Raw genomic sequence first — 57203 nt, forward strand, 5'->3', positions numbered from 1 at the left:
CTGGCGCATCTGATGACGGTGCATGGGCTGATCGATACGCCGAACCATCACGTGGGTAACTGACTTCGCGAGGGTTGCAGCGACCCTTGGTTGCGACATGAGCTGGGGCAATAAAAAACCGGACTTGCGTCCGGTTTTTTATTGCATGAATCACACGGAGCGATGACTCAGTCGTGCGAGTCGCTCCGGTGTTCTCTGTTCGCGTCATCGGGCAGAGCAATTACCGGTTTGCTTTCTTCATGGCTCGGTACAGCCGGTTTTACCGGATGGATCGGCTGGGCCAGCAGGTCTCCCTGTTTCGGCAAAGGTAGCGAAGCGACTGGACTGGTGTAGGCCGGCTTTTCAGACATGCTGACGGACGTGGCCGGAGTCACGACGCTGGTGGACTTGCTGGCCTGATCGATGACTGAAGCTACCGGGGGTGCCGCAACCGGAATCGGCTGAGCAACCGATTTGGCAGGGATCGCTTCTTCGATGTCATGAGCCGGCTGGTTGATCGGCATGGTTGCCGGCGCCACTGCAGGCATGACAACCACGGGCGCAGGAGCGATGGCATCTGCTTTTGCGTCAGCATGATCATGATTGGCGACTGCTGCGGGGACTGCCTGCGGCTGGTTGCTGACCGGAGCGGGAGCAGCGGTGACCTTGACGATGTCCGACCCTTCGTCGGCATTTGCCGCTGCCGACTTCGCCTGATCGGGGATCGGCGGGAGTGTGGGTAGATTGAAAGCCGTCATGCTAGGCACAGCAGCGTTGACTGTGACCGCGACTGGTGCAGCGGTTGGTTTCGGCTGGTTGTCCACCGAGGCGGCAGTCACGCTGATAGCGGCAACCTTTCCGGCCGGCTGAGAAGTCACTGGTTGATGAACTTCGGCTGCCGATGCGGGCGTACCGTTGTCTGTCGCGCTGACTACAGTCGCAGCAGCCGCACCGGCGGCGAAAGACTCACGCGGCGATTCGCTGCGGGTGGCTGGCTTGGTTGCCGAAGGAGTGCCGGTGGCTTCATCACGATCCTCGTCATCGAGTGCGCGTGCCTGCGCGGTGTCGAGTTCCGTACCGTTGGGAGCGGTTTCGTCATGGCGGCGCCGACGACGACCACCGCGACGACCGCGACGGCGACGTGACTGACTGCCATCGGCGTCGAGAGCGTCGTCGGCGGACTCCGGTGCCGGCGATGCGATCAGCGGTGTGAGCAGCTCGGCTTCCTTGGCTGCCTCGTCCAGTGGCGCGGCGAGCGGACGTTCACTGGCGGGGGCGCGCGGCTGACGTTCCGTCTTCGGCTGCGGCGGATTGGGCTTGCGCTCGTTCCGTGCCTGGTTGTTTTCAGTTGCCACAGGCTTTGGTTGACGTTCCGCTCTTGCGGTCTGTGCCTGGGCCTGCTGCGGCTGGCGCGGCTGCGCCTCGTTGTTGCGCTGGCGATTGTTCCGGGCTTGCTGCTGCGCGCCGGCTTTCGACGAATTCTGCTGCGCCGCGTCGCGCCGCGGCTGGCGCGACGAAGATGCATTCGAGGTATTGCCGGTGCGGGCACCGCGCTCGTCACGACGATTGCGGTTGTCGCGGTCGCCTTCATCGTTACGTTTCGGTGCCGGTGTCGGGGCTGCTGTTTCGGTACTGCGGAACCAGCCAAGCAGGCGCGAAATAACGCCACCGGTCGGCGCTGTACGTGTCGGTGCAGTTGCAGGCTGACGACGTGCAGCAGGTGCCGCGACGGCGACTGGTGCAGCGACTTCCTCGCGCAGTGGAGCGGGGCTGGACGGCACGATGCCGCTCACGGCGGGTTGCTCGCCGCTGCCCAGAGCCTGGCCCATCTTGGGCAGCTCGGCAGTTTCCACCGTGGTCAGTCGTTCATAGCTGGGCTTGCTGTGCTCGCCCATGTCCGCTTCGCGGATACGCTGGATCTCGATATGCGGCGTTTCCAGCTTCTCGTCGGCGACGATCATCACGTGCACCTTGTGGCGCAGTTCGATCTCGACCACGCTGGCGCGCTTCTCGTTGAGCAGGAAATTGACGACGCTGGACGGCGCCTGCACCAGCACCTGGCCGGTGTTGTCCTTCATCGCATGTTCTTCGATCAGACGCAGGGTCGACAGCGACAGCGATTCCACGCCACGGATGTGGCCGTGGCCTTCGCAACGCGGGCAGACGATCTGGGTCGCTTCGCCGAGGCTGGGGCGCAGGCGCTGGCGCGACATCTCGAGCAGACCAAAGCGCGAGATGCGGCCGATCTGCACGCGGGCGCGATCCTGCTTGAGCGCTTCCTTCAGGCGATCTTCCACTTCGCGCTGGTGCTTCGGGCTGTCCATGTCGATGAAATCGATCACGATCAGGCCGCCGGCATCGCGGATGCGGCATTGGCGGGCGATTTCCACCGCTGCCTCGCAATTGGTGTTGAACGCGGTCTCCTCGATGTCGCTGCCCTTGGTGGCTTTGGAGGAGTTGATGTCGATCGCGGTAAGCGCTTCAGTCTGGTCGATCACGATCGAGCCGCCGGAGGGCAAGCGCACCTGGCGGTCGAACGCGCTCTCGATCTGCGTCTCGATCTGGTAGCGCGTGAACAGCGGGGTGTCGTCCTTGTACAGCTTGAGCTTGCGCAGCGCGTTTGGCATCACCTGCTGCATGAAGTCGCGCGCGTCGTTGTACAGCGATTCCTCGTCGATCAGGATCTCGCCGATGTCGCTACGCAGGTAGTCGCGCAGGGCGCGGATGAACAGCTTCGACTCCTGATAGATCAGGAACGGCGCGCGCTGTTTGTTGGCGGCTTCGGAGATCGACTTCCACAGTTGCAGCAGGTAATCGAGATCCCACTGCAACTCTTCGGCGTCGCGGCCGAGGCCGGCGGTGCGCACAATCAGGCCGACATCGTCGGGTACGGTGACGTGATCGAGTGCTTCCTTCAGCGCCTGCCGGTCCTCACCCTCGATCCGGCGAGAGACGCCGCCGGCCTTCGGGTTGTTCGGCATCAGCACCATGTAGCGACCGGCCAGGCTGATGAACGTGGTCAGGGCAGCGCCCTTGTTGCCGCGCTCTTCTTTTTCCACCTGAACAACGACTTCCTGACCTTCCTTGATCAGTTCGCGGATGCTGGACTTGTGCTGGTCCAGGCCCGGCGTGAAGTACTCGCGGGAGATTTCCTTCAGCGGCAGGAAGCCGTGGCGTTCGGCCCCGTACTCGACGAAGCAGGCTTCGAGTGAAGCCTCAACACGGGTGATTCGACCCTTGTAAATATTGGACTTTTTCTGTTCCCGGGAAGGGATTTCGATGTCCAGGTCGTACAGGTTCTGGCCATCGACAATGGCCACGCGCAACTCTTCACGCTGAGTCGCGTTGATCAACATACGTTTCATGCTAGTTATCCTCGGCTTGCCGCGCGTCGCGTGCCGCGGTGGCGCCTCAATGGCGGCCTGCCGGGGATCGCGCCGCTGCGGTATAAGCGGCAAAAAAACGGCACCGTTTCCGGTGTCGGGATGATTCGGTCAGCTGCGCCTGCCGCCCCGATACCTCATGGCATCGGACAAACAGCAGCCCAAACCGTTACGATGAAAGGGAGCCGCGACCGGCCGCCAAGGCAACCGGCGCAATCCTCGCCGACGTTACGGGCGGGCACTCGACCCGATCCAGACATCGATGGGCAGAATGTAGCGCCCGCCGAGTATCCTATTTCAGCAGGTTTTTTTCAATGCAGACGGTAACTTCCCCCGACGCACCTCACGGTGTACGTCAAGTCGCGATCGGTCCCGAACGGGATGGCCAGCGCATCGACAACGCGCTGGTGACCCTGCTCAAGGGCGTGCCCAAGAGCATGATCTACCGGCTTTTGCGCACCGGTCAGGTGCGCGTCAACGGCAAGCGGGCGAAGCCGGATACCCGTCTCGCAGACGGTGATACGTTGCGCATACCCCCCGTGCGGGTAGCTGAACGACCGGAAGGCAACGCTCCCGCCACTGGCCTGGTAGCCTCGGTGGCCGACGCCATCATTTTTGAAGATAAGCACTTCCTCGTCATCGACAAGCCCTCCGGCGTGGCCAGTCACGGGGGTAGCGGGGTCAGTCATGGCGCGATCGAGCTGCTGCGCGCGGCCCGGCCACAGGAGCATCTGGAACTGGTGCATCGACTCGATCGCGACACCAGTGGCGTGCTGGTGTTTGCCCGGACACGTGCGGGTCTGACCGGCCTGCAGGCAGCGATCCGCGCTGGCGAAGTCACCAAACAATACCTGTGCCTGATGTTGGGTCACCCGTCCAAGGCGAAATTCGACGTCAATGCGCCGCTACTGAAATCCGTATTGCAGGGTGGCGAGCGCATGGTGCGGGTGGCCGACAACGGCAAGCCATCGCTCACATTTTTCCGCGAAATGGAGCAGTACCCCAGCGCTCGCCTGATGCAGGCGACCTTGGGCACGGGCCGCACTCACCAGATTCGCGTGCATGCGGCGCACATTGGCCATCCGCTGGCCGGCGATCCGAAATACGGCGATCGCGAGATGAACAAGCGCTACCGCGAGATGGGGCTGAACCGGATGTTCCTGCATGCCGCGCACATGAGCTTCGATCTGGATGGGCGCTCTTACAGCTTCTCCGCGCCGTTGTCGGATGATCTGAAGGACTTCCTCGACGTGCTTGCCGTCAAGGGCAAGCGGCTGGTCTACACGCGTGAGAAGTCGCGCACCGACTTCTGATCAATGCGCAAGCAGGGCCTCGACCCGCGCGGCGCAGATGAAGTCGTTCAGCGACAGGCCGCCTACGTCATGGGTTGACCACAACAGCTGGCAATGGCCGTAGCCGGCCTCAAGATCCGGGTGATGATCCTCGTGGTTGGCCATGAAGCCCACTGCGTTGATGAAGCCTAGGGTGTGGTGGAAGTCGGCGAACTTGAAGTCCTTGATGATGGCCATGCCATCGTCGCGCAGCCGCCAGCCCGGCAGTTGCTGCAACAGTTCCGCTACCTGCGTGGCGTCGAGCGCATGCTCTTTGCCTTTGCGCGGCGAACAATGCTGCGTGGCCAGATCATTGGCGTTCATGTGAATCTCCGTGCAGGCTGAAAGTCAGGGATGCGAAGGGTCGGAGTTGCGCGCGCAAATGTCAAAGCGCACATCAAACTCGAAACAGGACTAAAATGGTGCTGTTTCGCCGGCGGGGTTCGCCGGCACCCGTTTGGCGACACTGGAGCAGGCATGATTGATATTTCGGAGCGCGCGCAGCAGCACTTTCTGCGGCTTCTCTCACAGCAGGGCATCGAGGGCTTGAGCATCCGGCTGCGGGTGACGGCAGCCGGTACGCCAGCGGCCAATTGCGAGCTGGAGTTCTGCGAGCCGGCCGACCTTGCCGGTGGGGAATGGACGATCGAATGTACCGGCTTCAACTTCCACATCGACGGCGACAGCGCCAGCTGGCTGGATGGCGCGACCATCGATTTCGAACCCAATGCCACCGGTGGACAGCTCAATATCCGTGCGCCGAAGATCAAGGGTGACGTGCCGGGTGCAGCGGCGGGGTTGATCGAGCGGGTGCGCTATGTGCTTGAGGCCGAGGTGAATCCGAAACTGGCTTCACATGGCGGCCGGGTTACCTTGCTGGAGATCAGTGCCGACGGTGCGGTGCTGCTGCAGTTTGGCGGCGGTTGCCATGGCTGCGGCATGGTCGATGTGACGCTCAAGCAGGGCGTCGAAAAGACCTTGCGCGAGCGCGTGCCGGAAATCACGGCGGTGCGCGATGCGACCGATCATGCCGGTGGCGAAAAGCCGTATTACAGCAAGGCCGAGGGCAAGTCCGCGATCGCCTGAGTCAACGGCGGCCGTACGCCAGATGCACAAAGGCCCGCCAGAGCGGGCCTTTGTTTGCCATGCGACAGGAGAGCAAACTTACTTGGCGCCCTCGACATGACCTTGCAGGGTATCTAGCTTGGTCGGCAGGCTGGAGAAGTAGGCGGCAACGTCTTCGATATCCTGATCGGACAGGGTGGCCACCATGCCCTTCATGATCGGATTCTCGCGCTGGCCGTCCTTGTACTCGTGCAGCACGTGTTGCAGATACAGATTGTACTGGCCGGCGAGGCGCGGGTACTGCGGATCAACCGCATTGCCGTCGACACCATGGCAGGCAAAACAGGTGGCAGCCTTCTGCTTGCCGTTCTCGGCATTGCCGCTGGCCAGCAACTGGGTGGAGGCGAACGCCAGCACGGCGCCGAACGAAAGCAGGGTAAGCGCACGTTTCATGCGGAAAGTCCTTGGCAACTACTTGGCGAGGCTGGAAAGAAAGGCGGCGACGTTCTGGATGTCCGTATCGGACAAACTCTGCGCCTGTGCACCCATGGTCGGATGCTTGCGATCGCCACTCTGGTAGCCATGCAGTGCATTGACGATGTACTGCTCGTTCTGTCCGGCAATCTTCGGTACCGGATATTGCGGGTAGGCATTGGTATAGCCGGGTACGCCATGGCAACCGGCACAGGTGTAGACCAGTTCACGTCCGGCAGCCTTGTCACCTTCAGCGTGTGCACTGGCAGTGGCGAAAAGGGCTGTGGCTGCGGCCAGGCCAAGCAATTGCAGTCGAGTCATCGAGATCATTCCCACGAGTACGGCGGGTACAGGGTCATATAAGTCGCCAAGTATAGACGTTGCGTCCACGCGTGAACAACACTCCGCTCGGGTGTGGGCGATGTTTGCGCAAGGCTCACCCAGCACCAACGCATGTTGATTCTCATGGCACGTCGTGACCTCTTCTCGAGCCATACGGAGAGCCTGCAGAGTTTCGTGCGCTGATTCGCGAATTCTGTCTTGGCCGTGTTGCCCTCAATACATCAGACGACATTGGTGCTTTGGTTCTTGGCCGCATATACTGGCGAGGTCGTATCGTTTTCCCCGGGGGTGTCCTGGCTTCGACGGGGGTAGTGAGATGACTTGGTGCATGCCGAGGGGGCAGCTTTCCTCGTTAATCCAGCAGCAAACTTCTAGTTGCCAACGACGACAACTACGCTCTCGCCGCTTAAGGCGTAAGCCCCGAACCCACTTGTGCTCATGCTCGTCGGTGTAGGGTCATTATCATGAGATCGCCGAACGCTGCCGCCTGGCGGTTCTAGGTCAAATCAATCAGGCTGGTTCCGCGGTGCGTTTTGCCCACCGTACTTGTCGCGGAACGAGATCGAACGGCGAGCTAAGCATGTAGATCCGGGCATTTAACGCCTTCGGACGCGGGTTCGACTCCCGCCACCTCCACCAATAAACAAAAAGCCCTTGATGACCATCAAGGGCTTTTTTGTTGAGCGCTGCCTAGTGTGGATTCAGGCACTGCGATTGTGCGAGCGCATGGTGCGCTGCTTCTCGATCTGCCAGTCGCGCTGCTTCTCGGTGTCGCGTTTGTCGTGTTCCTGCTTGCCGCGGGCGAGGCCGATCTCGACTTTCACCTTGTTGCCTTTCCAGTACATCGCGGTGGGCACCAAGGTGTAGCCCTTGCGCTCGACGGCGCCGACCAGCTGGTCGATTTCCTTGCGATGCAGCAGCAGTTTGCGGGTGCGCCGATCTTCGGCGATGACGTGGGTGGAAGCGCTGATCAGTGGCGGGATGGAGGTGCCGATCAGGAAGATCTCGTTCTTCAGGACGACCGCGTAGCTGTCGCCGAAGTTGATCCGGCCGGCGCGCAGCGCCTTCAGCTCCCAGCCCTGCAGGGCGACGCCAGCCTCGAAACGCTGGTCGATGTGGTACTCGAAACGGGAGCGTTTATTGAGCGCGATGGTGCCGCCGCCCTTGTTGTCTTTGTCCTTCGCCTTGGCCATGTCCGTTAAACTCGGGCCTTGTTGCCCTGATGCCGATTCCGCCGCATACCGGGCCAAACCAAGCGTGATGTGAAGAGGTTGCCGTGATCGAAATCCGTCGCAGTGCACTGGTGAAGTATTCGCCGATGCAGATGTTCGACCTGGTCAATGAAGTTGAAGCATACCCAAAGCGTTTCCCCTGGTGTGCCGGTGCCGAAGTGCTTGAGCGTCAGACTGATGTGCTGGTGGCACGGCTGGATCTCAAGTTTGCCGGGTTCCACCAGAGTTTCACCACGCGCAATTCGGTCGATCCGCCCAGGCGTCTGCAGATGAGTCTGGTCGATGGCCCGTGCCGCAGCCTCGAAGGTGTGTGGGATTTCATCGCTCTGGGTGATGCTGGTTGCAAAGTCGCGTTTGCGCTGGATTTCGATTATGCGGGGCGGCTCGGCGGGAGTGCGTTGAAGCTTGGCTTCCAAGGATTGGCTGGGCGCATGGTCGACGATTTCTGTCGAGAAGCCGAGCGTGTCTATGGCTGAGCGCACGATCACGGCAGAGGTGGTTTATGCGGCTACCGGACAGCACATCCTGCGCCGGGTCGAGCTGGCCGAAGGCAGTACGGTAGAGCAGGCGATCGACGCTTCAGGAATAGCCGGGATGCTCCCGGATGGTGCGATTGACGCGCGCCACCTTGGCGTATTCGCGCGCAAGGTGACGCCGGATCAGGTCGTGCAGAACGGTGATCGGATCGAGATCTACCGGCCGCTCATGCTCGATCCGATGGAGGCGCGCCGGCGACGTGCCCGTTGAGTCGGGATCGGGCAGGTCAAGCCCAGCCCGATCCGTAACGGCGATCAATGGCCGTTGTTGTTGCCCTGACCGAAGCCGCCATTGTCTTTGTTGTCGTTCGGAGACTGGCTCTTGTCACCTTCGGTCTCGTTGACAGGGTAGCCGGCGTTGTACTTCTTGCTTTCCTTGACCAGTTGCTGGGCATCCTGTGCGAAGAAATCGCCCTCGGTACGCACCAGTGTGTCGTTGTTGAAGGTCAGCTTGAATGTACGCACCTTGATCGGGCCGCCACGATGCGAAAAGGTGGATACGTAATCCCAGCGGCTCTGGTCGAACGGCGTGCTGACCGATGGCGTGCCCATCAGCACCAGGACCTGATGCTTGGTCATGCCGGGTTTGAGCTGATCCACCACTTTTTTATCGAGCAGATTGCCTTGCTGCACGTCGGGTGTGTAGACGATATGGCAGCCAGCCAAGGAGAGCGCCAGCATGGCGAAAACCAGCAGGGTGATCAGCTTTTGCATGCGTGTTGCGTCCGGATCGTAAAGGTGTCGGATGATACACTACCGGCTTGGATACGCCGTGTGCGGAGAGTGGATATGGAACAGGAAACCAAAGAGCTGCGCCGGGTTGGCCTCAAGGTGACCCATCCGCGCATGCGCATCCTGCAAATCTTCGACGAGGAAGGGGTACAGCACCTCACGGCCGAAGACGTCTACAAGAAACTGCTTGCCCACCAGGAAGATATCGGCCTGGCAACGGTGTATCGCGTGCTGACCCAGTTCGAGGCGGCAGGCATCATCGTCAAGCACAATTTCGAAGGCGGCCAGGCTGTCTACGAACTTGATCGCGGCAAACATCACGACCACATGATTGATGTGGACAGCGGGAAAGTGATTGAGTTCGTCAGCGAGGAGATCGAGCGCCTGCAGCACGAGATCGCCGCACGGCATGGCTATGTGATCGAGGATCACAGCTTGGTGCTGTATGTGCGACCGAAGCACCATCCACGCAAAAGCTGAGTAAGTTCAAGAGCGGCAATACCGGTATTGCCGCTTCGGCTTGGTGTGACGTCTTGAGTGTGGCGTCGAACGGCGCGCATAAAAAAGCCGCGAGGAGGACTCCTGTCCGCCCGCGGCTGCTCCCCTACCTGTCCCAGTCGGCGTGCGCGATAGACTCGCGATAGCCTGCACTTGTCGCCAGGTAGCGGCGAAACGGCATCCTGCCGTTGTTTCAGAGCCCCCGTCCCCACGGTGACTCTGATCCGCCATCTTGCGATGGCGGCTCCCCCACATCGATGGATTGATCGTAACGAGCCCTTCACGTTTCCGGTATCGGAAAAATTCCTAGGTCTGCCGGCGGTTGTCTGCGGGTGTGTTGTTGCTCCGCAGCAAAATCCGCAGATGTACGCCGGCATGTTCGGGGCGCAGGCGGAACTGACCGCCAAGCGAGGTCACCCGGTCGCGCATGCCTTGCAGGCCGCGGCCACCACGGGGCAGTCGGCTGGGCAGGCCGGCCCCGTCATCGCGCAGGTCGAGTACCGCCAGCGCGATACCCTGACGCTCGCCGATACGCAGGCGCAGTCTGAATTCGCTGGCCTGCGCATGCTTGACGGCGTTGGTCGCACTTTCCTGTACCAGTCGATAAATCGCGGTGCGCGTGTCGTCGTCGAGCAGGCGCGGGTCACCGTGCAGTTCGGTGTGGTACGTCATGCCGGCGGTGTTCAACAGGTCACGGATCGGGCCTTCGTCGAGCGCGCGCAGCAGGCCGAACTCGTCGAGCACAGCCGGACGCAGGTCATCCAGCAGGCGGTGCAGGGCGCGTCGCATGTGCGCCAGGATGGTATTGATCGAGGTGCTGATGTCCTCCATGCCGGCCTGGTGCAAGCGCGCCTGGGCCAGCTTCACGTGGGTCTGGATTGCGGTGATGTTCTGACCCAGTTCGTCGTGCAGTTCGGCAGCCAGGTGCCGGCGCTGGTTTTCGTCCGCTTGCAGATTGCCGCGGGCGGCATCGCGCAATTGATGGGCAAGCTGGTCGAGTCGACGATTGACTGCACCCAGATAGACGTTCTGTTCGGCGACCCGCTCGCTGCTTCGGCGCAAGGCATCGGTAGCCGAACCCAGCATCAAGGCACCGGTGCCGGCGACAGCCAGAAACAGATACGCCGCCGCGGTCGACGGGGCGTGGCCAAGATGTTGATCGACCAGGGTCATGCCGAGACTGGTGATGAGCATCGCCAGGCTGGCGCCGCGCCAGCCGTGGCGAAACGCAAAGAAGAGTACCGGTGCCAGTGATAGCACACGGGCAAACTGCGGTTGCGGCGCAGCGTGTTCGGACAACACCAGCAGAATCGTCATCGAGGGCAACATCACCAGCAGACCATCCATGACCAGGCTGACCAAGGCGCGCTGGTCGAGTCCGTTGCGCAGCAGCATGATCATCAATGGCACGATCAGCAGGATGCCTAGGTAGTGGCTGAGCAATTCCTCGCCGAGTACGCGCAGCATCAGTTCCGGTGAATTGGGTGAATGGATAATGGCCAGCAGGGCAGCGTCCACCGCCGTAGTGGCCGTGACTACCAGCACCACGGAAAGCAGTAATCGGGTCACTTCCTGCGGACTGTGAAGGCTGGCGTGCAAGTTGAACTGCCGCAGCAGCCATAGGCTGGCTGCCATCACCAACGGCTCGGGCAATTCACCGATGACGAAACCGGTCCAACCCAGTGGCAGGCCATGGGCCATGCTGATGCTGGCGGTAGCAGCCAGTTCCGCGCCGAGCAGCCAGCCCCAGTGGCGCATTGGCGTGAGCAGCAAGGCGCCGAAGCGCAAGCCATACGGCAACATCCAGAACGGTTGCACGGTCGGCCACAGCAGCAGCCATAGCAACAGGTAGCCGGCGCCCAGCAATGGGCCGGAGTTGGGCAGATGAAATGATTTCAGGCGCATGTATGGATGGTACATGTGCGATCCGCATCGATGCGCCAGCACGATTGTTGACGACGGACGCGCATAAGGTCTGGATCCATGTGTAAAGTAGCGGGATGTACAGCATTGTTCTGGTCGATGACCACGCCATCGTTCGTGAGGGCTTCAAGCGGCTGATCGAGATGGAGCCGGATCTTGACGTCGTGGCCGAATGCCGCAGTGCGGATGATGCGGTGGAGGCGGTGGGTCACTGGCGTCCCGATCTGGTGGCGCTGGATTTGTCCCTGCCTGACGGCAGTGGTCTGCCGTTGATCGAGCACCTGCTCAGCGTGGCCGCCGAGACACGTATCGTGGTGCTGAGCATGCATGACGGCGAGCCGTATGTGTCCGAGGCTCTGCGTCGTGGCGCCAGCGGCTATGTCACCAAGGGCGTGGCACCGGAAGAGCTGGTGGCTGGCCTGCGCGCGGTGATGCAGGGCGAATGCTTCCTGAGTTCGGATCTGCGTCAGCGCCGTGCCGACCGGCCGAACGCGGCGCTTGACCCGATCAACCGTCTTACCGCGCGCGAGCGTGAGGTATTCCTGCTGCTGGCGGGCGGACGTGCACCCAAGCAGGTGGCAGGGGAATTGGGGATTGGTCAGAAAACCGTCTACATCCATCGCGCCAGCCTGATGGGCAAACTGGGCGCGGGTTCGGAACTGGATCTGTATCGGATGGCGACCGAACGCGGGCTGTTGCCACCGAACAGTTGATCCGGTGGCTCAGGCGGTCTGCGCCCGCTCCAGCATCTGCTTGGCATGCGCCCGCGTTTCACGAGTGATTTCGACGCCACCAAGCATGCGTGCCAGCTCATCACGACGGCCACCGTCATCGAGTTTCTCGATTTGCGTGCGGGTGGAGTCGCCGTCGCTGTGCTTGCTGACGCGCAGGTGCGCGTGGCCTTGGGCGGCGACCTGTGGCAGATGGGTGACGCACAGCACCTGGCGCTGGGTCCCGAGCGCGCGCAGTTTCTGTCCGACCACTTCGGCCACGGCGCCGCCAATGCCGCTGTCGACCTCGTCGAAAATCATGCTGCCGACGGTGTCCTTGCCCAAAGTGGCGACTTCGATCGCCAGGCTGATGCGTGCCAGTTCGCCGCCGGAGGCCACCTTGCGCAAGGGTCGTGGCGGTTGGCCGGGATTGGCGCTGACCAGCAGGTCGCAGCGTTCCTGACCCTGCGGGTCGGGCTCTTCGCCAGCGACGGCTTCCAGTTCGATGCGCAACAGGCCACCTGCCATGCCCAGTTCGGTCATCAGTACGCTGACTTCCTTGCTGAGCCGGGTTGCCGCCGTCGTGCGTGCTTGACTCAGTTGAGCTGCCGCACGCGTGTAATCGTGCTGCAGTTGCTGGCGCTGTGCAGCCAGTTGTTCCAGCGCATCGCCGGCACCTTCGAGTTCAGCCAGTTCGGTACGCAACGCGGCGAGCTTGTCGTGCAGTTCGGCCACTGGCAGACGATGTCGACGCGACAGCTCGTGCAGGCGAGACAGATGGCTGTCGACTTCCGTGTAACGTTCCGGATCGAGGTCGACGTCCTGCGCGTAGCGGCCGAGGCCATCGGCGGCTTCGCCGAGTTCGATGCTGGCGTTGTCGAGCAGTTCCAGCAGCGGAGCCAGCTTGTCGTCGAGCGCGGCCAGTTTGCCGAGTTCAGCGTGGGCGCGTCCGAGTGCACGGCGCAACGCGAATTCACTCTCGCCATCCAGCAGTTCGACCACGCCGGCGCTGCCTTCGGCCAATCGGCCGGCGTTGGCGAGGCGTCGGTGGCTTGCCTCGAGCTCGCCCATTTCGGCGGCCGGCAATGCCCATTTTTCCAATTCACCCAGTTCGTGGCGCAGCAGCTCGATGCGTTGATCGCGGTCCTCGCCACCGCTGAGCTTGCGTATGCGTGCACCGAGTTCGCGCCATTGCAACGCGCCGTCGCGTACTTGCGCCAGCAGGCCATCGTGGCCGGCATAGGCATCCAGCAGGGCCAATTGGTGCGAGCGTGACAGCAGCGCCTGATGCTCGTGCTGGCCATGAATCTCGACCAGCAGCGAAGCGAGTTCGCCGAGCTGGCGCGCGTTGGCAGGGCGGCCGTTGATCCAGGCCTTGGAGCTGCCTTCGGCACGGATGACCCGACGCAGCTGGCAGCCACCGTCTTCGTCCAGTTCCTCGCGCTGCAGCCAGTCGCGAGCCTCCGGTAGTTCGGCCAGATCGAACTCCGCGGCCAGTTCGGCGCGATCGCTGCCGGCGCGTACCATGCCGCTGTCGGCACGAGCACCGGCCAGCAACATCAGTGCGTCGACCAGCAGCGATTTGCCTGCGCCGGTTTCACCGCTGACCACAGTGAGGCCGGGACCGAACGCGATCTCGGCAGCCTCGACGACAGCAAATTGACGGACGTAGAGCGAAGTGAGCATGGGCAGGCAGATGATGGAATGGAGGGATTGTAGCGGCAGCCCGGCGGCGCAAAACACCGCCTCCACTTGCAAGCTGCGCGCGCAGACCTTATTTCTGTCGGGTCTCAAGGACTGCTACACCATGGATCACCTCAGCGCATGATCAACCCGCATGGCCACGATCTCGATGCCCGCGCGCGACGCCTGTTGCGCACGTTGATCGCCCAGTACCTGGTCGATGGCGAGCCGGTTGGCTCACGCACGCTGTCGCGTTCGTCCGGGCTGGATGTGAGTCCAGCGACGATCCGCAACATCATGGCCGACCTCGAAGACGCCGGTCTGGTCGCTTCGCCGCACACCTCGGCGGGCCGCGTGCCGACGCCGCGCGGACTGCGCCTGTTCGTCGACAGTCTGATCGAACTGCAGCCCTTGCCGCATGCCGAGATGGCGCGCCTGCAGCGGGAACTGCCGCCGGGGCCGACCACGACACGCGACCTGCTTGGCAATGTCTCGACCTTGCTGTCGGCGATGACCCACTTTGCCGGTGTGGTCACGGTGCCGCGCCAGGTCGACTTCCCGCTGCTGCATATCGATTTCGTACCGCTGCCGGATGCGCGGGTGCTGGTGATCCTGGTATTCACCGACAACCAGGTGCAGAACCGCATCGTCCAATTGGCCAAGCCACTGCATAGCGGCGAGCTGGAACAGGCCGCGAATTACCTCAACAGCCAGTTTGCCGGCCTGCGCGTGGACGACATCCGCATGCATCTGCTGGCCGAATTGCGCGAAACCGGCAGCGAGCTCAACCGGTTGCTGGCCAGCACGGTGGAGCTGGCCACCGCTTCATTCGCACCACAAGCCGGTGGCAGCGACGTACTGGTCAGCGGTCAGACCAACCTGATGGCGTATTCGGAACTGTCCGACCTGCCGCGCCTGCGCGAATTGTTCGAGGCGTTCCAGCAGAAGAATGAGTTGTTGCAGCTGATGGAAGTCTGCGCCAAGGCGCCTGGCGTGCGCCTGTTCATCGGCGAGGAATCCGGCTTCACCGCGCTCGATGGCTGCAGCGTGGTCACCGCCAGTTACGGTGCCCAAGGGCGCGTGCTGGGTGCGGTCGGGGTGATCGGGCCGACCCGGATGGCGTACGAGCGAGTGATTCCGGTGGTGCAGGCCACCGCCGGATTGCTCAGCGACGCCTTGAATCGCGCCGCCACGACCCTATAACCGCTGCGGGAGGCGGGACTTCTCGCAAATCTGGAGGGTCGGCATGCGTGCCGGCCATGACAATCGTTTGGAGTAATGCATGCAGAACAACGATCCGCAGTCGCACGGCGAGGCCTTCGAGCAGAGTGCGGCAGACGCAGCGGCGGCGGCTGACCTCGCGGCGCTGCAGGCCCGTGTGGCCGAGCTGGAAGCCAGCAATGCCGAGTTGCTCGAAACCGTGCTGCGCGAAAAGGCCGAGCTGGAGAATCAGCGTCGTCGCCTGCATCGCGACCTGGAACAGGCCCGCCGTTTCGCCAATGAAAAGCTGCTGAACGAGTTGCTGCCGGTCTACGACGGGCTGGAGAGTGGTTTGGCGGTCGAGGGCGGTGACCTTGCCTCGATGCGCGAAGGCATCAATCTGACCCTGAAGGCGCTGTTGAAGGTGGCCGAGAACCACGGCATGGCGCAGGTCGATCCGCTGGGCCAGCCGCTTGATCCGGAACGCCACCACGCAGTGAGCATGGTCGAGGCGCCGGGGCAGGCACCGGGCACCGTGGTCAGCGTGCTGCAGAAAGGTTATGTGCTGAACGATCGTCTGTTGCGCCCGGCGCTGGTCGCGGTGGCGAAAGACTGACCGGTCCACTTGCCGGCGCCCGCCTGAATGGCGCGCCGGCGAAATAACGAAATCGCATTCGGGGCCTTGCCGGCATTGAATCGCCAGAGCAGACCCCCATCTGGAAACCATCGCGGCCGCGGGGGCCGCAAGCAAATTTGGAGAGTACACATGGGCAAGATCATCGGTATCGACCTGGGCACCACCAACTCCTGCGTATCCGTCATGGACGGCAGCACCACCAAGGTCATCGAAAATTCGGAAGGCGATCGCACCACGCCGTCCATCGTCGCCTTCAACAAGGACGGCGAAGTGCTGGTGGGCGCTTCGGCCAAGCGCCAGAGCGTGACCAACCCGAAGAACACCTTCTATGCGGTGAAGCGCCTGATCGGCCGCAAGTTCACCGACGCCGAAGTGCAGAAAGACCTGCACATCGTCCCGTACAAGATTGTCGCGCATGACAATGGCGACGCCTGGGTCGAGACCTCCGACGGCAAGAAGATGGCGCCGCAGGAGATCGCCGCGAAGGTGCTGATGAAGATGAAGAAGACCGCCGAGGATTATCTTGGCGAGACGATCACCGAAGCGGTGATCACTGTGCCGGCTTACTTCAACGACAGCCAGCGCCAGGCGACCAAGGACGCCGGCAAGATTGCCGGCCTCGACGTCAAGCGCATCATCAACGAGCCGACCGCGGCCGCGCTGGCCTATGGCATGGACAAGAAGGGCGGTGATCGCAAGATCGCGGTGTACGACCTGGGTGGCGGCACGTTTGACGTGTCGATCATCGAGATCGCCGAAGTCGACGGCGAGAAGCAGTTCGAAGTGCTGGCGACGAACGGCGATACGTTCCTCGGCGGCGAAGATTTCGACATGCGCGTCATCGACTACCTCGTCGACGAATTCAACAAGGAGCAGGGCATCGACCTGCGCAAGGATCCGCTGGCGCTGCAGCGTCTGAAGGATGCCGCCGAGCGCGCCAAGATCGAGCTGTCCTCGAACCATCAGACCGACGTGAACCTGCCGTACGTGACGGCGGACGCCTCCGGTCCGAAGCATCTCAATATCAAGCTGACCCGCGCCAAGCTCGAAGCATTGGTGGAAGAGCTGATCAAGCGCACCATCGAGCCGTGCCGCACGGCGCTGAATGACGCCGGCCTGCGCGTGTCCGACATCGACGACGTGATCCTGGTCGGTGGCCAGACCCGCATGCCCAAGGTGCAGGAGTCGGTGAAGGACTTCTTCGGCAAGGAGCCGCGCAAGGACGTCAACCCGGACGAAGCCGTCGCTGTCGGCGCGGCCATCCAGGGCGGTGTGCTGGGCGGTTCGGTCAAGGACGTGCTGCTGCTGGACGTCACCCCGCTGTCGCTCGGCATCGAGACGATGGGCGGCGTGATGACCAAGCTCATCGAGAAGAACACCACGGTGCCGACCAAGGCAGCACAGACGTTCTCGACCGCCGACGACAACCAGACCGCGGTAACCGTGCACGTGCTGCAGGGCGAGCGCGAGCGCGCCAGCGCGAACAAGTCGCTGGGCAAGTTCGACCTGTCCGGCATCGACGCGGCACCGCGCGGTCAGCCGCAGATCGAAGTGACCTTCGACATCGACGCGAACGGCATCCTGCACGTGTCGGCCAAAGACAAGAAGACCGGCAAGGAACAGAAGATCGAGATCAAGGCGGGTTCCGGCCTGTCCGAGGACGAGATCGCACGGATGGTGGCCGACGCCGAGGCGAACAAGGAAGAGGACAAGAAGTTCCACGAACTGGTCGCCACCCGCAACAAGGCCGATCAGCTGGTGCACGCCACCCGCAGCGCGCTGAAGGAACATGGCGGCAAGGTGCCGGCCGATCAGCTCTCCGCGATCGAGGGTGCGTTGTCCGATCTGGAAAAGGTCAAGGATGGCGAGGACAAGGCTGCGATCGAGTCCAAGGTCGAGAAGCTGGAGCAGGTCGCGCAGGCACTGTATGCAGCGGCGCAGGGTGGTCCAGCCGATGCCGGTGCGCAGTCCGCGCCGGGCGGCGGCTCGGCCCAGCCGGACGACGTGGTCGATGCCGAGTTCACCGAAGTGAAGGACGACAAGAAGTAATCGGCAGCGTTATTTGTATGGTCGATTCGGCAGCCCGCGCCCGGAATTCCAGGCGTGGGCTGTTTGTTGAGAGAATGCAGGACATGGAACGACCAGTTCCGTGCAGGGGAGCGACAAGCAGTGTGGATAGGTGAATGAGCAAGCGTGATTACTACGAAGTGCTGGGCGTCGAGCGCAGCGTCACCGAGGTCGAGCTGAAGAAATCCTTCCGCCGGCTGGCGATGAAGTTCCACCCGGATCGCTGCCCGGATGATCCGCACGCGCAGGAGAAATTCAAGGAGGCCAAGGAAGCCTACGAAGTGCTGTCCGATGCGCAGAAGCGCGCGATGTACGACCAGCACGGCCATGCCGCGTTCGAGCACGGCATGGGTGGCCGCGGCGGTGCCGGGTTCGGCGATGTGGGCGACATTTTCGGCGACATTTTCGGCGACATCTTTGGTCGCAACGGCGGTGGTCGAGGCCGTCCGCGCCGTGGCGCCGACCTGCGCTACATCATGGAGCTGGATCTGGAGGAGGCCGTGTTCGGCGTCAGCCGGCAGATCGAGGTGCCGAGCCAAGTCAACTGCCATCACTGCAACGGCAGTGGCTCCGAGGACGGCAAGGTCAGCAAGTGTAAGACCTGCCACGGCCATGGCCAGGTGCGCATGCAGAACGGCATCTTCTCGATCCAGCAGGCTTGCCCGCATTGCGGTGGTACCGGCCAGGCGATCGAGAAGCCATGCAAGAAGTGCCATGGCGAGGGCCGCATCGAGGAGACCCGCACGTTGTCGGTGCAGATTCCCGAGGGTGTCGACAACGGCGACCGCATCAGACTGACCGGGCAGGGCGAGGCTGGCCCATCCGGTACCCCGGCGGGCGACCTGTACGTGGAAGTGCATGTGCGTGAACACGCGATCTTCCAGCGCGAAGGCAACGATCTTTATTGCGAGCTGCCGATCCGCTTCTCGCAGGCCGCGCTGGGTGCCGAGCTGCCGGTGCCGACGCTGGAAGGTGAAGTGCCGATCAGCATTCCGCCCGAGACGCAGACCGGCACCCAGTTCCGCCTGCGTGGTCGTGGCGTCAAGTCAGTGCGAAGCAGCCGCCACGGCGATCTGATCTGCCGCGTGGTGGTGGAAACGCCAGTGCGACTGACCAAGCAGCAGCGTGAATTGCTGGAATCGTTGGAGGCCACGTTCGACAGCAACGATGCCGGCAAGCACACGCCGCGCGCGAAGGGCTGGGTCGATGGCGTGAAGCAGTTCTGGTCGAAAGTCACCGCGTGATGCAACGGCACACGCGGTAGCATGTGCCGACCGACGGTTTTGACTGGAATGTGCCGATGACCCGACCCGTTCGCCTCGCCATCAGTGGCGCCTCCGGCCGCATGGGCCGCGCGTTGCTGAGCCTGCTCGGCGATGACGCGCGCTTTGAGCTGGTGCATGCGGTAGTGGCGCCGGGTTCGGCCCATGCAGGCCAACCGGTGTTTGCCGGTGATGCGGACTCATTGCGTTACGCGGATGACTGGACGCAGGCGCCGGCACTCGATGTCGTCATCGACTTCAGTGGCCCGGCTGGCCTGGCTTTGTCGCTCGATCATTGCGTGGCGCATGGCATAGCACTGGTGAGTGGCACTACCGGCATTGACGCTGCGCTGGAAGCGCGACTTGCTGATGCCGGCAACAGCATCGCGATTCTGCGAGCAGCGAATTTCAGCCTCGGCGTTGCGGTACTGACACGGCTGTTGCGTGAGGCTGCTGCGGCGCTGCCGGGTTGGGATCTCGAAATCGTCGAGGCACATCACGGCCGCAAACAGGACGCCCCGTCCGGTACGGCGCTGGCACTTGGCCACGCCGCTGCAGCCGCACGTCACACCACACTGGAAGCGGCGGCGGTGTACAGCCGCGAAGGCCAGACCGGCGCACGCACCGACGGCAGCATCGGTTTCGCCGTGGTGCGTGGCGGCGATATCGTCGGCGAGCACATCGCCATGCTGATCGGACAGGGCGAGCGGCTGGAGTTGGGGCATCGCGCCACCGACCGCTCGATTTTCGCGCGTGGCGCCTTGCAGGCAGCGTATTGGCTGGCTGGTCATGAGCGTGGGCATTGGCAGCTTGACGACGTGATCACCGCGCCGCGCTGAGTCGCTTCCCACCGGGGTCTCGGCTTGTAACGCATCGCTGCGGCCGTTAGCATCCGCACGTTGTCATTGGGGAGTAGCCAGCCTCGTCCCCAGAGGCGTTCGCATCAACACACTTGGTCGCGGTTGTTTCCGGCGCCATGGTGCGAACAGCAGCCGTCGCCGTCAGGTGGCGATCCTGCCCGGCGAGACCTTTGGCCATCGACATGCTTACCCGACCGGGCGAGCGGTGTCGTTGAGCCATCGGTTATTCCGCCCGCCCGGTCCAGGTAATCCCATGTTGCTTACCCTGTGTCTGTTTCTCGGTTCCGCCGGCGCGATCTATCTCGCCTGCGAATACTTCGTCAACGGCGTCGAATGGTTCGGGCAAAAGCTCAAGCTGGGTGCGACAGCGACCGGTACGGTGCTGGCGGCGTTCGGGACGGCGTTGCCGGAAAGCGCGGTGACTTTCGTCGCGGTGATGTTCGGCAAGACTCCCGAAGCGCGCGATATCGGTGTGGGTGCGGCGATGGGTGGCCCGCTGGTACTGGCCACGATTGCCTATGCGGTGGTCGGCGTGGCGATGTGGAGCAATCGCCATCGGCTGAAGCGGGCTGACCGGATCATCCGGGTCAATCATCGGCGACTGGCGCGCGATCAATCGTGGTTCCTTGCGATCTTTGTGATCAAGGTCGGCTTGGGGTTGGTCGTGTTTGCGTTCAAGCCGCTGTTGGGCGTGCTGTTTCTTGCCGCCTATGCCGTGTATGTGTGGCGCGAAATGCGCAGCGACGACAGTGCCCCGGAAGACGAGACGCTCGAGCCGTTGAAGTTTCGCCCGAGCCAGGCCGATCCGGCCATGCGTTGGGTGGTGCTGCAGACTATGGCTGCGCTGGTGGTGATTGCGGCTGCGTCGCGGGTGTTCGTCAGCCAGCTCGAAGTCATCGGCGTCGCACTTTCGCTACCGCCGCATCTGGTCGCGTTGCTGCTGAGTCCGGTGGCTACCGAACTGCCGGAAGTCCTTAATGCATTGATCTGGGTGCGTCAGGGCAAGGAGCGCCTGGCGCTGGCGAACATTTCCGGTTCGATGATGATCCAGGCCACGATTCCCAGCTCGTTGGCGATATTCGCCACGCCATGGCTGTTCGACACGCCGCTGATCGTGGCCGGTGTGCTGACTGCGATCGCCATTGTGTACCTATGGTGGTTGTTCCACCGTGGTCGGGTCGATGCGCGCTGGCTGTTGCCGGTCGGCCTGCTGTACGGCGTGTTTGCCGCGTTTGTGGCGTGGCACTTTGCCGGCAGATGAGCCGAGTGAGTCGGCTCAGTCAGGGTGCGAGGCGTTGCGGTCGCGCCCCGCGCCCAGCTTGGTGTCGAGGCTGCCGAACAGTTTCTTGAACGCGCGCGAGAACTTGCCGCGCTTGGTCTTGCGCAGCTTTTCTTCTTCGCTGGTAAGCCAAGCGACCTGGATCACTCGACGCTCGCCTTCATAGGGCAGGTGGCCGTGAAAGGAATTTTCGCAGCGCTTGAATACGGCAAACTCGCCATACAACGGGGCCAGTTCGGGCGCCACGATGCTGTCGATATCGTCGATCTTGTGCAGAAAGCGCAGGCAGCCGTCGCTGGTGTCGGGCCATTGCGTGTTGAGATAGAGCAGTGCCGTGGCCACCTTCGACTTGCTGTCGGTATGGATGGTGCCGTGGCGTTTGTTGAGCAGCCGGCACAGCGTCACCAGGGTCGGATACTGGCCGAGGTTGTCGATGCCCAGCCGCTTGCCGACGGCGCTGGCAAAGGCTGGCGTCGTCATGTTTTCGATCAACGCATTGACGGACGGGCCGCAGTCGCTCGGGTCGTACGGAAAGAAGCCGGCACTGGCATAGCGTGGGAAATCGCGATCCAGGTCGCTGCGCACTTCGTCCGGCAGCTGGCCATGCGCCACCATGAACGGGAAGGGCTCGTGCTGCACCGTGGTATCCGGGCGATCAAGTCGGGCGGGATCGAGCAGGACGGCGGCGCTCATGGACATTCAACTCCATTGAAATGGGGCTTAGTGTAGCGCCGACCGATTGGCCGTGATGGGTGCAAAAGCGCATGATTCAGGCTGCGTAAGGTGGACAGAAACGTCGCCGCCGCCTATCATTTCCACCCGCCCTGATCCTTTCCTTTCCAAGCTCCACAAGCCAGCAATCCTGCGGCTTGCGGACTTTGCTGCATCTAAAAGGCGGTTACCGTATGCCTACTCCTGCTCTGCTGGCCCTCGAAGATGGCAGCGTGTTTCATGGTCATGCCGTCGGCGCGACCGGTGAAACCGTTGGCGAGGTGGTCTTCAATACCGCGATGACCGGTTACCAGGAGATCCTCACCGATCCCTCGTACTCGCGTCAGATCGTCACGCTGACCTATCCCCATATCGGCAATACCGGCGTCAATGCCGAAGATGTCGAATCCACCGCCGTGCATGCTGCCGGCCTGATTGTGCGCGACGTGCCGCGCCGGGCCAGCAACTGGCGCAGCAACGAAAGCCTGCCCGATTACCTGAAGCGCCACGGCACCGTCGCCATTGCCGGTATCGATACCCGCCGGCTGACCCGCATCCTGCGCGACAAGGGCGCGCTGGCCGGCTGCATCATGGCCGGCGAGCAGGTCGACGCCGAGACCGCGCTGGCGAAAGCGCGTGCCTTCCCCGGCTTGAACGGAATGGATCTGGCCAAGGTGGTCAGCACCACCAAGCCCTATGTGTGGAAGCAGGGCGTGTATGACCTGGACAGCACGACGTTCAATCAGCCGACGATGCGCTTCAAAGTAGTGGCCTACGACTTCGGCACCAAGCTCAACATCCTGCGCCTGCTGGCCGAACAGGGCTGCGAGGTCACCGTGGTGCCGGCGCAGACACCTGCTGCCGAGGTGCTGGCGATGAAGCCGGATGGTGTGTTCCTGTCCAATGGGCCGGGTGATCCGGCCGCTTGCGACTACGCGATCACCGCCACCCGCGAGCTACTTGACGCGAAGATCCCGCTGTTCGGCATCTGCCTCGGCCATCAGCTGATGGGTCTGGCGCTGGGCGCGAAGACGCTGAAGATGAAATTCGGCCATCACGGCGCGAACCATCCGGTGAAGGATCACGATGACGGCCGCGTGCTGATCACCTCGCAGAACCACGGCTTTGCGGTCGACCCGGCCACGCTGCCGGCGAATGTGCGGGTGACCCACAGCTCGCTGTTTGATGGCTCGCTGCAGGGCTTCGCGCTGACCGACCGTCCGGCGTTCTGCTTCCAGGGTCACCCGGAAGCCAGTCCCGGCCCGCTCGACATCGGCTACCTGTTCAAACGTTTTGCCGCACTGATGCAGGAGGCCCGCTGAGATGGCCAAGCGTACCGATATCAAGAGCATCCTCATCATCGGCGCTGGTCCGATCGTCATCGGCCAGGCCTGCGAGTTTGATTACTCCGGCGCGCAGGCCTGCAAGGCGCTGAAGGAAGAGGGCTACCGGGTGATCCTGGTGAACTCCAACCCCGCCACCATCATGACCGACCCGGAGACCGCCGACGCGGTCTACATCGAGCCGATCAACTGGCAGACGGTGGAGCGCATCATCGCGAAGGAGCGCCCGGACGCGGTGTTGCCGACGATGGGTGGCCAGACCGGCCTGAACTGTGCGCTGGATCTGGCTGATAACGGCGTGCTGGAGAAATACAACGTCGAATTGATCGGTGCCTCGCGCGAAGCGATCCGCATGGCCGAGGACCGTGAGTTGTTCCGCGTGGCGATGGCCGAGATTGGGCTGGATTGCCCCAAAGCTGAGGTCGTGCGCACGTTCGAACAGGCGCTGGTGACCCAGGCCAAGGTCGGTTTCCCGACCGTCATCCGCCCAAGCTTCACGCTTGGCGGTTCTGGTGGCGGCATCGCGTACAACAAGGAAGAGTTCGAGGAGATCGTCAAGCGCGGTCTGGAACTCTCGCCGGTGGGTGAAGTGCTGGTCGAGGAATCCGTGCTCGGCTGGAAAGAATTCGAGATGGAAGTGGTCCGCGACACCGCAGACAACTGCATCATCGTCTGCTCGATCGAGAACCTCGATCCGATGGGCGTGCACACCGGCGACTCAATCACGGTGGCGCCGGCACAGACGCTCACCGACAAGGAATATCAGCGCCTGCGCGATGCCTCAATCGCCGTGCTGCGCAAGATCGGCGTGGATACCGGTGGATCGAACGTGCAGTTCGGCATCAATGCCGAGAATGGCCGTGTCGTCGTCATCGAAATGAATCCACGCGTGTCGCGTTCGTCCGCACTGGCGTCAAAGGCGACTGGGTTCCCGATCGCCAAAATCGCCGCCAAGCTGGCCGTCGGTTACACGCTGGACGAACTGAAGAACGACATCACGGGTGGTCTGACTCCGGCGTCGTTCGAGCCGTCGATCGACTACGTAGTCACCAAGATTCCGCGTTTTGCGTTCGAGAAATTCCCGGCTGCCGATGCCCGCCTCACCACCCAGATGAAATCGGTGGGCGAGGTGATGGCGATTGGCCGCAGCTTCCATGAGTCGTTGCAGAAGGCACTGCGCGGCCTGGAGATCGGCAAGACCGGCCTCAACCCGACCGGCCTGGACATCAGTACCGAGGATGGCCTTGCGGTGCTCAAGCGCGAGCTGCGTGAGCCACGCCCGGACCGGGTTTTCCATCTGGCCGATGCATTCCGCGCTGGCATGTCGCTGGAAGAAGTGCATGGCCTGAGCCGGGTCGATCCGTGGTTCCTCGCCGCGTTCGAGGACATCGTGCTGACTGAGGCGGAGGTCGTGGCGCAAGGCATCACGGCACTCGACGAGCCGCGCATGCGCGAACTCAAGCGGCTTGGTTTCGCCGATGCACGGGTGGCCGAACTGCTCAGCACCGACGAGGCTGCGGTACGCCATCTGCGCCACACGCTCGGTGTGCGTCCGGTCTACAAGCGGGTGGATTCCTGCGCGGCCGAGTTCGCCACCAGCACGGCTTACATGTATTCGACCTATGAGGAAGAGTGCGAAGCGAACCCAACTGATCGCAACAAGATCATCGTGCTCGGCGGTGGTCCGAACCGCATCGGCCAGGGTATCGAGTTCGACTACTGCTGCGTGCACGCCTCGCTGGCGCTGCGCGAAGACGGTTACGAGACCATCATGGTCAACTGCAATCCGGAAACCGTCTCGACCGATTACGACACCTCCGATCGACTGTACTTCGAACCGCTGACGCTGGAGGACGTGCTGGAAATCGTCCATCTGGAAAAGCCGAAGGGCGTGATCGTGCAGTACGGCGGACAGACCCCGCTGAAGCTGGCACGGGCGCTGGAAGCGGCGGGCGTGCCGATCATCGGCACCAGCCCAGACAGCATCGATCTGGCTGAAGATCGCGAGCGCTTCCAGCAGATGATCGAGAAGATCGGTCTGAAACAGCCGCCGAACCGTACCGCGCGGAATGCCGATGAAGCGTTAGCGCTGGCCCGCGAGATTGGTTATCCGCTGGTGGTGCGGCCGAGTTACGTGCTCGGCGGCCGTGCGATGGAAGTGGTGCATGACGACGCCGATCTGTCGCGCTATATCCGCGATGCGGTGAAGGTTTCCAATGATTCGCCGGTGCTGCTCGATCGCTTCCTCGATCATGCGGTCGAGGTCGATGTGGACGTGATCGCCGATATGGGCGGCAACGTGTTGATCGGCGGCATCATGGAGCACATCGAAGAGGCTGGCGTGCACTCGGGCGATTCGTCGTGCTCATTGCCGCCGTATTCGCTGACACCGCAGATCCAGGACGAAATGCGCCGCCAGGTCACGGCCATGGCGAAGGAGCTGAAAGTCATCGGCCTGATGAATACGCAGTTCGCGATCCAGGGCGATACCGTGTTCATCCTGGAAGTGAACCCGCGCGCCTCGCGCACGGTGCCGTTCGTGTCCAAGGCCACCGGCGTGCCGCTGGCCAAGATCGCTGCCCGCGTGATGGCCGGTCGTTCGCTGGCCAGCCTAGGTGCGACGCGCGAAGTGATTCCCGCGTACTACTCGGTGAAGGAGGCGATCTTCCCGTTCCTGAAATTCCAGAACGTCGATCCAATCCTCGGTCCTGAGATGCGTTCGACTGGCGAGGTGATGGGCGTAGGGCGCAGCTTCGGCGCTGCGTTTGCGCGTGGTCATGAGGCGGCCGGGATCAGGCCGCCGACGGTGGGCAAGGCGTTCCTGTCCGTGCGTGACAGCGACAAGGATCGCCTGCTGCCGGTAGCGCGTGAAATCATTGCGCGTGGTTTCAACCTGGTGGCGACTTCCGGTACCGCCAGCTATCTGGCTGAGCACGGTGTGGTCTGCGAGCGCATCAACAAGGTGCTCGAAGGTCGGCCGCATATCGTCGACCTGATCAAGAACGGCGAGATCGTCTATATCGTGAACACCACTGAGGGCAAGCAGGCGATCGCCGACTCGTTCTCGATCCGGCGCGAGGCATTGCAGCACCGCGTCACCTATTCCACTACCGTGGCAGGCGCGCGCGCGCTCGTGCATTCGCTGGATTTCCGCGGCGATGGCGAGGTGCACAGCCTGCAGGAGCTGCACAAGGAGTTGAGCGCATGAGTCGTGCTCCCATCACCAAGGCCGGTTCGGAGCGTCTTCGCGCCGAACTGGAGAGGCTGAAGTCGATCGATCGTCCGCGCATCATCGCGGCGATCGCCGAGGCGCGTGCGCACGGCGACCTCAAGGAAAACGCCGAATACCACGCTGCGCGCGAATTGCAGAGCTTCACCGAAGGTCGCATTGCTCAGCTGGAGGCGTTGCTGTCGACAGCTGAGGTGATCGATGTCACCCAGCTCAATCCCGGCAACCGGGTGGTATTTGGCGCCATTGTCGATCTGGAAGACGAGGACAGCGGGACGGCGGTGACCTACCAGATCGTTGGCGATCTGGAGGCGGACATCAAGCAACGATGGATTGCGGTTTCTTCACCGATTGCGCGTGCGCTGATCGGCAAGAGTGTAGGTGACAGCTTCGAGTTCACCGCGCCGAATGGCGTCAAACATTACGAAATCACTGGTGTGCGCTATTCCTGAAAGTGCGTGTTGAAGGTATGTGCGGAACGGCTGGCCGCTGAGATGCGGCCGGCCTGGTAACCAGCTGGCGGCGTGGCCGCCTCCGTCGATTGGCACCTGACCATGGACCGCGACATGCCGCAGCAGAAGATCCTGTTCCTCAGCGTCTCGGCCGGTGCCGGCCACATGCGTGCGGCGGAGGCGCTGCGCCTCACCGCCGAGGCAAGCCTGCCGCATGTCGAGACCAAACACCTGGATGCGATGGACTACGTGCCGTCCGCATTCCGCAAGCTTTACACCGATTTCTATATCACGCTGATCAGCAGCTACCCGACACTGTGGGGCGTGCTGTACCAACGCAGCTCGGAGGCCGATCCGGATGGCCCGATGCAGAAGCTGCGACGGGCGATCGAGCGGCTGGGTACGGGTGATCTGCGCAAGGCGATCAATGCGTTTGCGCCCGACGCCATCGTTTGTACCCACTTCCTGCCCGCCGAAATGCTGATGCATGAGATCCGGCGCGAGCGGTTCACGGTGCCGGTGTGGGTCCAGGTCACCGATTTCGACCTGCATGGCATGTGGGTGATCCCGCGCATGACGGGCTTCTTCGCCGCCAGCGATGAAATTGCTTTCCGCATGAAGGCGAACCGCATCGAAGCGGGACGCGTCCATACCACCGGCATCCCGGTGATGCCTGAGTTCACCCAGCCGCAGGACCGACGGGCCTGCGCCGAGCGCTTCGGCCTCGATCCGACCAAGCAAACCATCATGCTGATGGGTGGTGGTGCCGGCGTCGGCAAGCTCGACGAGGTGGCTGCCGCGCTGATGCGGCTCGAACACGACTTCCAGTTGATCGTGCTGGCCGGGCGCAACGAGACAGCGCTGGCCAAGCTGAAGACTCATGCAGCGGAATATCCGGGACGGCTGTTTCCGTTTGGCTTCACCAATGAAGTGGCCCGGCTGATGGCCTGCTCCGACCTGGTGATCACCAAGCCCGGCGGGCTGACCACCTCCGAATGCCTTGCGATGGGCGTGCCGATGGTGGTGTATGCGCCAGTCCCTGGTCAGGAAGAACGCAACGCGGATTACGTGCTGGAGCAGGGGGCTGCGTTGAAGGCGATCGACCTGATCTCGCTTGAGTACCGAGTGCGTCAATTGCTGGTCGAGCCACAACGGCTGGCGCGGATGCGTGAATGTGCGCGTCGTCTGGGGCAGCCGCAGGCAGCACAGCGTGTGCTGGAGATCGTGCAAGCCCAGCTTGCGGGCCAGCTGTCAGTGACTACGGTGGTGAGTCATTGAGCGTGCGTCAGCTGGACCAACGACTCGTGCCTGCAGGAGAAGCGCCGATCTCCATGCGACCCCTGGTGCTGGTGCTGACGCTCGCCTGGACCGTCCTGCTGGCTTTTTTCTTTGCCAACGTGGAGATCCAGATCGAGGGTGCTGCCGGTTGGGCGGCGAACCTGCCGACCTGGCGCATCGAGCATCACTGGCTACTGGATATTTTCTGGGGTAGCCGGCCGATGACCGGTTATCACGCGTGGCTTTTCCCATGCATGGGATTGTTTTTCCATTTCCCGCTGATCTTCACCGGCCGCTGGAATTGGCGTGCCGAAGCGCGTGTGTTCGCCTGCATCATGTTGTTCTGGATCACCGAGGATTTTCTGTGGTTCGTGTTCAACCCGGCCTATGGTGTGGCGCATTTCGCACCACGCTACATTCCATGGCACATCCACTGGTGGGGCCCAGCACCCAGCGACTACTGGGTTTCACTGTCCGTGTCCGGGTTGCTGTTCTGGTTGTCGTGCCGCCCGACACCATGGCGCCGCTAAGCGCCTGCTGCTGAATAGCCGGCACAAAAAAGGCCGCACATGTGCGGCCTTTTCATGACTCATTACGCTGGGATCAGCGCTGACGAGCCTTGAAACGGGGATTGCTCTTGCAGATCACGAACACCTTGCCGCGACGACGCACAATCTTGCAATCGCGGTGCCGCGCCTTGGCGGACTTCAAAGAGTTAAGCACCTTCACGGCCAGCTCCTGACACTAAACGAGAAATTAAGCAGGCAATTGTAACGACTTGAATGGCTTATCACAAGCCCGATGCGGCCGCCGACTCAGCTACCGTGGAAAGGAACTGCAGCAGGGCCGGTGAGTGGTCGTCACTACGGCTGGCTACAGCCAGCAACAGGTAGGCATCAGCGTCTTCCAATGGCACATAGCTCACTCCAGACAGGCGTACTGCACGCATGCTGGCTGGCACCAGCGCCAAGCCCAGGCCTGCCGCGACGAGTGCCAGCAAGCCGTTGATCTGCTGCGCGTGCTGGGTGATCGATGGCTGGAAGCCTGCCTTGTCCGCCAGTTTTACCAGCCGGTCGTAAAGTGTGGCGGCCAGTTCGCGTGGCTGCGAGACAAAGGCATCGCCGGCCACCTCAGCGAGGCGCAGGCTGCTGCGACCGGATAGGGGATGGCCGGAGGGCAGGGCGAGCAGCAGGGGTTCGCGATCGATCACGCTCAAACGCAGGTTACGTGCATCCTGTGCATGAATGGGCTCATCGCGGACAAAGCCGACATCAATCTGTCCGGCCAGCAGCGCAGCGAATTGAGGTTCGGTGTACATCTCGCTGAGGTGCATGCGGACATTGGGTGCGATCTGGCCGTGGCGCAGCAGGGCTTGCGGCAGTGCCGGGTGAAACGAGACCGAGACCGTATACGCCAGCCGCAACTGTCCACTGTAGCCGGCGGCAGCGGCAACCACCTGGCTGCGTGCCTCGTCGGCTTTGGCCAGAATCTGCCGGGCTTGTTCAAGGAAGATCCGACCTGGCTCGGTCAGCGCCACATTGCGCTTGTTACGCTCCAGCAGCCGCACGCCAAGATCCTGCTCCAGCGACTGGATCTGCTGGGACAAAGGTGGCTGGGAAAGATGCAGCCGTATGGCCGCACGGGTGAAGCTCAGCTCCTCGGCGACGGCGACGAAGTAGCGCAGCTGGCGAAAATCAAACATATAGCGATATCGTATTAATGGCTTGCTAAATATATATTGGATACTCTATCGCGTCGATCATAAACTCTCTTCCGTCCCGCCACTTCCCCTCCCCCCTTGTGGCGGCGGCCCTCGCCCCGCAGCGACGCTAAATACGATATCTGGTTCAACTCCCCCCCTGAGCCCATATCGATGCGTCTTCCCTGCGGGGCGCTTTCTTTTGTCTTCCTGACGCCGCTGCCTTCCGGGCAGCGGCGTCGGCGTATCTGGCTGTTGGAATCAGATCTGGCTGGCCAGCTGGGTGCCTTGGGCGATGGCGCGCTTGGCGTCGAGTTCGGCAGCCACATCGGCGCCGCCAATCACGTGCACCTTGAGGCCAGCCGCGATCAATTCATCGGCGAGCCGACGGTTTGGCTCCTGACCGGCGCAGACCACTACATGGTCGACCGGCAGGATTTGTGCGGCACCGTCAACCGTGATGTGCAGGCCCTGATCGTCGAAACGCTGATAGCTGACCTTGCCCAGCATGCTGACCTGCTTGGCATTGAGCGTGGCCCGATGTACCCAGCCGGTGGTCTTGTTGAGCCGCGCGCCAGGACGCCCCTCGCTGCGCTGCAATAGCCAGATCTGCCGGGCCGGAACTTCCGGTCGCGGTTTCTGCAGGCCGCCGCGTTGCGCCAGCTGCATGTCCACACCCCACTCACGAGTCCAGCGGGCCACGTCGGTGGTGGGCGAGGGTGCATGCTCGACCAGGAATTCGGCGACGTCGAAGCCGATGCCGCCGGCGCCGATGATCGCCACCTTCGCACCAACGCTCTGGTGGCGAGCAAGTACATCCAGGTAACTCAGTACGCGCGGATCGTCGCTGCCAGGGAAGCTCACCGTGCGCGGCGTGATACCGGTGGCGATCACCACTTCGTCATAGCCACCCGCATGCAGTGACGCCGCATCTGCGGTTTGACCCAATTGCACGTCGACGCCGGTGTCGCTCAGTTGATGGCGGAAATAGCGCAGTGTCTCGTGGAATTCTTCCTTGCCTGGGATCTGCTTGGCGTAGTTGAACTGGCCGCCAATCTCGTTGGCTTTATCGATCAGCGTCACCGTATGGCCGCGCTGGCCCAGCGTGCTGGCGCAAGCCATGCCGGCTGGTCCGGCACCAATGACCGCGATGCGCTTGCGCACACTGGCCGGCTCGATCTTCAGCTCGGTCTCGTGACAGGCGCGCGGGTTGACCAGGCAACTGGCCCGCTTGTTCTGGAACACGTGGTCGAGACAGGCTTGGTTGCAGGCGATGCATGTGTTGATGCGCTCGCTGCGCCCGGCCTTGGCCTTGTTGGCCCAAGCGGGGTCGGCCAGCAACGGGCGTGCCATCGAGACCATGTCGGCCTCGCCGTCGGCCAGGATGCGTTCGGCCACTTCCGGCATATTGATGCGGTTGGTGGTGATCAGCGGGATTGCCACTTCGCCCTTGAGCTTCTTTGTCACCCACGCAAAGCCCGCGCGCGGCACGCTGGTGACGATGGTCGGTACGCGCGCCTCGTGCCAGCCGATGCCGGTATTGATGATCGAGGCACCGGCCGCTTCGATCGCCTTGGCCAGTGTGACGATCTCGCTCCAGTCCTGGCCACCTTCGACCAGGTCCAGCATGGACAACCGGTAGATGATGATGAAATTGCGCCCGACCGCTGCGCGCGTGCGGCGCACGATCTCGATCGCGAAACGCATGCGACGGGTCGCATCGCCGCCCCAGGCGTCGTTGCGCTGGTTGGTGCGCGCGGCGATGAACTGGTTGATCAGATAGCCTTCCGAACCCATCACCTCGACACCGTCGTAGCCGGCGTCCTGGGCCAGTTTCGCGCAGTGCACGAAGTCGCCGATGGTGCGCTCCACGCCGCGCGAAGACAGCGCCCGCGGTGTGAACGGGGTGATCGGCGACTTGATCTTCGATGGCGCCACCGACAGCGGGTGATAGCCATAGCGTCCGGCATGCAGGATCTGCAGGCATATGCGGCCACCTTCGGCATGCACGGCATCGGTGAGCTTGCGATGGCGAGGTTTGTGCCATGGCAGGGTAAGCCGGCCGCCGAACGGTTTCAGCCAGCCCTGGATGCTCGGCGCAATGCCGCCGGTGACCATCAGCCCGACGCCGCCGCGGGCGCGTTCGGCGAAATACGCCGCCAGCTTGTCGTAATCGCTGGCCTTGTCCTCCAGCCCGGTATGCATCGAGCCCATCAGGATGCGGTTGGGCAGGGTGACATGGCCCAGATCGAGCGGGGCAAACAGCTTCGGGTAATTCATGCGACCTGCACCGGATCAAACGATCGTATGAATGTGCCGGTGTTGGGTATCGGAAAGCAAGCGTCGCGTAGGCGTCGTGGCCAATCCAGGCCTGAAACTTACGTCAGCAGCTGATGCACCAGCGCGATATAGCGCCGCATGGCTTCCTCTTCGGGTACGCCATTCAGTTGCGCCCACGCCGCGTGCTTGGCGGTGCCGATAAAGTCGAAGAAGCCTGGCTGAACCCGACGCAGATCACCCTCCGAACCTTGCTTGTACAGCGCATACAGCTTCAGCAAGGTGTCGTTGTCGGGGCGCGTACCCAATCGCTGGATATCCTCGGCGGCTTGTTCGAATTCGCGGCGAAGATCGGTCATAAGGTTGGATCGGGCTGGCATGTAGGCAAGGAGACCGGCTAGATAGCACGCGTTCCGGGTAGGGTCAACGCGTTAAACTTCCGCTTTCCACCCGCCCGCCAGGAATCGCCATGAGCCATGCCCCATCCGTACCCGTACTCACCATCGACGGGCCGTCGGGATCGGGCAAGGGCACCATCAGCGCCTTGGTGGCCGAACATCTGGGCTGGCGGCTGCTCGACTCGGGCGCCTTGTATCGGGCGGTGGGTTATGCCGCCGGCATGGCGGGGCTGGATCTGTCCGATGTGGAGGCGGTAACCCGTTGCGCCCATGGCACGAAAATCCAGTTTCGCGCGGTCGCGGATGGCGGTGCGACGCGGGTCATGGTCAACGGCCACGACGCCACCGACGAGCTGCGGACCGAAACCGCCGGGGCAGCGGCGTCGGCGATTGCCTCGATGCCATCGGTGCGCGAAGCCCTGGTGGCGCTGCAGCTGGGCTTTCGCAAGGCGCCCGGACTGGTCGCCGACGGGCGCGACATGGGCACGGTGATCTTCCCGGATGCCGCGTTCAAGGTTTTCCTCACCGCCAGCGCCGCCGAACGCGCGAAAAGACGCTATAAGCAGTTGAAGGAAAAGGGACTCAGCGTTACACTTGGCGGCCTTCAACGCGAAATTGAAGCGCGTGACAGCCGCGATGCATCGCGTGCGGTCGCACCGCTCAAGCCTGCCGAAGATGCCGTATTGGTGGACACCACCGGGATGGGCATCGACGAGGTCGTCGCGAAAGTACTTGCCGTCGTGCAGCCTTAATCGGGTTGCGCGACGGTTTCTGCGCTCCTGCTGCGGCAGGGGATTTTGGCCAACGGTGACGACGGTCGGTTCTTGAGGAACCACCTGAAGACGCCCTCAACCGGTGGACCGGGAAGTTCGTGCGCAACACATCAACAAGCGCAACGGGCAACGGTCTTTTCCCACTATGGAATCAACATGACTGAAAGTTTTGCCGAACTGTTTGAACAGAGCCAACAGGCTATCTCCAAGCTGAAGCCCGGCGCCATCGTCACCGGCATCGTTGTGGAAATCCGCAATGACGTCGTCGTGATCAATGCTGGCCTGAAGAGCGAAGGCATCGTCCCGATCGAGCAGTTCAAGAGCGAGGACGGCGTACTCGAGGTGCAGGTAGGCGACGAGGTGAAGGTTGCCCTCGAAGCTTTGGAAGACGGTTTCGGCGAGACCAAGCTGTCGCGCGAGAAGGCCAAGCGCTCGATGGTGTGGGACGACCTCGAGCAGGCGTTCGACAAGGAAGAGACCATCGTTGGTCTGATTTCCGGCAAGGTCAAGGGTGGTTTCACGGTCGACATCAAGGACGTCCGCGCATTCCTGCCGGGCTCGCTGGTCGATGTGCGTCCGGTGCGTGACCCGGTTTTCCTCGAGGGCAAGGAACTCGAGTTCAAGATCATCAAGCTCGACCGCAAGCGCAACAACGTGGTGGTCAGCCGCCGCGCCGTCGTCGAGACCGAGTTCTCCGCCGAGCGCGAACAGCTGCTTGAGCGCCTGACCGAAGGCGCCGTGGTCAAGGGCACCGTCAAGAACCTGACCGATTACGGCGCGTTCGTGGATTTGGGCGGCATCGACGGCCTGCTGCACATCACCGACATGGCGTGGAAGCGCGTGCGCCATCCGTCCGAAGTGGTCAACGTCGGCGACGAGCTGGACGTGCGCGTGCTGAAGTACGACAAGGAGCGCAACCGCGTTTCGCTCGGCCTGAAGCAGCTGGGCGACGACCCGTGGGTCGCCATTGCCCGCCGTTACCCGGTCGGCAGCCGTCTGTTCGGCAAGGTCTCCAACGTCACCGATTACGGCTGCTTCGTCGAGATCGAGCCGGGCGTGGAAGGCCTGGTGCACGTGTCCGAGATGGATTGGACCAACAAGAACGTCAACCCGGCCAAGGTGGTTCAGGTCGGTGACGAGACCGAAGTCACCGTGCTGGACGTGGATGAGGAGCGTCGCCGCATCTCGCTGGGTATCAAGCAGACCCGCTCGAACCCGTGGGAAGCCTTCGCAGCGATGCACAAGAAGGGCGACAAGGTTTCCGGCCAGATCAAGTCGATCACCGATTTCGGCGTGTTCATCGGCCTGGACGGCGGCATCGATGGTCTGGTGCACCTGTCCGACATCTCCTGGCAGATGTCCGGCGAAGATCTGGTTCGCAACTTCAAGAAGGGTGACGAGATCGAGGCCGTGGTGCTGGCGGTTGATCCGGAGCGCGAGCGCATCTCGCTCGGCATCAAGCAGATGGAGCAGGATCCGTTCGGCCAGTTCATGGCGGCGAATCCGCGCGGCACCATCGTCAACGGCACCGTCAAGGAAGTCGATGCGAAGGGCGCCGTGATCGATCTGGGTGAGGGCGTCGAGGGTTACTTGCGTGCCAACGACATCGCCAAGGAGCGCATCGAGGATGCCACGCTGCATCTGAAGGTGGGCGACAAGGTCGAAGCCAAGTTCACTGGCATGGATCGCAAGGGTCGCCAGCTGGCGCTCTCGATCCGCGCGAAGGACGAGGAAGATGTGCCGGAAGTGGCGGCTGTCGACTACGCGTCCGCAGCCAGCGGTACGACCAAGCTTGGTGCGTTGCTCAAAGAGCAGTTCAACAAGGCTGACTGATCGTTGCGAAAGCCTGACGCGGGGCGGCACATCGCCGCCCCGCTGTTTTGATGTCACGGACATTGGGGTCCCATGACCAAATCCGAATTGATCGAAGCGCTGGCCATGCGCCAGACACATCTTGCGTTTGCTGACGTCGAGATGGCTGTCAAAAGCGTGATCGAACAGATGAGTCATGCGCTGGCTCACGGCGAACGCATCGAGGTGCGTGGGTTCGGCAGCTTCGCGCTGCATTACCGGCCGCCGCGCATGGGTCGCAACCCGAAGACAGGCGAAGCCGTGGCATTGCCCGGCAAGCATGTCCCACATTTCAAACCAGGCAAGGAATTGCGCGAACGCGTCAATCTGGATCTGGTGCAGGAAGCCGGTTGATACGGCAGCAACACGTTGATCGAAAGCAGGTTCATCGAAGGCAGGCGACGCAAGTCGATCCTGCCTTCTTTATGCCTGAAATCCGGGTGATCGGCATGGCGTCCTGAATCGTTGTCGCATGGATGGATAGAGCTGCCTGTGCCTGTCACGGTCAATCGGGTAAAGTCTCGGCATGCGACTGCTCGCCATCATCATCCTGCTCATCTTCATCGCCGCCGGCATCGTGCTGGGTGCGCTCAACGCCGATCTGGTCGGCTACGATCTCGGGTTCGCCCGTGTGCAACTGCCCAAAGGCGCCGCCTTGCTGGGCGCTGTGGTGATCGGCTGGCTGCTCGGCGGCCTTACCGCGTGGCTTGGCGTCAGCTCACGCCAGCGTCGGCAGCGCCGTCAGCTATCGCGCGCGGACAAGAAGTTGCTGGCCAAACCATGAATCTCCTGTATGTGCTGGCTCTGCTGGTGCCGGTTGCGTTTGTACTGGGCTGGTGGGCCTCCCGCCAGGTGGGTGCGCGCCGTTCCGGCGCCGAAGTCAGCGAGCTGTCCTCGGACTACTTCCGCGGCCTGAATTACCTGCTCAACGAGGAGCAGGACAAGGCGATCGAGGTTTTCCTCAAACTGGCCGAATACAACCGCGACACGGTCGAGACGCATCTGGCGCTGGGCAATCTGTTTCGCCGGCGCGGCGAGGTGGATCGAGCGATACGGCTGCATCAGCATCTGGTCTCGCGACCGGGCTTATCCGATGCCATGAAGACGGTGGCCTTGCTGGAACTGGGCGAGGATTACATGCGCGCCGGTCTGCTCGATCGCGCTGAAGCGTTGTTCTCCGACCTGGTCGCGATGGATGCACACGCGCCTTCGGCGTTGCGTCACCTGATTGCGATCTACCAGCATGAACGGGATTGGCACAAAGCGATCGAGCACGCGCGTCGGCTGGAGGTGATGACCGGCGAGGACGAGGCGCCGATGATCGCCCAGTTCTATTGCGAGCTGGCCGATCGTTCGCGCCAGCACGGCGCCCGCGCCGAAGCCCGCGATTACCTGCAACAGGCGTTCAAGTGCCAGCCTGATTGCGTGCGAGCGTTCATGCTGACCGGCCGTCTGCAATCGGAGGACGACCATCACGAGGATGCCGTGACGGCGTATGAGGCCGCCGTGGATGCCGACATCGCGTTCACGCCGGAAATCCTGCCGCCGTTGCTCAACAGTTATGCCCGTTCGCAGCAGATGGAACGTGCAGAAGGATTCCTGCGCAACATGCTGGAGCGTTATCACGGCGTCTCACCGGTGCTGGCGTTGACCCATCTGTACCGGCAGCGCGATGGCGAGCGGGCGGCGATCGACTTCCTGACAACGCAATTGCGTCTGCGACCGTCGGTGCGTGGTCTGATGGCATTGATCGACGCGACCATGGACAAGATCGAAGGCGAGGCGCGCGAAAACTTCCTGATCCTGCGCGATCTGACCAGGAAGCTGCTGGAGGGCCAGGCGATGTACCGCTGCAGCCGTTGCGGTTTCGGTGCCAAGGCACATCATTGGCAGTGTCCCAGTTGCAAGAGCTGGAGTACGATCCGGCCGATTCACGGCGTCGCCAGCGAGTGAGACGAACTTGAGGATGTACACGACCATGGGATGGTTGCTGACCAGTTTGCTGATCACGTTGCTGCTGGCGCGCGGCGCGATTGGGTATGCACATCGTCGCGGCATGCTCGATCAGCCTGGACAGCGTCGCTCGCATCAGCTGCCTACTCCGCGCGGTGGCGGTATCGGCATCGTCGTGGCGATGTTGATCTGCCTGCCCGGTGCACTGTTGAGCGCGCCGGCTGCGTTGCCGCCCAATCTGATTGCAGGCCTGCTCATGGCGCTTTTGCTGGTGGCGCTGGCTGGCTGGTGGGACGACCATCGCTCACTGCCAATATGGCCACGGCTGGGTGCGCAAATGCTGGCCACCGGAGTGTTCTCTCTTGCCTTGTTGATGACTGATTTGTCGTGGTGGTGGTTGCCGCTGCTCCTGATCGGCGGGGTATGGAGCATCAACCTGCACAACTTCATGGACGGCATCGACGGTTTGCTCGCGCAACAGGCGATCTTTGTCGGCGGCGGCTTGGCGTTGCTGGCGTGGGGCACGGCGCAGCCGGCACTGGCACTGGCGGCGGCCACCCTGGCTACAGCCGCGCTGGGTTTCTGGTACTACAACCGGCCATTGGCGCGGATTTTCATGGGTGATGTCGGCAGTGGCAGCGTGGGGCTGCTGATCTTTGCGTTCAGCGCGATGCTGTGGCGGCAGAACCATGCCCTGTTATGGCCAGCGCTGATCCTGTCGTCGGCGTTTGTAGTGGATGCCAGCTTGACCTTGCTGACGCGAATGTGGCGCGGACGGCGCTGGTACACTGCGCATCGCGAACACTTGTACCAATGGCTGGTACGCCGTGGTGGGACACATGCACGGATAGATGCGGTTTATCTGTGCTGGAATCTGTTGATTGCGGCACCTTTGGCTTGGTTGGCCTGGAGTCATCTGCGAATGGCGCTGCCGATTACCATGGTTGCTTATCTGGGAGCGACAGCCGCATGGCTGGCGCTGAAACGTCGTTGTCTGCGACGCCACCTGCTCAAGGCTCCCCATGTTGCTGCGTAAACTGGTCGGTTTCATTCATCCGCGCATCGCAGTCGTGTTGCACGATCTGGCGATGGCGGCATTGGCATGGTGGCTCGCCAAACTGCTGCGGTACACATTGAAGCCGGACGAAATCGTCAGCTTCCACATGTTGGAAATTCCGATTGTGCTTCTGGTACAGGGGCTGATTTTCCGCTGGACGGGGTTGTATCGGAGTGTCTGGCGTTTTGCCAGCCTGCCGGATTTGTGGAACATCCTGCGTGCAGCGGTGTTCGGTGCGGCGGGGATCTACGCTGCGCTGTTCCTGTACGACCGGCTCGATAGCGTGCCGCGCTCGGTGTTGCTGCTTTATCCGATCCTGCTGGCGGCCATGCTCGGTGCCCCGAGGCTGCTCTACCGGTACTGGAAGGACAGTCGTAACGATCTGCTACAGAACCAGACGATCAAGCGGGTTCTGATCGTGGGTGCGGATCGGGCTGGCGAAGTGCTTTCGCGCGATCTGCATCACGACAGTCGATATGACGTGGTTGGTTTCGTCGACGACAAAACCAGTTTGCGTGGTGCCAGCATCAATGGCCATCCGGTGCTTGGTCGTTTCGACCAGTTACCCGAGGTAGCACGTGAGGCGGCGGTCGACATGCTGCTGATCGCGCTACCGGGAGCTTCCACTACCGAGATGCGGCGAGTGGTGTCGTTGTGCGACGAAACCGATCTGCCATATCGGACAGTGCCACGACTGGAAGATGTGGTTGCCGGCCGGGCGCAGTTCAACCAGATCAAGGAAGTGGCGATCGAGGATCTGCTCGGCCGCGACACCGTGGAGCTGGACTGGACTGCGATCCGTGAAACGTTGAGTGCACGCCGTGTGCTGGTGACTGGCGGTGGCGGTTCGATCGGCTCGGAGTTGTGCCGGCAGGTTGCGCGGCTCGGTGCACAATCGCTCACCGTGGTCGAGCAAAGCGAATACAACCTGTATCGGATCACCCAGGAACTTCGCGCGGATTTCCCCGAGCTGATCCTCGACGGCATCCTGGCCAATTGCGGCGATCATGCGGCGATGCAGAAGGCATTTGCGGATGTCCAGCCGCAGGTGGTGTTCCACGCAGCGGCCTACAAGCATGTGCCGATGCTTCAGGGGCAATTGCGCGCCGGCTTCAACAACAACGTGCTGGGCACGCGTACGGTGGCCGATGCAGCACGTGCGTTCGGGGTCGAATGCTTTGTGCTGATCTCCACCGACAAGGCGGTCAACCCGACCAGCGTGATGGGTGCCTGCAAACGCGTCGCCGAGATCTATTGCCAGAACCTCGACGCGCATGCCGACACTCGCTTCATGACGGTGCGTTTCGGCAACGTGCTGGATTCGGCCGGGTCGGTGGTGCCGCTGTTCCGTGAGCAGATTCGCGTCGGTGGCCCGGTCACCGTGACCCACCCGGAGATTTCGCGCTATTTCATGACGATCCCCGAAGCCTGTCAGCTGATCCTGCAGACTGCGAGCATTGGCAAGGGCGGCGAGATCTTCGCGCTGGATATGGGCGAGCCGGTGAAGATCCGCGACCTCGCCGAACAGATGATTCGCCTCGCGGGCAAGAAGCCGGGCAGCGAAATCCCGATCGTCTACACCGGCTTGCGCGCCGGCGAAAAACTGTTCGAAGAACTGTTCCATCCGCTGGAAAACTACAGCGCCACCGAACACGCCAAGATTTTCCTGGCGCAACACCGCGAAGTATCGTGGGAATTGCTGCAGGCACTGTTGAACAAAGCCGTCGAGGCTGTCACCGTTTTCGATGAAGAAGAACTTCGCCGCTGCGTGTCCAGCCTGCTGCCTTCGTTCCGCTGGAGCGAATCGGCACAGCCGGACAACGTGGTGTCGATTCGCCGCGCCAACCCGGAGATCAGTGAGTGAGCAAGCCCCTGCGCAAAGTGGTATTTCCCGTCGCCGGACTCGGCACGCGCTTCCTGCCGGCGACCAAGGTGGTCGCCAAGGAAATGCTGCCCGTCCTCGACAAGCCACTGATCCAGTACGCCGTCGACGAGGCGGTGGACGCCGGCGCCGACACGCTGATCTTCGTCACCAATCGCTACAAGCACGCGATTGCCGACTACTTCGACAAGGCCTACGAGCTGGAAGCGAAGCTGCAGGAGAAGGGTAAGGACGAATTGCTTGCTCTGGTGCAGGGCACGTTGCCGCGGCATGTGCGGGCGATCTTCGTGACCCAGCCCGAGGCACTCGGCCTTGGCCATGCGGTGTTGTGCGCCAAGCCTGTCGTTGGTGATGAACCGTTCGGTGTGGTGCTGCCTGATGACCTGATCTGGAACGGCGCCATCGGCAGCGGCAAGGGCGCGCTGCGACAGATGGCTGAGCTGGCCAACGCGCAGCAGGCTGGCGTGATCGCGGTCGAGGAAGTCCCGCATAACGACACCGACAAGTATGGCATCGTGGACGCCACGCGTATCGATGAACGCAGCGCACAGATCCGCCATATGGTGGAAAAGCCCAAGCCGGCCGATGCGCCGTCGAATCTGGCTGTGGTCGGTCGTTACGTGCTGCCTGGCCGCATCTTCCAGTTGCTGGAACAGACCACGCCAGGTGCCGGCGGCGAGATTCAGCTCACCGACGCGATCGAGGCCTTGCTGAAAGAGCAGGGCAAGGTGCTGGCCTATCGCTTCGAAGGCACCCGCTTCGATTGTGGCAACAAGGCCGGTCTGGTACGCGCCACCATGCACATGGCGATGCAGGATCCGAAGCTCGCCTCGGTGGTACGCGAATTTGCCGCAGGCCTCTGACCAGGTAGACCAGGTAGCCGGTCAGAAGCGTCACGCGCACTGACCACGACATGAAGCCGGCGCCCATTGGGTGCCGGCTTCATGTTTTCAGAGTCGGGCTGCTGCAACCATCCGTGGCATGTCAGAATCAACGCCGCGTTTTGCCACGGTCGGCGCGCAGGATGATCTGGGGAAATTTTTCGGCATCGCCAAACCTGCGTCATGCAGGGTTGCAGCGAGTCGTACCCGGAACCGGCGTCGTCGGCTCCGTCAATGGATGAAAATCGGGAAGCATCATGGATTTGCTGCGTTTTCTGCTGATGTTGCCGGTACGTTTGGTGCGTGCCGTGTTTCACTTGCTCGGTTCAATCCTGCGACCCCTCGTTGGCAATATCTCCTGGTCTGCGCCTGGCTGGGCTCCCGCCACCGGTGCAGCGATCCGTCGTCGCCCGCGTCATTTTGCCGGTGGGCTGCTCGCCGCACTGGTCCTGATCATCGGCGGATGGTTTGGTTGGCAGTGGTATCAGCATCGGCCCCGACCGGTCGAACCCGAGCGGATTACCTTCGATGTGAAGGCGCCGGCCATCACCGAATACGCTGCACAACCCAACGGCATTCCCAAGGTCACCATCCATCCGCTGGAGATCGTCTTTTCCCATTCGGTGGCGCCGATCGAACTGGTCGGCAAAGTCGCCAGCAAGGGCATTGCGATGCAGCCTGCGCTCAAGGGCGAATGGAGCTGGCTCGACGATCATACGCTACGCTTTGCTCCCGCCGAAGACTGGCCGGTGGGCGTGCACGTCAAGGTGCAGTTCGATGTGAAGCAGGCCTTTGCGCCGCACGTATTGATGACCGATGACCATCTGGCTTTCGATCTGCCGAAGTTCGCAGCGACATTCGGCAAAGGCGAGTTCTATCAGGACCCGCAGGATGCGACGGCGAAGAAGACGATCGTCCCGGTCAATTTCAATTACCCGGTGGATGCCGCGCAATTCGAGAAGCGCATCGCGATCGCGCTGGCCGACAAGGATGGAAAGTTCGGCACACCGCTGAAATTCACGGTCACCTATGACGCGTTCAAGCTCAATGCCTGGGTGCATTCGCAGCCGCTGGATCTGCCACGCGATGACGGTGCGGTATTGCTGAAGCTGGCTGATGGCGTACGAAGTTCCCGCGGTGGTGACGGAACGCATGACGAGATACAGACCAGCGTCCATGTCCCAGGCCTCTACAGCCTGGCGATCCAGGACATCAGTCCGACCCTGGTCGACAACGACAAGTACGAACCCGAGCAGGTGCTCGTGGCGAATGTCAGCGGCAGCGTACGTGGCAACGAACTGGCTGGGTTGACCAAGGCATGGGTGCTGCCGACGCGCAAGCCGGGTGCAGCGCAGTCCAGCGACGACGCGCCTTATCCCTGGGACGTTTCCGAAGTCAGCGAAGCTGTCCTGCGTCAGTCGCAACCGCTGTCGCTTGAACTGGTGCCTACCGAAAACGACTACGCGGAACTGCAGAGTTTCAAATATCACGCGAAGCCCGGTCAGCAGGTCTACGTGCGTATCGGTGCCGGGCTTAAATCCTTTGGCGGGTATGTACTGGGCAAACCGATTGCGCAGACCTTCAGCGTGCCGGATTACCCGAAGCTGCTGCGCTTCATGGCCGATGGTTCGCTGTTGTCGCTGAGCGGCAGCAAGCGGATTTCAGTGGCGTCGCGCAACATGCCAGGCATGCGGCTGGAGATCGGCCGTGTGTTGCCCGACCAACTTCAGCATCTGGTAAGCCTCAACCAGGGCACCTACACCCATCCGGAACTGGGTTACGGCTTCAGCGAAGACCATATCGTCGAGCGCTTCGTGCAGAAGTCGGCATTTCCCAAGGCCGATCCTGGCAAAGCGCACTATGAGGGTGTCGACCTTGGCCAGTACCTGAAGGAAGGCAAGCGAGGTGTATTCCTGCTGCATCTTTCCGGTTACGACCCGGTGGCTGAAGCGAAGAAAGCTGCTGCGGCCTCCAAGGCCAAGGCTAGGGAATTGCAGGGGGCGGCACCGGCTCCAGGCGATGCGCCCGCACGCTCCGGGAGCTCCGCAGGCGTCGCGGTCAACGCATCGACCGCTGGCGATGACAGCAACGTTGAAAACGGTGACAGCAACGATGGCGACGGCGGGGAATCCGCTGACAGCGCGATGCCCACCGATACGCGCCTGATCGTCGTCACCGACCTGGGCATGCTGGTGAAGCGGTCGCTGGATGGCAGCCAGGACGTGTTCGTGCAGTCCATCCATACCGGGCAGCCAGTCGATGGGGCCAGCGTGTCGGTGCTTGCGGTCAACGGTCAGACGCTCTACACGCAAGCCAGCGGCGCTGACGGCGTGGTGCATTTTCCCGCCTTCAAGGGACTGCAGCGCGAGAAGAAGCCGGTGATGTACGTGGTGAGGAAGGGTGACGATCTGTCATTCCTGCCGATCGATGGCAGTGATCGCCAGCTCGACTATTCGCGTTTCGACATCGGCGGCGAGCCCAATGCGGTGAACCAGGGCCAGCTTTCCGGCTATCTGTTTTCCGATCGCGGCATTTATCGCCCGGGCGACCTGTTCCACATCGGGCTGATCGTGCGTGCGGCCAGTTGGTCGCGCAACGTGGCGGGCATTCCGCTGCAAGCCGAGATCGTCGATCCACGCGGCGTCACGGTGAAACAGCAGGCGCTGACCATGGATGCGTCCGGCTTCGGCGAGCTCGATTACACGCCTGCCGAAACCGCGCCTACCGGCAGCTGGACGGTGAATCTCTATATCGTCAAGGACGGCAAGGCCGATGCACAGATCGGCACCACCACCGTGCAAGTGAAGGAATTCCTGCCTGATCGCATGAAGGTCGAGGCCAGGCTGTCGCAGCAGACACCTGAGGGCTGGGTGAAGCCGGACCAGCTGAAGGGCGTGGTCGACGTGCAGAACCTGTTTGGCACACCGGCCGCCGATCGCCGCGTCGAGGCTTCGTTGACCCTGCGTCCGGCATGGCCGGCTTTCCACAGCTGGCCGGACTATCACTTCTATGACGTGCGCCGTGCCAAGGAGGGTTACGAGGAGAACCTGCAGGATGGCAAGACCGACGACAAGGGGCATGCCGAGTTCGACCTCGATCTGAAAAAGTATGCCGACGCTACCTATCAGCTGTACTTCCTCAGCAAGGCGTACGAGGCCGAAGGCGGCCGCAGTGTTGCCGCTGCCGCGCAGACGCTGGTGTCCAGCAATGACTGGCTGGTCGGCTACAAGTCTGTCGACAGTCTCGACTACATCAAGCGCGACAGCCCACGCGCAGTGCACCTGGTCGCTATCGATCCGCAGGCCAAGGCGTTCGCACTGAGTGGCCTGAAGGCGCAGTTGATCGAGCGCCGGTTTGTCTCGGTGCTGACCAAACAGGACTCAGGAGTCTACAAGTACGAATCGAAGCTCAAGGAAACCCCGGTCAGCGAGCAGTCGCTGACGATTCCTGCGGTCGGCATGGATTACACCTTGCCCACCGACAAACCCGGCAATTACGCGCTGGTGATCCGTCGTGCGAGCGACCAGGTCGAAGTGAACCGCGTGGAATATGCCGTCGCCGGCGCCGCCAATGTCACGCGTTCGCTCGACCGCAACGCCGAGCTGCAGCTCAACCTCAGCAAGCAGGACTACGCGCAGGGCGAGCCGGTGGAAATCTCGATCCGTGCGCCTTATGCCGGCAGTGGCCTGATCACCATCGAGCGCGACAAGGTCTATGCGCACGCGTGGTTCCATGCCGACACCACCAGCTCGGTGCAGCACATCACGGTGCCCGCGGATTTCGAAGGCAACGGCTACATCAACGTGCAGTACATCCGTGATCCGTCCTCGGACGAGGTTTTCATGAGTCCGCTCAGCTACGGCGTGGTGCCGTTCTCGGTGAACCTGGATGCACGCCGCAACCCGATCACGGTCGATGCTCCGGCGTTGGTGAAGCCGGGAGAGACGGCGACGTTCAAGCTGCATTCGACCCAGCCGACCCGGGCGGTGGTGTTCGCGGTGGACGAGGGCATCCTGCAGGTGGCGCGCTACAAGCTGGGCGATCCGCTGAAGTTCTTCTTCCGCAAGCGGATGCTGGAAGTGGGCACCTCGCAGATTCTCGACCTGATCCTGCCGGACTTCGAGAAGCTGATGGCGATGGCTGCACCCGGCGGTGACGCCGATGGTGCGATCGGTCGTCAGCTGAATCCGTTCAAGCGCAAGCGCGACAAGCCGGTGGTGTACTGGTCGGGCATCGTCGACGTCGATGGCGAGAAGGATTTCAGCTACGCGGTACCTGATTACTTCAACGGCAAGCTGCGCGTGATGGCGGTGTCCGTGTCGCCGGACCGCATCGGCACCTTCGAAAGTTCGACCACCGTGCGCGGCGACTTCGTGCTGTCGCCAAACGTACCGACCACGCTGGCACCGGGCGACGAGGCCGAGGTCAGCACCGGCGTGGCAAACAACCTGACTGGCCTGAACGGCAAGCAGGTGCCCGTGTCGGTCACGCTGAAAACCAGCCCGCAACTGCAGGTTGTCGGACCTGCCACGCAGAGTCTGTCACTGGGCGAGATGCGTGAAGGCGTGGCGGTGTTCCACGTCAAGGCCACCGATGTACTCGGCTCCGGCCATCTGGCCTTCAGCGCGGGCTACGCCGGCAAGTCGGCGAATCAGGGTGTGGATGTTTCGGTGCGGCCGGCATCAGCCTATCGCACGCAGGTGGACGTGGGCCGTATCGATCCTGGCAACAAGCTCGAGCTGAAGGATCTGCGCAAGATGTACGACGCCTACGTGTCGCGCGATGCGGCAATTTCGACCTTGCCGGTGGTATTGGCACAGGGCCTCACCGCCTATCTGGTGAACTATCAGAACTACTGCAGCGAGCAACTGGTCAGCGCGGCGATGCCTCGGCTGGTGGTGGCGAAGTGGCCGGTGGTGCCGGTATTCGCACATGCACTGCAACCGGCCTTCAGCGAAAAGAAGATCAGCAACGATGAAGCGCTGGCGAACTTCCTCGACGTGCTGCATTCGCGCCAGAACGGGCAGGGCGGTTTCGGTGTGTGGTCCGCGACACCCGATTCCGAACCGTTCGTGTCGGCGTACGCGATGCACTTTCTGCTGGAAGCGCGCGATCTCGGCGTCACCGTGCCGAAGGACATGCTCGATGCAGGCAACAAATACCTGCAACAGCTTGCTGCCGATGAGAGCCTGAATTCGCTCGACGAGCTGCGCCAGCGTGCTTATGCGGTTTACCTGCTGACGCGTCAGGGCAACGTCACCACCAACGATCTAGCGGCGGTACAGCGGCGGCTGCAGGATGCGTTCCCGAACGACTGGAAGAACGATCTCGCGGCTGCATGGCTGGCTGCGTCGTACGAGCTGCTGAAACAGGACAAGGAGGCGAACCAGCTCATCGCGGGTCCGCAGAAGGCATTGGAGCGCAAGCTGTCCAAGGAGACGTACGTCTACAGCTACTACTACGATCCGCTGACCCGAGATGCCAGCGTGCTGTATCTGCTGTCGAAGTATTTTCCCGGGCGCGCCAAGGCGTTGTCACCGCGCGTGATGGAAAACATCACCTGGCCATTGGCGAACAACCAGTTCAACACGCTGTCGTCGTCGATGACGGTGCTCGCGCTGGACGCGTATGCCGCACAAAGTGCGGGTGAACTGGACAAGCTGGGCATTGCCGAATTGCATGCCGATGGCAGCGCCAAGTCGATTGCGGCGATCCAGGGCAACCTGGTGCAGGCCGGAACCTGGGGCAACACAGCGACCGGTCTGCGCTTCACCAACGGCAGTTCGGTGACAACCTGGCATGTGGCAAGCCAGGGCGGTTATGACCGCGACGCGCCGACCAAGGCGATCAAGGACGGCATCGAGATCGTGCGCGAGTACACCGACAGCAAGGGCAAGCCGCTCGACAAGATCAATGTCGGCGAGGAGATCGATGTCCACGTGAAGATTCGCGCCACCGGTGATCAGGGTGTCGGCAATGTCGCCATCGTCGATCTGCTCCCTGGCGGGTTCGAACCGGTGATCGAGCCGCCAGCGCCGGTCACCGACCAGCCGCAAGCCGATGATGGTGGCGACAGCGAGGTGAAGCCGACTGCGTGGCGTTCGCCGATCGGTTTGTCGACATCGACCTGGCAGCCCGAATACGCCGATATCCGCGAGGATCGCGTGGTGATCTACGGCACGGCGACGCCGGACGTGCGCGAGTTCGTCTATCGCATCAAGGCCAGCAATGCCGGCACGTTCATCGTGCCGCCGGCCTATGGCGAATCGATGTACGACCGCAGTGTGCAGGCACGCTCACCGGGCAGCGGCACGTTGACCGTGGTGAGCAAGCCGTAACGCACGCTGGCACGTTCCCACAGGGAGCGTGCCAGCGTCGGGCCGGTGCCTGCGCAGTCCAGCCATGAATCATCATCACTTGCTCAACCGCCTGTCACGCCGCGTGCTTGCGTGGCTGCGCCGCTGGCAGAACTGGCTGGTCGGCGTGTTGCTGGTTGTCGCCATCCTGGCGGGTTGCCGACTGTGGCCGCATCCATCGCTGCGTGACTGGCAACCGTCATCCACCGCCGTCTATGACGATCATGGTCGGCTGCTGCGGCTGACGCTGGCCAGCGACGATCGTTACCGGCTGTGGGTACCGTTGGCGGACATCTCGCCGCAACTGGTCGACGGCGTACTGCTGCACGAGGATCGCTGGTACCGCTGGCATCCCGGCATCAATCCCTACGGACTGTTGCGCGGTGCATGGATCACCTATGTGCGCCACGGCAATCCGCAGGGTGGTTCGACCGTCACCATGCAGCTGGCGCGACTGCTGTGGAAGCTCAATACGCGCTCGCCGCAGGGCAAGTTGCGGCAGATTGCGCGGGCGTTGCAACTGGAGCTGTTCTATTCGAAGCGGCAGATTCTCGAGGCCTATCTCAACGACGCGCCCTACGGCCGCAATGTCGAAGGCGTGGGCGCGGCCAGCCTGGCGTATTTCAACAAGCAGGCCAGCGCGCTGAGTCTGCCCGAGGCGTTGACCCTGGCCGTGCTTCCGCAGGACCCCACGCGGCGGCTCCAGCGTCCCGATGCCACCGCCAGCAACCTGATCAATCCGCAACTGGCGACCTCGCGAAACCGGCTCTATGCGAGCTGGCTGCGCAGCCACCCGAACGATGTGGCGCTGAAGCCGCTGTTCGCACTGCCGCTGAATCTTCGTCCATTGTCGGCGTTGCCGTTCGAGGCACCGCACGCAGTCGAGCAGCTACTCGCGCAACGGCAAGTCGCCGGCGTGTCCGGCGAGCCGCGCCTGAACACCACGCTCGACCTGGGCCTGCAACACGCGCTGGAACGGCAGATCACCCAATATGTCGCCCGCAATGCATCGCGTGGCATCCGCAACGCGGCAGCGATCCTGATCGATACGCGCGACATGGGCATCAAGGCGATGGTGGGTTCGGCGGATTATTTCGATCGCTCGATCCAGGGTCAGGTCAACGGCACGCTGGCCAAACGCTCGCCCGGTTCCACCCTGAAGCCTTTCATCTACGCGCTGGGTTTCGACCAAGGTGTGCTGCATCCGCAGACCGTGCTGCGCGATGTACCGACCTCGTTTGGTCCGTATACGCCGGAGAATTTCGACGGCCACTTCCTCGGCCCGATTACAGCCACCGATGCGTTGATCCGCAGCCGCAATATTCCTGCCGTGTGGGTAGCCTCGCAGCTGAAGCAACCGAGTCTCTACCAGTTCCTGCGCGACGCCGGCATCAGCCGCATGGCCAGCGAGAAACACTACGGCCTCGCCCTGGTACTCGGCGGTGGCGAGGTGAGCATGCAGGAACTGGGCGGGCTGTACGCCATGCTGGCCAATCGCGGTGAGCTGAGGCCGTTGCGCCTGCTCGCCGACGAGCCGCAGGTTGCCGGCACGCGGATGCTTAGCGACGAAGCCAGCTTCATGGTGATGGACATGCTGCGGCAGAATCCGCGCCCGGACGAAACCACCGGCGCGCAACCCGCGCGGCTGCCGGTGTACTGGAAGACCGGCACGTCATGGGCGTTTCGTGACGCATGGACCGCCGGTAGCTTCGGACCCTACGTGCTGGTGGTTTGGGTGGGCAATTTCGACAGCACCGGCAATCCGGCCTTCGTGGGTGCGGACGCCGCTGCGCCGCTGTTCTTCCAGATCATCGACGCGCTGCGTGCCGAACACCGGCAACTGGCCGAGCCGATCCGGCATATGCCGGCCAACCTCAAGCGCGTGCAGATCTGCCTGGCCAGTGGCGACTTGCCGAACCAGTGGTGTCCTCAGAAAGGAATGACCTGGTTCATTCCCGGCAAGTCGCCGATCCGTGTCAGCAACGTGCACCGCCCGGTGGTGATCGATGATGCCAGCGGCCTTCCGGCATGCCCGCCCTATGCCGGCAAGCGCACGCATGTTGAGGTCTATGAGTTCTGGCCATCCGACCTGCAGCACGTATTTGCCCAGGCCGGCATTCCGCGGCGCAAGCCGCCGCAGAATCCGCAGTGCGGGAATGCCGGCACACCGAATGGCGATCCGCCGCAGATCACCTCGCCGCTGCGCGGCAGCACATACGCAATGCGACTGGCCCAGCTCGGGCAGGAGCGCATCGCGTTCGTCGCCACGACCGATGCCGACACGCACGCGCTGTACTGGTTCGTCAACGACGCCTATATCGGCCGCAGTGCGCCGGGCGAGTCGCTGTTCTGGCAACCGCAGACGGCAGGCAGCTATAACGTGCACGTGGTCGACGATCATGGCCGCAGCGACCAGCGCCCGCTTGGAGTCAGTCTGGTCGAATAGCCACACCGGTGGCATCCGGAACGCTGCGCTATGCTCGCTGTCCAAGCGCCACATTCAAGGTGTCCGTCGTCCCATGTCAGTACCACCCCAGGCCACGTCCTACTACCGTGCCACGGCAACTCCGTACACAAGCTTTGCTCCACTGCAAGGCAGGCAGCATGCGCGGGTGGCCATCATCGGCGGGGGCTTTGCGGGGCTGAACACGGCGCTGGGCCTGGCCGAACGTGGCGTGAGCGATGTGGTGTTGCTGGAGCGTGAGCAGATCGGCTTCGGTGCCTCCGGCCGCAACGGCGGATTCGTGTTTGCCGGCTATTCGCTGGGCGAGCAATCGCTGCTGGATCAGCTAGGCGAGGCGCGTGCGCAGGCCTTGTTCAAGCTCACCACCGAAGCGGTGCAGCGCATCCGCCAGCGCGTCGCCGATTACGCCATTCCCTGCGATGCCGTCGACCAGGGCGTGATCTGGGCCAACTGGTTTCGCGATCCGGGCGTGTTGCGCCGGCGCCAGCAACTGCTGGCTGAGCATTACGGTGTGCAGTGGCAATGGTTGCCCCAGACCGAACTGCGCGAGCGCGTCCGCAGCGAGCGCTACCACGATGGTCTGTATGAACGTGACGCCTTGCATCTGCATCCACTCAACTATGCGATCGGTCTCGCTGCGGCAGCCGCCGGGCAGGGCGTGCGCATCCATGAGAACAGTGGCGTCCGCAGCCTCACCCGCGAAGGCCTGCAGTGGCGTGTGCGCACCGCGCAGGGCGAACTGCTGGTCGATCAGGTAGTGCTGGCGTGCGGCGGTTATCTGGCCGGCCTGCAGAAGCCGATCGATCGGGCAATTCTGCCGATCGCCACCTACGTGATGGTGACCGAGCCGTTGGGTCACCGGCTGGACGATTGCCTGCATACCCGTGCTGCGATTTACGACAGCCGTTTCGCGTTCGATTACTACCGTGCGTTGCCGGATACGCGGCTGCTATGGGGCGGCCGTATCTCGGTCCGCAACCGTTCGCCGCAAGCGGTGCAGCGGCTGCTGACGAAAGATCTGCTGCGGGTATTTCCGCAATTGCACGGCGTCAAGATCGATTACGCGTGGTCGGGCTTGATGAGTTACGCACGTCATCAGATGCCCCAGATCGGCGGCAGCGACAACGGACTCTGGTGGGCGCAGGCGTTCGGCGGTCACGGTCTGGCGCCGACCTGTGCCGCCGGCGAGCTGCTGGCCGCAGCGATTGCGGCTGGCGACGATCGTTGGAAACAGTTTGCCGACTACGGCCTGAGCAGCACGCACCGGCCGTTCGGTTATCTTGGCGCGCAGACGACCTACTGGTGGCAACAGGGTCGCGATTGGTTGAAGACGAGGCTGGAAGGATGAGCGAAGCAGAGCAGGCTGAAATCAGTTGGGCCGATTTCGAGAAGGTGCAGATTGTTGCCGGGACGGTGATCCGTGTTGAACCGTTTCCCGAAGCACGCAAGCCGGCGTGGAAAGTGTGGGTGGATTTCGGCCCGTATGGCGAGAAGAAGACCAGTGCGCAGATCGCTGCGCTGTACAGCGCCGAGCAGTTGGTCGGTCGCCAGATCGTCGGCGTGATCAACTTCCCCGAGAAGCAGATCGGCCCGTTTCGTTCGCAGTTCCTGCTTACCGGGTTTCACACGGATGCGGGCGTGGTGATCACGGCGGTCGAGCGCCCGGTGCCGAACGGCACGCGGCTGGCCTGATCAGATCGGATTGCGACCGCAGCGCGTCAGCGATCCAGCCACACCGCCAGCCCCTGCGCATTCAACTCGATATCCATATGCAGCAGCTGGACGAGCGCTTCGCGGCCCTGCGTCCAGCCATGGGCTTCGGCGCGACCTGCATACAGGTCGGTCAGCGCCTCGACCAGGTTTGCATGACGATACTCGTGACCATCCGCCGCGCGGGCCAGCGCCACCATCGCGTCGATCTGCTGGTGCAGATCGGCAGCAAGTCGTTCCACATGCTCCACCCGGCCGTAGTGGGTGAGATACATCGCGGAGGGATGCAGCGCGAGCAATCGATCGATGGATGCATGCAGCGCATCCGGATCGAACTGTACCGGCGAGGTGGTGGGCAGGATGAACGGGCCGCTCGACGTATCGAATTCGCGATACGACAGACCGAACACGTCGCCGGTGAAGCAGGCATTCGCGCGGGCGTCGTAGACGGTCAGGTGATGTTTCGCATGTCCGGGGGTGTCGATGCACAGCAAGGGTCGACCGGCCAGATCCACCACATGCCTGTCCGGCGCTTCGATCACCCGCTCAGCAGGAATCGGTCGCAGCCGGCCATAGGTCTGCTCCATCACCGCCTCGCCATACACGGCGCTGGCACCGGCCCACAGTACCGACGGGTCGATCATGTGCCGGGCACCGCGCGGATGCACCACCAGCTTCGCGTTCGGCAGCTGCGCAATCAGCTCGCCGGCACCGCCGGCATGATCCAGATGGACATGGGTAAGGATCAGCCAGTCCACCTCGGCGGCGGTGATTCCGGCCTCGTCGAGCGCGGCCAGCATGCGCGGCACCGAGAAGTTGGTACCGCAGTCGATGAAGGCGCCGCGTCCGTTCTCGACGATCAGATACGCCGCATCGAACTGCGGCCGCACGAAGCCGGTGTCGATGGTGTGGATGCCGTGGATGGTCATGCTTGCCTCGCGATCAGTCGATCCGGCGAGGGTAGCAAGCCGCTGCGGAATCGGCACTTGCACCTTGGTCGAGCCAGGGTCGCCTGAAAGGCGCATCCTGCAGGTGCTGCCACCATGGCCCGGGAACCTTGGGCGAGCTGATGCATCCGATCAGTGGCAGTACGGCCAACGCATGGCGTTGGCTCTTCGTCTTTATGACGCAACCAGAGGGGAATTGACATGTTGCTCTATGCAGTTCTGATTTTTGCGATTGCCGCTGTCGGCGGGCTGGTGCTGGCTTCCAGCGTATTGCGCGGCAAGCTGGCGCCATGGGCGATCTCGGTGTTGCATGCCGTGCTGGGTGCGAGCGGTCTGGTCTTGCTGATCCTTGAAGTGCTCAAGGGTGCAGCGCCTGCTCGTCTCACTGCGGCGCTGGGTCTGCTGGTGGTCGCGGCGCTGGGCGGCTTCTTTCTCGCCTCATTCCATCTGCGCAAGCAGATCGCACCGAAGGCCGTGGTGTTCGTGCACGCGGGTGTCGCGGTGGCCGGTTTCCTGACTTTGCTCAGCCTGCTGCTCGGCTGAACCATGCGCCATCCACTCCATCCGGCACTGGTCCATTTTCCGATCGCCTGCTGGTCGCTGGCGACGACTGCGGATCTTGCCAGTCTGGTCTGGGGTGAGCCGGCGTGGCACCTTGCCGGCGTGTTGCTGGTGGCAGGGATCGGTTTCTCGATCCCTGCCATGCTGGCCGGCTTTTTCGAACTGGCCAGGGTCGCCGAGGACAATCCGGCGATCAAGGACGCCAACCGGCACATGCTCATGGTGATGTGCGCGCTGGCCTTCTATACGGCCAGTCTGTTCCTGCGTCTGCAGGGCACGCATCTCGCCAAACCGGGTCTGCTCGCGATCGGCATGAGCGTGCTGGGCTTCCTGTTTCTGGCTGCTGCGGGCTGGCTCGGCGGCAAGCTGGTGTATGGGCATCGGCTCGGTGTCAGCCCGCCCTAGCGGGTTCAGCCTTTGGTCTTGGCCTTCGTCGGCCGCGGCACCCGCCACAGATACCATGCGGCGGCAGTGCGGTGCGGGCTCCAAGTCTGGCCGATCAGCGCCATCGCCTTCGGCGTGGGTGCCACGTCGAGCGACTTCAGCAACCGATAGCCTTCGCGCACACCGAAATCGTCCACCGGCAGGATGTCGGGTCGGGCCAGGCTGTAGATCAGGAACATCTCCACCGTCCAGCTGCCGATGCCTTTCAGCGCGCTCAGTCGTGCGATCAGTTCGTCATCCGACAGCAGTTGGGCTGCGGCTAGATCCGGCACCACGTCACTCAGCGTGGCGGCGGCGATGCCGCGGATCGTCTCGATCTTGCGCGCCGAGAAGCCGCAGGCGCGCATCGCATCGAAACCGGTGTCAAGCAATTGCGCCGGCGACGGAAACGGTTGCTGCGGATGCAGGGCCAGCAAACGCGCGAGGATCGCGTCGCCCGCTTTGACGTGCAACTGCTGGTAGGCCACCGCACGCACCAGCGCCTCGAACGGTTCGCGTGCGGGTTTCGGCTCGTGTCCGCAGGGGCCGAGCTGCGCCACCAGGCGTGACCAGTCGGCGTCGATCGACGCCAGATAGTTCGATGCATCGACGGATGCCGGTTTGCGGCTTTTCATCGGAACGAGATTTCCCTTGTTAGCCGGCACGGCGAAACGTCAAGTTGATGCGACATTCGCCGAGCGCTGCATGATGGTTCGGCTTGAGCGGCAGCACGCCGTGATAGCGCAACCGCGCCGGGCCACCCCATACGACCACATCACCATGGGCCAGCGGCACGCGCAGCGCGCGGTCCGTGCGCTGCATGCCGCCGAACAGGAACACCGCCGGAATGCCCAGCGAGACGGAAACGATTGGCTGGCCGAAGTCGCGCTCGTTGCGATCCTGATGCAGGGTCAGCCGGGTGCCCGGTTCGTAGCGATTGATCAGGCAGGCATCCGGTACAAAACCGGGAAAACCGGCCCGCGTGGCGGCAGCTCCAGCCAGTTCCAGGAAGACATCCGGCATGGCCGGCCACGGTTTGCCACTGTCCGGATCGATTGGATCGTAACGATAGCCGCGCCGATCGCTGACCCAACCCAGCGGCCCGGCATTGGTCATGCCCACTGACATGCGGAAGCCGCCCGGTGTGATCAGATGCCGGAACGGCGCCTGCGCCACGATGGTATCGATCGCCTGCAGCAGCGGCGGCTCATGTGCCAGCGAAAACCCGCGCAGCACCACGGCGCCTTCGCACAGCGTTTCGTCCCGGTGTTCAGGATGAGCCGCACTGCCGAACAGATCCGACGTAATCATGTGGCGTCGTGAAAGATGATGCCCAGCGTATGGCGATGGCCGCTGCGCACCTGGCTCACGCCATGCCGCAGGTTCACCCGGTAGCTACCGCGCGCGCCTTGCACCGGACGCTGATGCACCGCGAACACCACGGCGTCGCCCTGGCGCAGCGGCACCACCTGCGGACGCGACTGCATGCGCGGGCGCTGCTCGGTCAGCACGAATTCGCCACCGCTGAAATCGCACTCGGGTTCGGACAGCAGGATCGCGATCTGCAGCGGGAACACATGCTCGCCATACAGATCCTGATGCAGGCAGTTGTAGTCACCCGCGCCGTACTGCAGCAGCAGTGGCGTGGGGCGTTGCTGGCCGGCGGTATGGCAACGGGCAAGAAAGGCGGCATGCGTATCGGGGTAGCGCACATCTATCCCCATCGCCGCATTCCAGCGGTTCGCGATCGGCACCAGCCGCGGATAGATCGCGCTGCGTAGGCCGGCCACCGTGTCTGGCAACGGATAGGCGAAGTACTTGTACTCGCCGCGCCCGAAACCATGGCGACCCATCACGACACGACTGCGGAACAGTTCGTCATTTGCGTAGAGGCCTGCCAGTGCGCGGCATTCCTGCGGCGACAGTAGGGCATCGAGCATGGCGCAGCCCTGCGTGTCGAGTTCGCTGGCAACATCGGCCCAGTCAAACACCTGCAGCCGCGCACTGGCTTCATCCGTCGTCGCGATGGGCAGCGCGCGCAGTTGTGCGCTCATGCCTTTGCCTCGCGAGCGAGCAGGGCGCGCTTGCGCTCCACGCCCCAGCGGTAGCCGGACAGGCCACCGTCGTTGCGCACCACGCGATGGCAGGGGATCGCCACTGCCAGCATGTTTGCGGCACAGGCGCCGGCTACCGCCCGCACGGCCTTGGGCGAGCCGATGCGCTGGGCGATGTCGCTGTAACTGACGGTGACACCGGCGGGTATCTCGCGCAGCGCCTGCCAGACGCGCTGCTGAAACGCGGTGCCACGCACATCCAGTGGCAGGTCGAGGCCGAGCGCCGGTGCTTCGACGAAACCCACCACCCGCGCTACCAGTTGCTCGAACGCGTGATCGCCACCGATCAGGTTCGCCTTGGGGAAGCGATCCTGCAGGTCGCGCGCCAGCGCATCCGGATCGTCGCCAAACAGGATCGCGCAGACGCCGCGCTCGCTCTGCGCGACCAGGATGGCACCCAGCGAGCATTCGCCGATCGCGAAGCGGATGTCGTGATCGACGCCGCCGGCGCGATAGCTGGACGGCGTCATGCCGAGCATCTGGTTCGACACCTCGTAGAAGCGGCTGCTGGCGTTGTAGCCGGCGTCGAAGATCGCCTCGGTCACGCTGCCGCCGCGGTCCAGTTCGCGGCGCACACGACGGGCGCGATGGGCGGCGGCGTACTGCTTCGGCGTCAAGCCGGTAACGGCCTTGAACACACGGTGAAAATGGAACGGACTCAGGCCGCTCGGCTTCGTCAGCTGCTCGAGCGTGGGCGGCGTCTCCGCGTTCTCGATCAACCGGCAGGCTTCGGTGATCATCGCTGCGTGCTGTTCCTGCAGCGATGGTTGATCGGGTTTGCAACGCTTGCACGGGCGAAAGCCGGCCCGTTCCGCAGCGGCGGTGGAGTCGTAAAACGCCACGTTTTCGGGTCGGGCCGGGCGGGCTCCGCAGGAAGGGCGGCAGTAAACACCGGTGGTCCTGACCGAATAGAAGAACGTGCCGTCGGCGCGTGCATCGCGTGCCTGCACCGCGGCCCAGCGTGGGTCGGTCAGCGTAGCGGCGGCAAGTGCGGCATGTTTGTCTGACGTTTTCATGGGAGTTCTCTCCGATAGATTATCGCGTGCTGCCCAATCTACGGATCGGTGGTGCCTGCGGCACTCCGGGTCTTGCGCTTGAATTCGTGTGATTCACCATTGCAGCACAAGCTTGCCGATATGCGCGCTGCTTTCCATCAGCGCGTGGGCCTGGGCCGCTTCGGCAGCCGGGAACACCTGATGGATCACCGGCCGCAGCTTGCCGGCCTCAAGCAACGGCCAGACCTTGTCGTGCAGCTGACGGGCCAGTGCGCCTTTGAACGCGACGGGGCGCGCACGCAAGGTGGAACCGGTGAGCGTGAGCCGGCGACGCATGATCGTTGCGGCGTCGATGTCGGCCTTGCTGCCGCCCAGCGTGGCGATGAAGACCAGCCGGCCGCCTTCGGCCAGTGCGTCGAGTTCACGCGGGATGTAGTCGCCAGCAACCATGTCGAGGATCACGTCCACGCCGCGACCGCCAGTGACCTGTTTCACGACCGCGACAAAATCCTCGTCGCGGTAGTTGATCGCGCGCTCTGCGCCGAGCCGCATGCACGCCGCGCACTTCTCCGCACTGCCGGCGGTGGCGAACACGCGATGACCGAACGCACGCGCCAGCTGGATCGCGGTGACCCCGATGCCGCTGGAACCACCCT

51 protein-coding genes, 1 other RNA gene and 1 riboswitch (2 of these 53 cut by a window edge) are annotated in these 57203 nt (G+C 62.8%); of the genes, 33 read left to right on the top strand and 19 right to left on the bottom strand.

Translation table 11 applies throughout. From position 1 onward, the window contains the following. On the top strand, nt 1-63 hold the final stretch of the coding sequence (locus tag IE071_RS05580; protein WP_189440115.1) for a response regulator. Its footprint begins 591 nt before the window's first position; only the last 63 of its 654 coding nucleotides appear in the window; its start codon lies off the left edge, out of view; its stop codon occupies nt 61-63. Nucleotides 64-167: 104 nt separating this feature from the next. Here the strand turns inward: IE071_RS05580 and IE071_RS05585 are convergent, their stop codons facing one another. Beyond that, the gene (locus IE071_RS05585; protein ID WP_189440116.1) at nt 168-3344 is read right to left on the bottom strand and encodes an Rne/Rng family ribonuclease; all 3177 of its coding nucleotides are present in this window, start codon (nt 3342-3344) and stop codon (nt 168-170) included. 332 nt (nt 3345-3676) lie between these two features. Here IE071_RS05585 and IE071_RS05590 point away from each other — a divergent pair, with 332 nt between their 5' ends. Further along, complete coding sequence (locus tag IE071_RS05590) at nt 3677-4675, top strand: RluA family pseudouridine synthase (protein WP_189440117.1); 999 nt, start codon at nt 3677-3679, stop codon at nt 4673-4675. On the opposite strand, the gene IE071_RS05595 is transcribed toward IE071_RS05590, so the two are convergent. Continuing rightward, complete coding sequence (locus tag IE071_RS05595) at nt 4676-5017, bottom strand: 4a-hydroxytetrahydrobiopterin dehydratase (protein WP_189440118.1); 342 nt, start codon at nt 5015-5017, stop codon at nt 4676-4678. Between the two features lie 153 nt (nt 5018-5170). Between IE071_RS05595 and IE071_RS05600 the strand changes: the two genes are divergently transcribed. Beyond that, the gene (locus IE071_RS05600) at nt 5171-5779 is read left to right on the top strand and encodes an NfuA family Fe-S biogenesis protein (RefSeq protein ID WP_189440119.1); all 609 of its coding nucleotides are present in this window, start codon (nt 5171-5173) and stop codon (nt 5777-5779) included. A 78-nt stretch (nt 5780-5857) separates the two neighbouring features. Here the strand turns inward: IE071_RS05600 and IE071_RS05605 are convergent, their stop codons facing one another. Further along, a complete protein-coding gene (locus IE071_RS05605) occupies nt 5858-6211 on the bottom strand; it encodes a c-type cytochrome (RefSeq protein ID WP_189440120.1) in 354 nt (117 codons plus the stop codon). Between the two features lie 18 nt (nt 6212-6229). Beyond that, nucleotides 6230-6553 (bottom strand): c-type cytochrome, encoded by a 324-nt coding sequence (locus IE071_RS05610; RefSeq protein WP_189440121.1) that lies wholly within the window; start codon nt 6551-6553, stop codon nt 6230-6232. A gap of 305 nt (nt 6554-6858) precedes the next feature. On the opposite strand from IE071_RS05610, the gene ssrA reads away from it, so the two are divergent. Then, nucleotides 6859-7213: a transfer-messenger RNA gene (gene ssrA / locus IE071_RS05615) on the top strand. A gap of 62 nt (nt 7214-7275) precedes the next feature. Here the strand turns inward: ssrA and smpB are convergent. After that, on the bottom strand, nt 7276-7767 hold the full coding sequence (smpB, locus tag IE071_RS05620) for an SsrA-binding protein SmpB (protein ID WP_077517912.1): 492 nt from the start codon (nt 7765-7767) through the stop codon (nt 7276-7278). 83 nt (nt 7768-7850) lie between these two features. Between smpB and IE071_RS05625 the strand changes: the two genes are divergently transcribed. Both IE071_RS05625 and IE071_RS05630 read left to right on the top strand, forming a co-directional pair. Beyond that, nucleotides 7851-8282, top strand: coding sequence for a type II toxin-antitoxin system RatA family toxin (locus IE071_RS05625; RefSeq protein WP_189440122.1), 432 nt, complete (start codon nt 7851-7853; stop codon nt 8280-8282). Beyond that, on the top strand, nt 8275-8553 hold the full coding sequence (locus tag IE071_RS05630; protein ID WP_189440123.1) for an RnfH family protein: 279 nt from the start codon (nt 8275-8277) through the stop codon (nt 8551-8553). The genes IE071_RS05625 and IE071_RS05630 overlap by 8 nt, the downstream gene beginning before the upstream one ends. A 44-nt stretch (nt 8554-8597) precedes the next feature. Here IE071_RS05630 and IE071_RS05635 read toward each other — a convergent pair whose 3' ends face one another. Further along, nucleotides 8598-9056: an outer membrane protein assembly factor BamE gene (locus IE071_RS05635; protein ID WP_189440124.1), complete on the bottom strand. Its 459-nt coding sequence runs from the start codon at nt 9054-9056 to the stop codon at nt 8598-8600. 75 nt (nt 9057-9131) lie between these two features. Here IE071_RS05635 and fur point away from each other — a divergent pair, with 75 nt between their 5' ends. Further along, nucleotides 9132-9554 carry a ferric iron uptake transcriptional regulator gene (fur, locus tag IE071_RS05640; RefSeq protein ID WP_189440125.1) on the top strand — a complete coding sequence of 141 codons (423 nt, stop codon included), beginning with the start codon at nt 9132-9134 and terminating at the stop codon, nt 9552-9554. Between the two features lie 324 nt (nt 9555-9878). Here fur and IE071_RS05645 read toward each other — a convergent pair whose 3' ends face one another. Next, nucleotides 9879-11477 (bottom strand): MASE1 domain-containing sensor histidine kinase, encoded by a 1599-nt coding sequence (locus IE071_RS05645; protein WP_189440919.1) that lies wholly within the window; start codon nt 11475-11477, stop codon nt 9879-9881. A gap of 95 nt (nt 11478-11572) precedes the next feature. Between IE071_RS05645 and IE071_RS05650 the strand changes: the two genes are divergently transcribed. Continuing rightward, nucleotides 11573-12208: a response regulator transcription factor gene (locus IE071_RS05650; RefSeq protein ID WP_189440126.1), complete on the top strand. Its 636-nt coding sequence runs from the start codon at nt 11573-11575 to the stop codon at nt 12206-12208. A 9-nt stretch (nt 12209-12217) separates the two neighbouring features. On the opposite strand, the gene recN is transcribed toward IE071_RS05650, so the two are convergent. Continuing rightward, complete coding sequence (gene recN, locus IE071_RS05655; protein WP_189440127.1) at nt 12218-13891, bottom strand: DNA repair protein RecN; 1674 nt, start codon at nt 13889-13891, stop codon at nt 12218-12220. A gap of 138 nt (nt 13892-14029) precedes the next feature. Here recN and hrcA point away from each other — a divergent pair, with 138 nt between their 5' ends. The 6 genes from hrcA (at nt 14030) to IE071_RS05685 (ending at nt 21175) form a co-directional block, all read left to right on the top strand. Continuing rightward, a complete protein-coding gene (hrcA, locus tag IE071_RS05660) occupies nt 14030-15091 on the top strand; it encodes a heat-inducible transcriptional repressor HrcA (protein WP_189440128.1) in 1062 nt (353 codons plus the stop codon). A 79-nt stretch (nt 15092-15170) separates the two neighbouring features. After that, nucleotides 15171-15704: a nucleotide exchange factor GrpE gene (grpE, locus tag IE071_RS05665; protein WP_189440129.1), complete on the top strand. Its 534-nt coding sequence runs from the start codon at nt 15171-15173 to the stop codon at nt 15702-15704. Nucleotides 15705-15854: 150 nt separating this feature from the next. Continuing rightward, complete coding sequence (dnaK, locus tag IE071_RS05670; protein WP_189440130.1) at nt 15855-17774, top strand: molecular chaperone DnaK; 1920 nt, start codon at nt 15855-15857, stop codon at nt 17772-17774. Between the two features lie 134 nt (nt 17775-17908). Next, nucleotides 17909-19036 (top strand): molecular chaperone DnaJ, encoded by a 1128-nt coding sequence (dnaJ, locus tag IE071_RS05675; RefSeq protein WP_189440131.1) that lies wholly within the window; start codon nt 17909-17911, stop codon nt 19034-19036. Between the two features lie 56 nt (nt 19037-19092). Beyond that, nucleotides 19093-19893 (top strand): 4-hydroxy-tetrahydrodipicolinate reductase, encoded by an 801-nt coding sequence (gene dapB / locus IE071_RS05680; RefSeq protein ID WP_189440132.1) that lies wholly within the window; start codon nt 19093-19095, stop codon nt 19891-19893. A 56-nt stretch (nt 19894-19949) separates the two neighbouring features. Further along, a riboswitch (yybP-ykoY riboswitch) is annotated at nt 19950-20074 on the top strand. A gap of 93 nt (nt 20075-20167) precedes the next feature. After that, the gene (locus tag IE071_RS05685; RefSeq protein WP_189440133.1) at nt 20168-21175 is read left to right on the top strand and encodes a sodium:calcium antiporter; all 1008 of its coding nucleotides are present in this window, start codon (nt 20168-20170) and stop codon (nt 21173-21175) included. A gap of 15 nt (nt 21176-21190) precedes the next feature. Here the strand turns inward: IE071_RS05685 and IE071_RS05690 are convergent, their stop codons facing one another. Next, the gene (locus tag IE071_RS05690) at nt 21191-21886 is read right to left on the bottom strand and encodes a 2OG-Fe(II) oxygenase (RefSeq protein WP_189440134.1); all 696 of its coding nucleotides are present in this window, start codon (nt 21884-21886) and stop codon (nt 21191-21193) included. 212 nt (nt 21887-22098) lie between these two features. Between IE071_RS05690 and carA the strand changes: the two genes are divergently transcribed. The 5 genes from carA to IE071_RS05715 all read left to right on the top strand — a co-directional run bounded on the left by carA (nt 22099) and on the right by IE071_RS05715 (nt 28736). After that, nucleotides 22099-23226: a glutamine-hydrolyzing carbamoyl-phosphate synthase small subunit gene (carA, locus tag IE071_RS05695; protein WP_189440135.1), complete on the top strand. Its 1128-nt coding sequence runs from the start codon at nt 22099-22101 to the stop codon at nt 23224-23226. 1 nt (nt 23227) lies between these two features. Further along, complete coding sequence (carB, locus tag IE071_RS05700; RefSeq protein ID WP_189440136.1) at nt 23228-26455, top strand: carbamoyl-phosphate synthase large subunit; 3228 nt, start codon at nt 23228-23230, stop codon at nt 26453-26455. Next, nucleotides 26452-26928 (top strand): transcription elongation factor GreA, encoded by a 477-nt coding sequence (gene greA / locus IE071_RS05705; RefSeq protein WP_189440137.1) that lies wholly within the window; start codon nt 26452-26454, stop codon nt 26926-26928. Before carB ends, greA begins: the two co-directional genes overlap by 4 nt. A gap of 114 nt (nt 26929-27042) precedes the next feature. Further along, entirely contained in the window at nt 27043-28206 is a 1164-nt protein-coding gene (locus tag IE071_RS05710; protein ID WP_189440138.1) for an MGDG synthase family glycosyltransferase, read from the top strand. 53 nt (nt 28207-28259) lie between these two features. Beyond that, entirely contained in the window at nt 28260-28736 is a 477-nt protein-coding gene (locus IE071_RS05715) for a hypothetical protein (protein WP_189440139.1), read from the top strand. Between the two features lie 73 nt (nt 28737-28809). On the opposite strand, the gene ykgO is transcribed toward IE071_RS05715, so the two are convergent. The 4 genes from ykgO to IE071_RS05735 all read right to left on the bottom strand — a co-directional run bounded on the left by ykgO (nt 28810) and on the right by IE071_RS05735 (nt 32541). Next, nucleotides 28810-28935, bottom strand: coding sequence for a type B 50S ribosomal protein L36 (gene ykgO / locus IE071_RS05720; protein WP_007080705.1), 126 nt, complete (start codon nt 28933-28935; stop codon nt 28810-28812). 61 nt (nt 28936-28996) lie between these two features. Continuing rightward, entirely contained in the window at nt 28997-29908 is a 912-nt protein-coding gene (locus IE071_RS05725) for a LysR substrate-binding domain-containing protein (RefSeq protein ID WP_189440140.1), read from the bottom strand. A 258-nt stretch (nt 29909-30166) separates the two neighbouring features. Beyond that, on the bottom strand, nt 30167-32185 hold the full coding sequence (locus IE071_RS05730) for an NADPH-dependent 2,4-dienoyl-CoA reductase (protein ID WP_189440141.1): 2019 nt from the start codon (nt 32183-32185) through the stop codon (nt 30167-30169). A gap of 98 nt (nt 32186-32283) precedes the next feature. Next, nucleotides 32284-32541, bottom strand: a complete 258-nt coding sequence (locus tag IE071_RS05735) for an acyl-CoA-binding protein (RefSeq protein WP_189440142.1) — start codon at nt 32539-32541, stop codon at nt 32284-32286. A 110-nt stretch (nt 32542-32651) separates the two neighbouring features. Here IE071_RS05735 and cmk point away from each other — a divergent pair, with 110 nt between their 5' ends. From cmk to IE071_RS05795, 12 genes are all read left to right on the top strand, one after another. Then, nucleotides 32652-33332, top strand: a complete 681-nt coding sequence (gene cmk / locus IE071_RS05740) for a (d)CMP kinase (RefSeq protein ID WP_189440143.1) — start codon at nt 32652-32654, stop codon at nt 33330-33332. Between the two features lie 177 nt (nt 33333-33509). Further along, entirely contained in the window at nt 33510-35186 is a 1677-nt protein-coding gene (gene rpsA / locus IE071_RS05745; protein ID WP_189440144.1) for a 30S ribosomal protein S1, read from the top strand. Nucleotides 35187-35258: 72 nt separating this feature from the next. Next, the gene (locus IE071_RS05750) at nt 35259-35558 is read left to right on the top strand and encodes an integration host factor subunit beta (protein ID WP_189440145.1); all 300 of its coding nucleotides are present in this window, start codon (nt 35259-35261) and stop codon (nt 35556-35558) included. A gap of 172 nt (nt 35559-35730) precedes the next feature. Then, entirely contained in the window at nt 35731-35988 is a 258-nt protein-coding gene (locus IE071_RS05755; RefSeq protein ID WP_189440146.1) for a lipopolysaccharide assembly protein LapA domain-containing protein, read from the top strand. Continuing rightward, on the top strand, nt 35985-37157 hold the full coding sequence (gene lapB, locus IE071_RS05760) for a lipopolysaccharide assembly protein LapB (protein ID WP_189440147.1): 1173 nt from the start codon (nt 35985-35987) through the stop codon (nt 37155-37157). Before IE071_RS05755 ends, lapB begins: the two co-directional genes overlap by 4 nt. Before the next feature lie 13 nt (nt 37158-37170). Beyond that, a complete protein-coding gene (locus IE071_RS05765) occupies nt 37171-38193 on the top strand; it encodes an MraY family glycosyltransferase (protein WP_189440148.1) in 1023 nt (340 codons plus the stop codon). After that, nucleotides 38180-40078, top strand: a complete 1899-nt coding sequence (locus IE071_RS05770) for a polysaccharide biosynthesis protein (protein ID WP_189440149.1) — start codon at nt 38180-38182, stop codon at nt 40076-40078. Before IE071_RS05765 ends, IE071_RS05770 begins: the two co-directional genes overlap by 14 nt. Next, nucleotides 40075-40959 (top strand): UTP--glucose-1-phosphate uridylyltransferase GalU, encoded by an 885-nt coding sequence (gene galU, locus IE071_RS05775; protein ID WP_189440150.1) that lies wholly within the window; start codon nt 40075-40077, stop codon nt 40957-40959. The genes IE071_RS05770 and galU overlap by 4 nt, the downstream gene beginning before the upstream one ends. Nucleotides 40960-41234: 275 nt before the next feature. Next, nucleotides 41235-47315 carry an MG2 domain-containing protein gene (locus IE071_RS05780; protein WP_189440151.1) on the top strand — a complete coding sequence of 2027 codons (6081 nt, stop codon included), beginning with the start codon at nt 41235-41237 and terminating at the stop codon, nt 47313-47315. Between the two features lie 64 nt (nt 47316-47379). Next, nucleotides 47380-49779 carry a penicillin-binding protein 1C gene (gene pbpC, locus IE071_RS05785; protein ID WP_189440152.1) on the top strand — a complete coding sequence of 800 codons (2400 nt, stop codon included), beginning with the start codon at nt 47380-47382 and terminating at the stop codon, nt 49777-49779. Nucleotides 49780-49852: 73 nt separating this feature from the next. Then, complete coding sequence (locus IE071_RS05790; protein ID WP_189440153.1) at nt 49853-51145, top strand: NAD(P)/FAD-dependent oxidoreductase; 1293 nt, start codon at nt 49853-49855, stop codon at nt 51143-51145. Beyond that, nucleotides 51142-51489: a tRNA-binding protein gene (locus tag IE071_RS05795; protein ID WP_189440154.1), complete on the top strand. Its 348-nt coding sequence runs from the start codon at nt 51142-51144 to the stop codon at nt 51487-51489. Before IE071_RS05790 ends, IE071_RS05795 begins: the two co-directional genes overlap by 4 nt. A gap of 26 nt (nt 51490-51515) precedes the next feature. Here IE071_RS05795 and IE071_RS05800 read toward each other — a convergent pair whose 3' ends face one another. Next, a complete protein-coding gene (locus IE071_RS05800; protein WP_189440155.1) occupies nt 51516-52436 on the bottom strand; it encodes an MBL fold metallo-hydrolase in 921 nt (306 codons plus the stop codon). A gap of 219 nt (nt 52437-52655) precedes the next feature. Here IE071_RS05800 and IE071_RS05805 point away from each other — a divergent pair, with 219 nt between their 5' ends. After that, nucleotides 52656-52997: a hypothetical protein gene (locus IE071_RS05805; protein WP_189440156.1), complete on the top strand. Its 342-nt coding sequence runs from the start codon at nt 52656-52658 to the stop codon at nt 52995-52997. A gap of 3 nt (nt 52998-53000) precedes the next feature. Next, nucleotides 53001-53420 (top strand): DUF2231 domain-containing protein, encoded by a 420-nt coding sequence (locus IE071_RS05810; protein ID WP_189440157.1) that lies wholly within the window; start codon nt 53001-53003, stop codon nt 53418-53420. A 5-nt stretch (nt 53421-53425) separates the two neighbouring features. On the opposite strand, the gene IE071_RS05815 is transcribed toward IE071_RS05810, so the two are convergent. The 5 genes from IE071_RS05815 to IE071_RS05835 all read right to left on the bottom strand — a co-directional run. Beyond that, on the bottom strand, nt 53426-54073 hold the full coding sequence (locus tag IE071_RS05815; RefSeq protein WP_189440158.1) for a DNA-3-methyladenine glycosylase family protein: 648 nt from the start codon (nt 54071-54073) through the stop codon (nt 53426-53428). A 19-nt stretch (nt 54074-54092) separates the two neighbouring features. Then, nucleotides 54093-54749, bottom strand: a complete 657-nt coding sequence (gene alkB, locus IE071_RS05820; RefSeq protein ID WP_189440159.1) for a DNA oxidative demethylase AlkB — start codon at nt 54747-54749, stop codon at nt 54093-54095. Next, nucleotides 54746-55492, bottom strand: a complete 747-nt coding sequence (locus tag IE071_RS05825; protein ID WP_189440160.1) for a 2OG-Fe(II) oxygenase — start codon at nt 55490-55492, stop codon at nt 54746-54748. Before IE071_RS05825 ends, alkB begins: the two co-directional genes overlap by 4 nt. Further along, a complete protein-coding gene (gene ada, locus IE071_RS05830) occupies nt 55489-56568 on the bottom strand; it encodes a bifunctional DNA-binding transcriptional regulator/O6-methylguanine-DNA methyltransferase Ada (RefSeq protein WP_189440161.1) in 1080 nt (359 codons plus the stop codon). The genes IE071_RS05825 and ada overlap by 4 nt, the downstream gene beginning before the upstream one ends. Before the next feature lie 93 nt (nt 56569-56661). Next, nucleotides 56662-57203, bottom strand: the 3' portion of a protein-coding gene (locus IE071_RS05835; protein ID WP_189440920.1) for an NAD(P)H-quinone oxidoreductase. The gene runs 460 nt beyond the window's last position; 542 of the gene's 1002 nt are visible here — the last part of the coding sequence; its start codon lies beyond the right edge, outside the window; the stop codon is at nt 56662-56664.

Origin of the sequence: Rhodanobacter panaciterrae, from assembly GCF_014651895.1 — a bacterium.
In the GTDB taxonomy this organism is placed as follows: Bacteria; Pseudomonadota; Gammaproteobacteria; order Xanthomonadales; family Rhodanobacteraceae; genus Rhodanobacter; species Rhodanobacter panaciterrae.

Coding starts and splice junctions, on each gene's coding strand:
- IE071_RS05585 (WP_189440116.1), bottom strand. CDS start 3,344: ATGAAACGTATGTTGATCAACGCGACTCAGCGTGAAGAGTTGCGCGTG.
- IE071_RS05590 (WP_189440117.1), top strand. CDS start 3,677: ATGCAGACGGTAACTTCCCCCGACGCACCTCACGGTGTACGTCAAGTC.
- IE071_RS05595 (WP_189440118.1), bottom strand. CDS start 5,017: ATGAACGCCAATGATCTGGCCACGCAGCATTGTTCGCCGCGCAAAGGC.
- IE071_RS05600 (WP_189440119.1), top strand. CDS start 5,171: ATGATTGATATTTCGGAGCGCGCGCAGCAGCACTTTCTGCGGCTTCTC.
- IE071_RS05605 (WP_189440120.1), bottom strand. CDS start 6,211: ATGAAACGTGCGCTTACCCTGCTTTCGTTCGGCGCCGTGCTGGCGTTC.
- IE071_RS05610 (WP_189440121.1), bottom strand. CDS start 6,553: ATGACTCGACTGCAATTGCTTGGCCTGGCCGCAGCCACAGCCCTTTTC.
- smpB (WP_077517912.1), bottom strand. CDS start 7,767: ATGGCCAAGGCGAAGGACAAAGACAACAAGGGCGGCGGCACCATCGCG.
- IE071_RS05630 (WP_189440123.1), top strand. CDS start 8,275: ATGGCTGAGCGCACGATCACGGCAGAGGTGGTTTATGCGGCTACCGGA.
- IE071_RS05635 (WP_189440124.1), bottom strand. CDS start 9,056: ATGCAAAAGCTGATCACCCTGCTGGTTTTCGCCATGCTGGCGCTCTCC.
- fur (WP_189440125.1), top strand. CDS start 9,132: ATGGAACAGGAAACCAAAGAGCTGCGCCGGGTTGGCCTCAAGGTGACC.
- IE071_RS05645 (WP_189440919.1), bottom strand. CDS start 11,477: ATGCGCCTGAAATCATTTCATCTGCCCAACTCCGGCCCATTGCTGGGC.
- IE071_RS05650 (WP_189440126.1), top strand. CDS start 11,573: ATGTACAGCATTGTTCTGGTCGATGACCACGCCATCGTTCGTGAGGGC.
- recN (WP_189440127.1), bottom strand. CDS start 13,891: ATGCTCACTTCGCTCTACGTCCGTCAATTTGCTGTCGTCGAGGCTGCC.
- hrcA (WP_189440128.1), top strand. CDS start 14,030: ATGATCAACCCGCATGGCCACGATCTCGATGCCCGCGCGCGACGCCTG.
- grpE (WP_189440129.1), top strand. CDS start 15,171: ATGCAGAACAACGATCCGCAGTCGCACGGCGAGGCCTTCGAGCAGAGT.
- dnaK (WP_189440130.1), top strand. CDS start 15,855: ATGGGCAAGATCATCGGTATCGACCTGGGCACCACCAACTCCTGCGTA.
- dnaJ (WP_189440131.1), top strand. CDS start 17,909: ATGAGCAAGCGTGATTACTACGAAGTGCTGGGCGTCGAGCGCAGCGTC.
- dapB (WP_189440132.1), top strand. CDS start 19,093: ATGACCCGACCCGTTCGCCTCGCCATCAGTGGCGCCTCCGGCCGCATG.
- IE071_RS05685 (WP_189440133.1), top strand. CDS start 20,168: ATGTTGCTTACCCTGTGTCTGTTTCTCGGTTCCGCCGGCGCGATCTAT.
- IE071_RS05690 (WP_189440134.1), bottom strand. CDS start 21,886: ATGAGCGCCGCCGTCCTGCTCGATCCCGCCCGACTTGATCGCCCGGAT.
- carA (WP_189440135.1), top strand. CDS start 22,099: ATGCCTACTCCTGCTCTGCTGGCCCTCGAAGATGGCAGCGTGTTTCAT.
- carB (WP_189440136.1), top strand. CDS start 23,228: ATGGCCAAGCGTACCGATATCAAGAGCATCCTCATCATCGGCGCTGGT.
- greA (WP_189440137.1), top strand. CDS start 26,452: ATGAGTCGTGCTCCCATCACCAAGGCCGGTTCGGAGCGTCTTCGCGCC.
- IE071_RS05710 (WP_189440138.1), top strand. CDS start 27,043: ATGCCGCAGCAGAAGATCCTGTTCCTCAGCGTCTCGGCCGGTGCCGGC.
- IE071_RS05715 (WP_189440139.1), top strand. CDS start 28,260: ATGCGACCCCTGGTGCTGGTGCTGACGCTCGCCTGGACCGTCCTGCTG.
- IE071_RS05725 (WP_189440140.1), bottom strand. CDS start 29,908: ATGTTTGATTTTCGCCAGCTGCGCTACTTCGTCGCCGTCGCCGAGGAG.
- IE071_RS05730 (WP_189440141.1), bottom strand. CDS start 32,185: ATGAATTACCCGAAGCTGTTTGCCCCGCTCGATCTGGGCCATGTCACC.
- IE071_RS05735 (WP_189440142.1), bottom strand. CDS start 32,541: ATGACCGATCTTCGCCGCGAATTCGAACAAGCCGCCGAGGATATCCAG.
- cmk (WP_189440143.1), top strand. CDS start 32,652: ATGAGCCATGCCCCATCCGTACCCGTACTCACCATCGACGGGCCGTCG.
- rpsA (WP_189440144.1), top strand. CDS start 33,510: ATGACTGAAAGTTTTGCCGAACTGTTTGAACAGAGCCAACAGGCTATC.
- IE071_RS05750 (WP_189440145.1), top strand. CDS start 35,259: ATGACCAAATCCGAATTGATCGAAGCGCTGGCCATGCGCCAGACACAT.
- IE071_RS05755 (WP_189440146.1), top strand. CDS start 35,731: ATGCGACTGCTCGCCATCATCATCCTGCTCATCTTCATCGCCGCCGGC.
- lapB (WP_189440147.1), top strand. CDS start 35,985: ATGAATCTCCTGTATGTGCTGGCTCTGCTGGTGCCGGTTGCGTTTGTA.
- IE071_RS05765 (WP_189440148.1), top strand. CDS start 37,171: ATGTACACGACCATGGGATGGTTGCTGACCAGTTTGCTGATCACGTTG.
- IE071_RS05770 (WP_189440149.1), top strand. CDS start 38,180: ATGTTGCTGCGTAAACTGGTCGGTTTCATTCATCCGCGCATCGCAGTC.
- IE071_RS05780 (WP_189440151.1), top strand. CDS start 41,235: ATGGATTTGCTGCGTTTTCTGCTGATGTTGCCGGTACGTTTGGTGCGT.
- pbpC (WP_189440152.1), top strand. CDS start 47,380: ATGAATCATCATCACTTGCTCAACCGCCTGTCACGCCGCGTGCTTGCG.
- IE071_RS05790 (WP_189440153.1), top strand. CDS start 49,853: ATGTCAGTACCACCCCAGGCCACGTCCTACTACCGTGCCACGGCAACT.
- IE071_RS05795 (WP_189440154.1), top strand. CDS start 51,142: ATGAGCGAAGCAGAGCAGGCTGAAATCAGTTGGGCCGATTTCGAGAAG.
- IE071_RS05800 (WP_189440155.1), bottom strand. CDS start 52,436: ATGACCATCCACGGCATCCACACCATCGACACCGGCTTCGTGCGGCCG.
- IE071_RS05805 (WP_189440156.1), top strand. CDS start 52,656: ATGTTGCTCTATGCAGTTCTGATTTTTGCGATTGCCGCTGTCGGCGGG.
- IE071_RS05810 (WP_189440157.1), top strand. CDS start 53,001: ATGCGCCATCCACTCCATCCGGCACTGGTCCATTTTCCGATCGCCTGC.
- IE071_RS05815 (WP_189440158.1), bottom strand. CDS start 54,073: ATGAAAAGCCGCAAACCGGCATCCGTCGATGCATCGAACTATCTGGCG.
- alkB (WP_189440159.1), bottom strand. CDS start 54,749: ATGATTACGTCGGATCTGTTCGGCAGTGCGGCTCATCCTGAACACCGG.
- IE071_RS05825 (WP_189440160.1), bottom strand. CDS start 55,492: ATGAGCGCACAACTGCGCGCGCTGCCCATCGCGACGACGGATGAAGCC.
- ada (WP_189440161.1), bottom strand. CDS start 56,568: ATGAAAACGTCAGACAAACATGCCGCACTTGCCGCCGCTACGCTGACC.